The 56,933-nt window shown below is 72.3% G+C and carries 47 protein-coding genes (1 of these 47 only partly in view); 19 read left to right on the forward strand and 28 right to left on the reverse strand.

What is annotated here, in order from left to right; translation table 11 throughout:
• Positions 1 to 99 precede the first annotated feature (99 nt).
• The 8 genes from ahcY to nfi all read right to left on the reverse strand — a co-directional run bounded on the left by ahcY (position 100) and on the right by nfi (position 9,002).
• On the reverse strand, positions 100 to 1,599 hold the full coding sequence (gene ahcY / locus ACFYWL_RS13855; protein ID WP_386971814.1) for an adenosylhomocysteinase: 1,500 nt from the start codon (positions 1,597 to 1,599) through the stop codon (positions 100 to 102).
• Positions 1,600 to 1,972: 373 nt separating this feature from the next.
• Positions 1,973 to 3,130 (reverse strand): mannose-6-phosphate isomerase, class I, encoded by a 1,158-nt coding sequence (gene manA, locus ACFYWL_RS13860; protein ID WP_386971817.1) that lies wholly within the window; start codon positions 3,128 to 3,130, stop codon positions 1,973 to 1,975.
• A gap of 2 nt (positions 3,131 to 3,132) precedes the next feature.
• Positions 3,133 to 4,158 carry a cation diffusion facilitator family transporter gene (locus ACFYWL_RS13865; protein WP_386971819.1) on the reverse strand — a complete coding sequence of 342 codons (1,026 nt, stop codon included), beginning with the start codon at positions 4,156 to 4,158 and terminating at the stop codon, positions 3,133 to 3,135.
• Positions 4,159 to 4,186: 28 nt separating this feature from the next.
• Entirely contained in the window at positions 4,187 to 5,383 is a 1,197-nt protein-coding gene (locus ACFYWL_RS13870; protein ID WP_386971822.1) for an SIS domain-containing protein, read from the reverse strand.
• Positions 5,380 to 5,565: a Trm112 family protein gene (locus ACFYWL_RS13875; RefSeq protein WP_043962058.1), complete on the reverse strand. Its 186-nt coding sequence runs from the start codon at positions 5,563 to 5,565 to the stop codon at positions 5,380 to 5,382. The genes ACFYWL_RS13870 and ACFYWL_RS13875 overlap by 4 nt, the downstream gene beginning before the upstream one ends.
• A 62-nt stretch (positions 5,566 to 5,627) precedes the next feature.
• On the reverse strand, positions 5,628 to 7,013 hold the full coding sequence (locus tag ACFYWL_RS13880) for a phosphomannomutase/phosphoglucomutase (RefSeq protein ID WP_386971825.1): 1,386 nt from the start codon (positions 7,011 to 7,013) through the stop codon (positions 5,628 to 5,630).
• 68 nt (positions 7,014 to 7,081) lie between these two features.
• On the reverse strand, positions 7,082 to 8,173 hold the full coding sequence (locus tag ACFYWL_RS13885; protein WP_386971828.1) for a hypothetical protein: 1,092 nt from the start codon (positions 8,171 to 8,173) through the stop codon (positions 7,082 to 7,084).
• 142 nt (positions 8,174 to 8,315) lie between these two features.
• Positions 8,316 to 9,002 carry a deoxyribonuclease V gene (gene nfi / locus ACFYWL_RS13890; RefSeq protein ID WP_386971830.1) on the reverse strand — a complete coding sequence of 229 codons (687 nt, stop codon included), beginning with the start codon at positions 9,000 to 9,002 and terminating at the stop codon, positions 8,316 to 8,318.
• A 157-nt stretch (positions 9,003 to 9,159) separates the two neighbouring features.
• Between nfi and ACFYWL_RS13895 the strand changes: the two genes are divergently transcribed.
• Positions 9,160 to 9,678 carry a hypothetical protein gene (locus ACFYWL_RS13895; protein ID WP_386971832.1) on the forward strand — a complete coding sequence of 173 codons (519 nt, stop codon included), beginning with the start codon at positions 9,160 to 9,162 and terminating at the stop codon, positions 9,676 to 9,678.
• Between the two features lie 51 nt (positions 9,679 to 9,729).
• Here ACFYWL_RS13895 and ACFYWL_RS13900 read toward each other — a convergent pair whose 3' ends face one another.
• The 3 genes from ACFYWL_RS13900 to ACFYWL_RS13910 are packed head-to-tail and all read right to left on the reverse strand — an operon-like array spanning position 9,730 to position 15,313.
• Positions 9,730 to 10,461, reverse strand: coding sequence for a Clp protease N-terminal domain-containing protein (locus tag ACFYWL_RS13900; RefSeq protein ID WP_386971834.1), 732 nt, complete (start codon positions 10,459 to 10,461; stop codon positions 9,730 to 9,732).
• A 50-nt stretch (positions 10,462 to 10,511) separates the two neighbouring features.
• On the reverse strand, positions 10,512 to 14,846 hold the full coding sequence (eccCb, locus tag ACFYWL_RS13905; protein WP_386971836.1) for a type VII secretion protein EccCb: 4,335 nt from the start codon (positions 14,844 to 14,846) through the stop codon (positions 10,512 to 10,514).
• Positions 14,847 to 14,848: 2 nt separating this feature from the next.
• Entirely contained in the window at positions 14,849 to 15,313 is a 465-nt protein-coding gene (locus ACFYWL_RS13910) for a hypothetical protein (protein ID WP_386971839.1), read from the reverse strand.
• Between the two features lie 128 nt (positions 15,314 to 15,441).
• On the opposite strand from ACFYWL_RS13910, the gene ACFYWL_RS13915 reads away from it, so the two are divergent.
• Positions 15,442 to 16,269 carry a DUF72 domain-containing protein gene (locus ACFYWL_RS13915; RefSeq protein ID WP_386972023.1) on the forward strand — a complete coding sequence of 276 codons (828 nt, stop codon included), beginning with the start codon at positions 15,442 to 15,444 and terminating at the stop codon, positions 16,267 to 16,269.
• A gap of 48 nt (positions 16,270 to 16,317) precedes the next feature.
• Here the strand turns inward: ACFYWL_RS13915 and ACFYWL_RS13920 are convergent, their stop codons facing one another.
• The 7 genes from ACFYWL_RS13920 to ACFYWL_RS13950 form a co-directional block, all read right to left on the reverse strand.
• Positions 16,318 to 18,135, reverse strand: a complete 1,818-nt coding sequence (locus ACFYWL_RS13920; RefSeq protein ID WP_386971842.1) for a hypothetical protein — start codon at positions 18,133 to 18,135, stop codon at positions 16,318 to 16,320.
• Between the two features lie 397 nt (positions 18,136 to 18,532).
• On the reverse strand, positions 18,533 to 19,768 hold the full coding sequence (locus tag ACFYWL_RS13925) for an RCC1 domain-containing protein (RefSeq protein ID WP_386971845.1): 1,236 nt from the start codon (positions 19,766 to 19,768) through the stop codon (positions 18,533 to 18,535).
• 173 nt (positions 19,769 to 19,941) lie between these two features.
• Positions 19,942 to 21,318 (reverse strand): ricin-type beta-trefoil lectin domain protein, encoded by a 1,377-nt coding sequence (locus ACFYWL_RS13930; protein ID WP_386971848.1) that lies wholly within the window; start codon positions 21,316 to 21,318, stop codon positions 19,942 to 19,944.
• 324 nt (positions 21,319 to 21,642) lie between these two features.
• The gene (locus ACFYWL_RS13935; RefSeq protein ID WP_386971851.1) at positions 21,643 to 22,917 is read right to left on the reverse strand and encodes an AMP-binding protein; all 1,275 of its coding nucleotides are present in this window, start codon (positions 22,915 to 22,917) and stop codon (positions 21,643 to 21,645) included.
• A gap of 154 nt (positions 22,918 to 23,071) precedes the next feature.
• Positions 23,072 to 23,755: a response regulator gene (locus tag ACFYWL_RS13940; protein ID WP_386971853.1), complete on the reverse strand. Its 684-nt coding sequence runs from the start codon at positions 23,753 to 23,755 to the stop codon at positions 23,072 to 23,074.
• Positions 23,752 to 24,783, reverse strand: coding sequence for a sensor histidine kinase (locus tag ACFYWL_RS13945; RefSeq protein WP_386971856.1), 1,032 nt, complete (start codon positions 24,781 to 24,783; stop codon positions 23,752 to 23,754). Before ACFYWL_RS13945 ends, ACFYWL_RS13940 begins: the two co-directional genes overlap by 4 nt.
• Positions 24,784 to 24,961: 178 nt before the next feature.
• Entirely contained in the window at positions 24,962 to 25,912 is a 951-nt protein-coding gene (locus ACFYWL_RS13950; RefSeq protein WP_386971858.1) for a UbiA family prenyltransferase, read from the reverse strand.
• Between the two features lie 202 nt (positions 25,913 to 26,114).
• Here ACFYWL_RS13950 and ACFYWL_RS13955 point away from each other — a divergent pair, with 202 nt between their 5' ends.
• The 9 genes from ACFYWL_RS13955 (at position 26,115) to ACFYWL_RS13995 (ending at position 35,188) form a co-directional block, all read left to right on the forward strand.
• Positions 26,115 to 26,825 carry a BTAD domain-containing putative transcriptional regulator gene (locus ACFYWL_RS13955; protein WP_386971862.1) on the forward strand — a complete coding sequence of 237 codons (711 nt, stop codon included), beginning with the start codon at positions 26,115 to 26,117 and terminating at the stop codon, positions 26,823 to 26,825.
• 41 nt (positions 26,826 to 26,866) lie between these two features.
• Positions 26,867 to 27,094, forward strand: a complete 228-nt coding sequence (locus tag ACFYWL_RS13960) for a hypothetical protein (protein WP_386971865.1) — start codon at positions 26,867 to 26,869, stop codon at positions 27,092 to 27,094.
• Positions 27,095 to 27,351: 257 nt separating this feature from the next.
• Positions 27,352 to 28,359: a glycosyltransferase family 2 protein gene (locus ACFYWL_RS13965; RefSeq protein ID WP_386971867.1), complete on the forward strand. Its 1,008-nt coding sequence runs from the start codon at positions 27,352 to 27,354 to the stop codon at positions 28,357 to 28,359.
• Complete coding sequence (locus ACFYWL_RS13970; RefSeq protein ID WP_386972026.1) at positions 28,359 to 29,342, forward strand: lysylphosphatidylglycerol synthase domain-containing protein; 984 nt, start codon at positions 28,359 to 28,361, stop codon at positions 29,340 to 29,342. The genes ACFYWL_RS13965 and ACFYWL_RS13970 overlap by 1 nt, the downstream gene beginning before the upstream one ends.
• 200 nt (positions 29,343 to 29,542) lie before the next feature.
• Positions 29,543 to 30,871: an aspartate aminotransferase family protein gene (locus ACFYWL_RS13975; RefSeq protein WP_386972029.1), complete on the forward strand. Its 1,329-nt coding sequence runs from the start codon at positions 29,543 to 29,545 to the stop codon at positions 30,869 to 30,871.
• Positions 30,868 to 31,917 carry an NAD-dependent epimerase/dehydratase family protein gene (locus tag ACFYWL_RS13980; RefSeq protein WP_386971869.1) on the forward strand — a complete coding sequence of 350 codons (1,050 nt, stop codon included), beginning with the start codon at positions 30,868 to 30,870 and terminating at the stop codon, positions 31,915 to 31,917. Before ACFYWL_RS13975 ends, ACFYWL_RS13980 begins: the two co-directional genes overlap by 4 nt.
• 18 nt (positions 31,918 to 31,935) lie before the next feature.
• The gene (locus ACFYWL_RS13985) at positions 31,936 to 32,907 is read left to right on the forward strand and encodes a UbiA prenyltransferase family protein (protein WP_386971871.1); all 972 of its coding nucleotides are present in this window, start codon (positions 31,936 to 31,938) and stop codon (positions 32,905 to 32,907) included.
• A gap of 44 nt (positions 32,908 to 32,951) precedes the next feature.
• Positions 32,952 to 34,010, forward strand: a complete 1,059-nt coding sequence (locus ACFYWL_RS13990; RefSeq protein WP_386971873.1) for a glycosyltransferase family 2 protein — start codon at positions 32,952 to 32,954, stop codon at positions 34,008 to 34,010.
• On the forward strand, positions 34,007 to 35,188 hold the full coding sequence (locus ACFYWL_RS13995; protein ID WP_386971875.1) for an endonuclease/exonuclease/phosphatase family protein: 1,182 nt from the start codon (positions 34,007 to 34,009) through the stop codon (positions 35,186 to 35,188). The genes ACFYWL_RS13990 and ACFYWL_RS13995 overlap by 4 nt, the downstream gene beginning before the upstream one ends.
• A 136-nt stretch (positions 35,189 to 35,324) precedes the next feature.
• Here ACFYWL_RS13995 and ACFYWL_RS14000 read toward each other — a convergent pair whose 3' ends face one another.
• Complete coding sequence (locus ACFYWL_RS14000) at positions 35,325 to 36,278, reverse strand: aldo/keto reductase (RefSeq protein ID WP_386971878.1); 954 nt, start codon at positions 36,276 to 36,278, stop codon at positions 35,325 to 35,327.
• Positions 36,279 to 36,506: 228 nt separating this feature from the next.
• Between ACFYWL_RS14000 and ACFYWL_RS14005 the strand changes: the two genes are divergently transcribed.
• From ACFYWL_RS14005 to ACFYWL_RS14015, 3 genes are all read left to right on the forward strand, one after another.
• Positions 36,507 to 37,706, forward strand: coding sequence for a glycosyltransferase (locus ACFYWL_RS14005; protein ID WP_386971881.1), 1,200 nt, complete (start codon positions 36,507 to 36,509; stop codon positions 37,704 to 37,706).
• 38 nt (positions 37,707 to 37,744) lie between these two features.
• Complete coding sequence (locus ACFYWL_RS14010) at positions 37,745 to 38,206, forward strand: S-adenosylmethionine decarboxylase family protein (protein ID WP_386971883.1); 462 nt, start codon at positions 37,745 to 37,747, stop codon at positions 38,204 to 38,206.
• 401 nt (positions 38,207 to 38,607) lie between these two features.
• Positions 38,608 to 39,642 carry a glycoside hydrolase family 11 protein gene (locus ACFYWL_RS14015; protein ID WP_386971886.1) on the forward strand — a complete coding sequence of 345 codons (1,035 nt, stop codon included), beginning with the start codon at positions 38,608 to 38,610 and terminating at the stop codon, positions 39,640 to 39,642.
• 65 nt (positions 39,643 to 39,707) lie between these two features.
• Here the strand turns inward: ACFYWL_RS14015 and ACFYWL_RS14020 are convergent, their stop codons facing one another.
• From ACFYWL_RS14020 to ACFYWL_RS14030, 3 genes are all read right to left on the reverse strand, one after another.
• On the reverse strand, positions 39,708 to 40,805 hold the full coding sequence (locus tag ACFYWL_RS14020) for a hypothetical protein (protein ID WP_386971889.1): 1,098 nt from the start codon (positions 40,803 to 40,805) through the stop codon (positions 39,708 to 39,710).
• A gap of 112 nt (positions 40,806 to 40,917) precedes the next feature.
• Complete coding sequence (locus ACFYWL_RS14025; RefSeq protein ID WP_386971892.1) at positions 40,918 to 42,567, reverse strand: glycoside hydrolase family 44 protein; 1,650 nt, start codon at positions 42,565 to 42,567, stop codon at positions 40,918 to 40,920.
• A gap of 172 nt (positions 42,568 to 42,739) precedes the next feature.
• On the reverse strand, positions 42,740 to 45,439 hold the full coding sequence (locus tag ACFYWL_RS14030; protein WP_386971895.1) for a ricin-type beta-trefoil lectin domain protein: 2,700 nt from the start codon (positions 45,437 to 45,439) through the stop codon (positions 42,740 to 42,742).
• A 584-nt stretch (positions 45,440 to 46,023) separates the two neighbouring features.
• Between ACFYWL_RS14030 and ACFYWL_RS14035 the strand changes: the two genes are divergently transcribed.
• Together ACFYWL_RS14035 and ACFYWL_RS14040 are read left to right on the forward strand one after the other, a co-directional pair.
• Positions 46,024 to 46,458: a DUF6010 family protein gene (locus ACFYWL_RS14035; protein WP_386971898.1), complete on the forward strand. Its 435-nt coding sequence runs from the start codon at positions 46,024 to 46,026 to the stop codon at positions 46,456 to 46,458.
• 17 nt (positions 46,459 to 46,475) lie between these two features.
• The gene (locus ACFYWL_RS14040; protein ID WP_386971900.1) at positions 46,476 to 47,417 is read left to right on the forward strand and encodes a GlxA family transcriptional regulator; all 942 of its coding nucleotides are present in this window, start codon (positions 46,476 to 46,478) and stop codon (positions 47,415 to 47,417) included.
• 54 nt (positions 47,418 to 47,471) lie between these two features.
• Here ACFYWL_RS14040 and ACFYWL_RS14045 read toward each other — a convergent pair whose 3' ends face one another.
• The 6 genes from ACFYWL_RS14045 to ACFYWL_RS14070 form a co-directional block, all read right to left on the reverse strand.
• A complete protein-coding gene (locus ACFYWL_RS14045; RefSeq protein ID WP_386971903.1) occupies positions 47,472 to 48,200 on the reverse strand; it encodes a class I SAM-dependent methyltransferase in 729 nt (242 codons plus the stop codon).
• Between the two features lie 437 nt (positions 48,201 to 48,637).
• Positions 48,638 to 50,173 (reverse strand): aldehyde dehydrogenase (NADP(+)), encoded by a 1,536-nt coding sequence (locus ACFYWL_RS14050; RefSeq protein WP_386971906.1) that lies wholly within the window; start codon positions 50,171 to 50,173, stop codon positions 48,638 to 48,640.
• Entirely contained in the window at positions 50,170 to 50,808 is a 639-nt protein-coding gene (locus ACFYWL_RS14055) for a DAK2 domain-containing protein (RefSeq protein WP_386971908.1), read from the reverse strand. Before ACFYWL_RS14055 ends, ACFYWL_RS14050 begins: the two co-directional genes overlap by 4 nt.
• An 8-nt stretch (positions 50,809 to 50,816) precedes the next feature.
• The gene (locus ACFYWL_RS14060; RefSeq protein ID WP_386971910.1) at positions 50,817 to 51,809 is read right to left on the reverse strand and encodes a dihydroxyacetone kinase subunit DhaK; all 993 of its coding nucleotides are present in this window, start codon (positions 51,807 to 51,809) and stop codon (positions 50,817 to 50,819) included.
• 11 nt (positions 51,810 to 51,820) lie between these two features.
• The gene (locus tag ACFYWL_RS14065; RefSeq protein WP_386971913.1) at positions 51,821 to 52,909 is read right to left on the reverse strand and encodes a LacI family DNA-binding transcriptional regulator; all 1,089 of its coding nucleotides are present in this window, start codon (positions 52,907 to 52,909) and stop codon (positions 51,821 to 51,823) included.
• A gap of 64 nt (positions 52,910 to 52,973) precedes the next feature.
• A complete protein-coding gene (locus ACFYWL_RS14070; protein WP_386971916.1) occupies positions 52,974 to 53,876 on the reverse strand; it encodes a dihydrodipicolinate synthase family protein in 903 nt (300 codons plus the stop codon).
• A 274-nt stretch (positions 53,877 to 54,150) separates the two neighbouring features.
• Between ACFYWL_RS14070 and ACFYWL_RS14075 the strand changes: the two genes are divergently transcribed.
• The 3 genes in view from ACFYWL_RS14075 to ACFYWL_RS14085 are tightly spaced (at most 17 nt apart) and all read left to right on the forward strand, a layout consistent with a single transcriptional unit that may run on beyond the window.
• Positions 54,151 to 55,467 (forward strand): ABC transporter substrate-binding protein, encoded by a 1,317-nt coding sequence (locus ACFYWL_RS14075; protein WP_386971919.1) that lies wholly within the window; start codon positions 54,151 to 54,153, stop codon positions 55,465 to 55,467.
• 17 nt (positions 55,468 to 55,484) lie between these two features.
• On the forward strand, positions 55,485 to 56,390 hold the full coding sequence (locus ACFYWL_RS14080) for a carbohydrate ABC transporter permease (protein WP_386971922.1): 906 nt from the start codon (positions 55,485 to 55,487) through the stop codon (positions 56,388 to 56,390).
• Positions 56,383 to 56,933 carry the 5' portion of a carbohydrate ABC transporter permease gene (locus tag ACFYWL_RS14085; RefSeq protein ID WP_386971924.1) on the forward strand. Its footprint extends 298 nt past the window's final position, so 551 of the gene's 849 nt are visible here — the first part of the coding sequence; it begins with the start codon at positions 56,383 to 56,385; its stop codon lies beyond the right edge, outside the window. The genes ACFYWL_RS14080 and ACFYWL_RS14085 overlap by 8 nt, the downstream gene beginning before the upstream one ends.

Raw genomic sequence — 56,933 nt, forward strand, 5'->3', positions numbered from 1 at the left:
GCCGCGCGCCCGCCGCCGCGCCGCCCGCCGCGGAGTCGCCCGTACGCGAAGGGACCGGGCCCGCCGCCGCGCGGCCGACCCGGTCCCTGTCGTGCTGGCTCAGTAACGGTAGTGCTCCGGCTTGAACGGGCCCTCCGGGGAGACGCCCAGGTAGGCGGCCTGCTCCTTGGTCAGCGTGCTCAGCTTCGCGCCGAGCGCGGCCAGGTGCAGCCGGGCGACCTTCTCGTCGAGGTGCTTCGGCAGCACGTAGACGCCGGTCGGGTATTCGTCGGTCTTGGTGAACAGCTCGATCTGGGCGATCGTCTGGTTGGCGAACGAGTTCGACATCACGAAGCTCGGGTGGCCGGTGGCGTTGCCGAGGTTCAGCAGGCGGCCCTCGGAGAGCACGATGATCGCGTGCCCGTCGGCGAACTTCCAGAGGTCGACCTGCGGCTTGATGTTGATCCGCTCGACGTCGGAGCGCTTGGCCAGGCCGGCCATGTCGATCTCGTTGTCGAAGTGACCGATGTTGCCGACGATCGCCTGGTGCTTCATCCGGGCCATGTGCTCGTTGGTGATGACGTCGAAGCAGCCGGTGGCGGTGATGAAGATGTCGGCCTGCTCGACCACGTCGTCCAGGGTGGAGACCTGGTAGCCGTCCATCGCCGCCTGGAGGGCGCAGATCGGGTCGACCTCGGTCACCACGACCCGCGCGCCCTGGCCGCGCAGCGACTCGGCGCAGCCCTTGCCCACGTCACCGTAGCCGAGCACGACGGCCATCTTGCCGCCGATCAGCACGTCGGTGGCCCGGTTGATGCCGTCGATCAGCGAGTGGCGGCAGCCGTACTTGTTGTCGAACTTGCTCTTGGTCACCGAGTCGTTGACGTTGATGGCCGGGAAGAGCAGCGTGCCGGCGCGGTGCATCTCGTAGAGCCGGTGCACGCCGGTGGTCGTCTCCTCGGTCACGCCCTTGATGCCGGCGGCGATCCGGGTCCAGCGCTGGTTGTCCTCGCCGAGCGACCGGTGCAGCACCTCCAGGATGACCGCGTACTCCTCGGAGTCCGCCGACTCGACCGGCGGCACGGCGCCGGCCTTCTCGAACTCGACGCCCTTGTGGACGAGCAGGGTGGCGTCGCCGCCGTCGTCGAGGATCATGTTGGGGCCCTGGCCGTCGGGCCAGTCGAGCACCCGCTCGGTGCACCACCAGTATTCCTGGAGGCTCTCGCCCTTCCAGGCGTAGACCGGGACGCCGGCCGGCGCGTCGGGCGTGCCGTCCGGGCCGACGACGATCGCGGCGGCGGCGTGGTCCTGGGTGGAGAAGATGTTGCACGACGCCCAGCGGACCTGCGCGCCGAGCGCGACCAGGGTCTCGATCAGCACGGCGGTCTGGATCGTCATGTGCAGGGAGCCGGTGATCCGCGCCCCGGCGAGGGGCTGCGCCTGCGCGAACTCGCGGCGGATCGCCATCAGGCCCGGCATCTCGTGCTCGGCGAGCTGGATCTCCTTGCGCCCGAACTCGGCAAGCGACAGATCCGCCACCTTGTAGTCGCCCTCGGCGAGGGTGCTCGGCCGGGCCTCGGACGGCGTGCCGCTGGGGACCGCCGGGAGGGTGCTGGTCATGGAAGCTCCTGTCGAACGAACGAAGTGCTGCGCGACCCTCCACCTTACGCGCGGAGACGGACAGCGCACGGGGCGGTCGGTCGCGAGCGGACTGTCCGCCCACGGTCCGGCCGCCCCGTGCATCCCCCCGGTTTGGTTCCCCGCACGCCGCCGGACCTTCGTCGCGGTGACGCTGCGCACCTAAGAAGTTACCCGGAGACAGCACGTCGTCAAGTCATTTCGGGAATTCCCGATTTGTGTCGCCGGGATCCACCGAGCCGCCCCGGCCCACCTGCCACCGTCGGCCGCGCCGCCGCAGGCAAGTCGGACGAGCCGAAGACACGCCAGGCCAAGCCGGACCCAAGCCCGGCTTTAGCCGGACCCGAGGGGCCCTTCAGTCCAGCCCGCTGGTCGCCACGTACGCCTCGCCCTCGCCGTCGAGGACGAGCGGCCCGGCATCGGCGGGACCGATGGCGGCCTGCCCCGGCGCGAGGACGACCCCGCCCGTCCCGTCGTCGGCCGAGACCTTCCCCGCGCGGCAGAGCACCACCCGGGGGCCCGGCACCGCGAGCCGCACCGGCGCGCCGGCCACGACCGCCCGGTGCAGCGCGAAGTCGTCGACCGGCACCGGCCAGCGCACCACCTGGGGCGACACCTGCTGCGGGGTCACCAGCGGGTCGTCGAGCACCTCGAAGCGCAGCACCCGCAGCAGCTCGTCGACGTCCACCCGCTTCGGGGTCAGGCCGCCGCGCAGCACGTTGTCGCTGGCCGCCATGATCTCCACGCCGGCGCCCCGCAGGTAGGCGTGCAGGTTGCCGGCCGGCATCCAGATCGCCTCCCCGGGCGCGAGCCGCACGTGGTGCAGCAGCAGCGCCACCAGCACCCCCGGGTCGCCGGGATAGTGGGCGGCCAGCGCCCGCGCCAGCGCCGCGTCCGGCCCGGCGGTGTCCGCCGCCAGCACCGCCGCCACCAGGCCCGCCCGCTCGGCCTCCGGCCAGCTCAGCAGCAGCCGGACGGCCTCCCGCAGCCCCGCCGAGCCCTCGTGCAGCGCCGCCACCACCGGCTCCAGCCCCCGCACGCCGAACGCGGCCAGCGCCGCCGCCGACACCGCCGGATCGCGGAAGCCGCACAGCGCCGCGAACGGCGTGAGCGCGACCAGCAGCTCCGGCTTGTGGTGCGGGTCGGCGTAGTTGCGCTCCGCCGCCGGACGCGCCGCGTCGGCCGCGTACCCGGCGCGGGCCTGCTCCGCGTCGGGGTGCGCCTGCAGGCTCAGCGGCGCGTCGGCGGCGAGCACCTTGAGCAGGAACGGCAGCCGGGGGCCGAACCGCCGCACCGACCGCTCGCCGAGCCAGCGCCCCGGCTCGGCGGCCAGCACGTCGAGCAGGCTCACCGGCTCGCCGTCGCGCTGCACGCTGGCCGGGGCGCCCGGGTGGGCGCCCAGCCACAGCTCCGCCTCCGGCCCGGGGCTCGGCACGGGCCGCCCCTGCAACCCGGCGATCGCCGAGCGCGAACCCCAGGCGTAGTCCCGGATCGGGCCGTGCAGCGGCTCCATGGTCAGCTCCCGGCGTGCGACTCGTCCGCGCCGGTCACCGCCGCCTGCGGCGCGGCGGCCTCCGGCGTGGCGACGGCGGTGTGCGCGGCGGCGCCGGTGCCGGCCCGCTGCGCGGTGGCGGACCAGATGTCCGGCTCCAGGTAGATCACCCGGGCGACCGGGACGGCCGCACGGATCCGCGCCTCGACGGCGTTGATCCCCCGCGCCAGCTCCTCGGCGCTCTCGCACGCCGGCACCGCGATCTTCGCGGCCACCAGCAGCTCCTCCGGGCCCAGGTAGAGCGTCTTCATGTGGATGATCCGCTCCACCTCCGGGCCGTCGGTGACGGCCCGCTCGATGGTCGCCACGTCGGTCGGCTCGGCGCCCTCGCCGAGCAGCAGGCTCTTGGTCTCGATCGCCAGGGTGACCGCGATGACCACCAGCAGGACGCCGATCATCGCCGTGCCGGCCGCGTCCCACATCCCGTTGCCGGTGATCAGGGTCATCCCGACGCCGAAGAGGGCGAAGACCAGGCCGACCAGCGCGCCGAAGTCCTCCAGCAGCACCACCGGCAGCTCGGGGGCCTTGGACCGGCGGATGAACCGCACCCAGGACTGGTTGCCCCGGATGAGGTTGGACTCCACGATCGCCGTGCGGAAGGAGAAGCTCTCCATCACGATCGCCGCCACCAGCACGACGACCGGCACCCACTTCCAGCTCTCGATCGGGTGCGGGTCGGCCGCCTTGTGCCACGCCTCGTAGAGCGCGAACAGGCCACCGAGGCTGAACAGCACGATGGCCACGATGAACGCGTAGACGTAGCGCTCCCGGCCGTACCCGAAGGGGTGCTGCGGGGTGGCCTCGCGCCGGGCCCGCCGGCCGCCGAGCAGCAGCAGGCCCTGGTTGCCCGAGTCGGCCACCGAGTGGATCGACTCGGCGAGCATCGACGAGGAGCCCGTCAACAGGAACGCGATGAACTTCGTGACCGCGATGCCGACATTGGCCAGCAGGGCCGCGACGATCGCCCTCGTACCACCGTTGGCGCTCACGCCACTCCCCGTTCGATGCCGCACGTGCTCACTGGTTTGCCAGCTCCTTCATCTCGGTGATGGCCGGGACCGCCATCGGGTCCAGCCCGTGTGCCAGGGCGAGGTAGACGGAGGCGAAGTCGGGCACCGCCACCAGCGACGCGAGCCGCTCCAGCGCGGAGCCGCCCTCGGCCGTCACCACGTCGCAGCGGACCCCGCGCCGCTCGGCGAGGGTCTGCACGGCGTCGGCCCGGCGCTCCTCGACCGCCAGCGGCTCGTCGGCGTCGTCCTCGGCGTTGAGCCCGCCGTCGCGCAGCAGCACCAGCCGCAGCCGCGTGCCCTCGCCGTCGGACTCGCCCGGGTCGGCGAAGATGTCCCGCTCCCCCTCGGCCAGCCCGCCGAACACGCCGTCGAGCAGGCCGACGCGGCCCCGGCCGGCCTCGCCGAGCGCCCCGCTGACCACCGGGTAGCGGGCGTTGGCCGACAGGGTGTCGCCGAACCGGCGGGCCGCGACGGTCGCCAGCGGCGACGAGCCCCAGACGATCGGCACCGAGCCGGCCAGCCCCAGGGCGAGGGACTTCGCCGGGTTGACGAACGACTCGGCCGTGGCGCGGCAGCGGTCGGCGTCGGCGTCGAGCCGCGCCGCCGTCTCCGCCAGATCCGCCTCGTTGACCTTCACGAGCCCGAGCGTACGGGCGGCGAGCAGAACCGGCACGGTGAGCGCCCACAGGCTGGCCCGGGCCGGGGCGCGGCGGGGCACCGGGATGAACGGCGCGCGGGCCCGCTCGGCCACCGACTGCAACTGCGAGTCGGGCGCGCCGACGGCGACCAGGCGGGCCCCCCGGCGGTGGGCGGCCTCGGCCGCGCCGAGCGCCTCGGGGCTGCGGCCGGAGGCGCTGACCGCGATCACCACGTCGGCCGCGCCCACCCAGCCGGGCACGCCGGCGCTGCGGTGCGGGATGACCGGGACCGGGCAGCGCGGCCCGGCGACCGTGGCCAGCACGTCCCCGGTACGCCCGGCGGTGCCGATGCCGGCGATCACGACCGCCCGCGGGCGGCCCTCGTCGGCGAGCACGGTGAGGTTGGCCTCGGCCGCCAGGGCGGCGGACTCCCGCACCTGCGCCCCGGCCGAGGCCATGAACCGCAGCATGCCGCCCGGGTCCTGCTCGGCGAGGGCGTCCGGGTCGTCCAGCAGGGCCTCGTCGGCGTGCCGGTGCCCGCTGACCCCGGCCGTACCCTCCATCACGACTGCTGCGCGGGTCCGCCGCGCGCCTCGTCGAGCAGCAGCACCGGCACGTCGTCGCGCACCTCGAAGATCCGCCCGCACTCGGTGCAGGTCAGCGTCTGCGCCCCCGCGTCGTAGTCGAGCGGGGCGTGGTGTGTGTCCGGACAGGCGAGGATCTCGAGCAACTGCGGGTCCAGGGCCATGGTGCGGCTCCTTCCACGGGTGCGTAGGCGGCGGTCGGCGGTGCCGGCCGGCGCAGGGGATCTTATCGGCGAACCCGGTCGAGCACCTCGTCGCGGAGGGAGATCATCCGCTCCTCGGTCGGTGCCTCGACGTTCAGGCGCAGCAGCGGCTCGGTGTTGCTGGCGCGCAGGTTGAACCAGGCGCCGTCGGGGAAGCTCAGGGTCAGCCCGTCCAGCTCGTCGACCGCCGCCTGCGGATACGCGGCCCGCACCTGCGCGATGCTCGCCGCCTGGTCGGCCACCGTGGAGTTGATCTCACCGGAGGCGACGTAGCGCTCGTACTCGCGGGCCAGCTCGGACAGGGGCAGGGCCTGCCCGCCGAGCGCCGCGAGGGCGTGCATGGCGGCCAGCATGCCGGTGTCGGCGAACCAGAACTCGCGGAAGTAGTAGTGGGCGGAGTGCTCGCCGCCGAAGACGGCGTTGGTGCGGGCCATCTCGGCCTTGATGAAGGAGTGGCCGACCCGGGTCACCACCGGCTCGCCGCCGTGCTCGCGGATGATCTCCGGCACCGCGCGGGAGGTGATCGGGTTGTGGATCACCGTGGAGCCGGGGTGCTTGGCCAGCTCGCGGACCGCGACCAGGGCGGTGATCGCCGACGGGGAGACCGGCTCGCCGCGCTCGTCGACCACGAAGCAGCGGTCGGCGTCGCCGTCGAACGCCAGCCCCAGGTCGGCACCGTGCTCGCGGACGGCCCGCTGGAGGTCGACCAGGTTGGCCGGGTCCAACGGGTTGGCCTCGTGGTTGGGGAAGGTGCCGTCCAGCTCGAAGTAGAGCGGCACGATCTCCAGCGGCAACGCGGGCAGCACGGCGTCGCCGAGGACGCTGGGCACCGTCCAGCCGCCCATCCCGTTGCCCGCGTCGACCACGACCTTCAGCGGCCGGATGCCGGACAGGTCGACCAGCTTGCGCAGGTGGGCCGCGTACTCCGGGCGCAGGTCGCGCCGCTGCGTCGGTCGGCTCGGCGCGCCGGCCGGACGGGCGACGCCGGAGTCGAGCAGGGCCTGCGCCCGGTCCCGGATGTCGGCCAGCCCGCTGTCCTGACCGATCGGGCGGGCGCCGGCCCGGCACATCTTGATGCCGTTGTACTGCGCCGGGTTGTGGCTGGCGGTGAACATCGCCCCGGGCAGCCCCAGCGTGCCGGAGGCGTAGTAGAGCATGTCGGTGGAGGCCAGCCCCAGCTCGATCACGGAGCGCCCCTCGGACCGGACGCCCACGGCGAACGCCTCCGCCAGGCCCGGCCCGCTGGCCCGCATGTCGTGCGCGATCACCACCGCGTCACCGGGCTCACCGGCGGCGGCGAGCACCTGCCCGAAGGCGACCCCCAACGCCTCGGCGACCCGTTCGTCCCATTGGTCCGGCACCGTCCCACGGACGTCGTACGCCTTCACGATCCGGGACAGATCAGACACGCGCTTCGCTCCTTCGCCGCAGGTCGCCAACGCCCTGAGCGTATCGGAGCACCGGCGGGCGGCCGGCCTCAGCCGGGCAGGCGCGGCATGATCGTCGTCGCGTCGCCCCCGCCGGCGGGCGCGGGTGGCTCGCCCGGCCCCGGCACGCCACCGTCGGCGGGACGCGCCGGGCCGCCGTAGACCCCGCCGCCGGGGGGCGGAGCGGCCGGCGTGCCGGGGCGGGAACCGTACACCCCGCCGGACGGCGGCGCGGCCGGCCGGCCGTACACGCCGGGGGTCGGCGGCGTCTGCGCCGGCGCGGGCGGCGCGGGCGTCCCCGAGCGGTAGGTGGTGCCGCCGGGGTTGCGCGACAGCGGGACGCCGGGGAGGGCGTCCGGGTCGTCGGCCGGCTCCCGGTCGGCCCGCGACCGGCGCACCAGCAGCACGATCAGGCCGACGCCCAGCACGACCAGGCCGACGCCGAAGAGCATGATCCAGGACAGCCCGCCGGAGCCCTCCTGCGCCGCGGCTGCGGCGCCGGTCCCGGCGGCTCCGGCGGCGACGGCGGCCAGGGTCGGCTCCCCGGCGGTCGGCGCGTCGGTCGTGGGCTCCGCCGTCGGGCTCGCGCTCGGGCTCGGCGACCGGGACGGGCTGCGGCTCGGCGTGGGCGTCGGGCTCGCGGCCTGCGGCCCGACCACCCGGGCCGCGACGGCGTCCCGGCCGAGGGCCCGGCCCCGCCCGTCGACCGCCTCGCCGACCACCGTGAGCCGGCCGCCCGGCGTCCCCGCCGCGAACGTCAGCCGGTAACGCATGGTGATGCCCTTGCCCTTGCACAGGGTCGGCTTCGTCGGGGCGGACCGGCCCGTGGCGACCGCTCCCCCGCCGCCGGAGACCGGCACCGGGACCCAGCGGCCCCCGAGGTTCACCTGCGCGGTGACCTGGTTTGCGGCGAGGCCGGCGAGGCTGAGGCCCATCCCGGTGCGCAGCACCACGCAGCCCTCGGTGCGCTTGCGCACCTCGACGTTGACCGCCCCGGGCGAGCCGCCCGGCCGGAAGCTGTCGGTGGCGCGCACCCGCACCGAGTCGCCCTCGGCCTGGGCCGGCGACGCCGCGGCGGCCACGAGGCCGCCCAGCATCACGCAGACCGCCGCGAGCCGCGTCGCGTGCCGACGTAGCGCCATGATCACCTGCCGTTTCTCCCTGCCGGGTCCGCGGGTCAGGTTACTACCGGCCGCCGATCCCGGCTCGGCGCGGAAAGGAGGGGCCCCTTGTTAACGCATACGGTAGAGAGGGGTCCCCTTCTCACACCCCGCTGCGGCTCTCTCACGCCCCGCTGCGGCTCGCGAGCGCGGCGCGGCAGAGCCGGTCGGCGGTGCGGGTGGTCTCCGGCAGCCGGTAGCGGGGCGTCAGCGCGAGCACCCGGGCGCACGCGTTCTCCAGCCCCATCCGGTGCCCGACGCTGACGAAGACCGGCTTCACGCCGTCCCGGGTGCGCAGCACCCGGCCCACCACCTCCCCGCCGTCGCACAGCGGGGACCAGTCGCCACGCGCCCCCGCCGGCGGCTCCCACCGGCCCACCAGCGGCGTCTTGCCGACCCCGATCGCCGGCAGGCCGGTCACCACGCCCAGGTGGCAGGCGAGCCCGAACCGGCGCGGATGGGCCAGCCCGTGCCCGTCGCAGACCAGCAGCTCCGGGCGGACCGTCAGCAGGTCCAGCGCCGCCAGCAGGGCGGGCAGCTCCCGGAAGGCGAACAGCCCGGGGACGTACGGGAAGGCGGGCCGGCCCACGCTCACCGCCTGGTCCACCACGGCCAGCGTCCGGGCGTCCAGCACGGTGACGGCCGCCGCGAGCCGGTCGCCGCTCTCGGCGTACGCGACGTCGAGCCCGGCCACCGTCGCGGGCGCGGCGGGTCCCGGCCCGGTCGGGTCCACCAGCGGGCGCAGCCGGTCCTGCACGGCGAGCGCCTCGGCCTCGGTCCGGGGCGGCGGGGCGGCGACCGGGCTGTCCATCCGGTGATCGTAGGCGGCGTCCCGCGGCACCGGCCCGGTGCGCCGACCGGCCGTTGGCGCGGCGACACACCCGTCCGGTCCAGCCCGCCGTTTCGCACACCTGTCGGGTAATTTCTTCTGGTCCGACAACCGGTCACCGACAGGAGAAGCTCCGCGCATGGGCAAGAAGACGATCCACGTCTCCGACTTCAGCGGCACCGTTCTGCAGCCGGACGACGAGGTGGTCCGCGTCGTGGTGCTGGAGCATCCCGACCTGGTCGCGGGGCCCGTGCAGCTCGACGCCACCGCGACGGAGGTGGAGAGCATCGACGACGCGGCCCTGGACGTCGCGGTGGTCGAGATCCACGACCGGCACGGCGGCGGCGAGCCCCGCCGGGTGGTGCTGACGGCCAGCGAGTTCGACGCGATGGCCACCGACGTGCCGATGGCCCAGTTGCTGAAGACCGCCGAGCGGGTGCGCCCGCCGAAGGCCCGCAAGGGCGCCGAGAAGGTCGACTACGGCACCATCGAGCATGCCGGCAAGCCGCACCGGGGCCGGGTCACCGAGGAGGAGGCCCGGCTGGTCCGGGAGCAGCTCGACGAGGTGAACAAGCGGCTCGCCGACGCCGGCATCCGGCAGGTCGACCCGGCCGACCCGGAGCACGCCGCGCGCTACGGCTTCCCCGCCGCCGACTGACCGCCGCAGCGACGTCGGGCACGCGCCCCCGTGGCGCGTGCCCGACGCGGTTCAGGCCCCCTTGCGGGCGAGCTCGGCCAGCGCGCCCTCCACGGCGGACTCCAGGGCGTCCTTCTCCAGACCGAGCCCGCCGAGCACGCCGTCGCCGCCCTCCTCCTCAAGCAGGGCGAGCAGGATGTGCTCCGTACCGACGTAGTTGTGCCCCATGCGCAGCGCCTCCCGGAACGTCAGCTCCAGGACCTTCTTGGCCCGCGCGTCGAAGGGGATCAGGTCCGGGACCTGGTCGGCCTTGGCCGGCAGGGTCCCGGTGGCGGCCTCCCGGAGCCGCTCCAGGGGTACGCCCCGAGCGGCGATCAGCGCGGCGGCCAGCCCCTCCGGCTCGGCGAGCAGGCCGAGCACGACGTGTCCCGGGGTGATCTCGGCGTTGCCGGCCGCGCGCGCCTCCTCCTGCGAGGCCAGCACCACGTTGCGGGCGCGCGGGGTGAACCGGCCGAATCCGGCGCTCGGGTCGAGCGTGGCGGCCGTCTCCGCCTTGGCGGCGGACCGTTTCTGGGCGGCCTGCTTGCTGACCCCCATGCTGCGGCCGATCTCCGTCCAGGACGCGCCGGAGCGGCGGGCCTGGTCGACGAAGTGGCCGATGAGGTGGTCGGCGATGTCGCCGAGGTGGTCGGCGGCCACGACCGCGTCGGCGAGCTGGTCGAGCACGTCGGGGCGGGCCTTCTTGATCCCCGCGATGAGGTCGTCGAGCCGGACCGGATGGGGAAGCTGGGCGTGTTCCGTCATGCGTCAACCATAGGTTGACGATGGCTCGATCGTCAACCCGGAGTTGACGATCACGCCTCGACGAGCGCGGTCTGGACCAACTGCTGCCCCTCCCGGCGGCGGACCAGCACCCCCCGGCCCGGCGGCAACGGACGCGGGCGCAGGTTCCCGAGGATCACCCCCTCCCCCCGGTCGCCCGACATCAGCAGTCCGGCCGAGCCCAGCTCACGCAGGGTCTGTAGCACCGGCTCGTAGAGCGCGCGGGCCGCCCCGCCGCACCGCCGGGCCAGCACCAGGTGCAGGCCGACGTCCCCCGCGACCGGCAGCAGCTCCCGCAGCGCGTTCAGCGGGTTGGTGCCGCCCGCCGCCATCAGGTCGTAGTCGTCCACCAGCACGTACAGCTCCGGGCCCCGCCACCAGCTCCGCTCGCGCAGCTGCTGCGGGGTGACGTCCGGGCCCGGCAGCCGGCCGCGCAACTCGGCGCGGACCTGCGCGACCGTCTGGGCGAAGGACTGCTCGGAGGGGGCGTAGTCGAACAGGTGCTCCCCCTCGACGACGCCGAGCAGCCCGCGCCGGTAGTCGGCGATCACTAGCCGCGCCTCAAGCGGGGAATATCGGGCGACGACCTGCCGGGCGACGAGCCGGAGCAGGTTCGTCTTGCCGCACTCGGCGTCGCCGAAGACGATCAGGTGCGGGTCGGCCCCCGGGTCGAGCACGACCGGCCGCAGCGTCGCCTCGTCCAGCCCGATCGGCAGGCCCGGCTCCCCGGCGGGGCACGCGCGGTCCAGCTCGGCGACCGTCAGCCGCAGCGGCAGCAGCCGCACCGGTGGCGCCGCCTCCCCCGGCCACGCCGCGGCCACCCCCGCCACCAGCGCCGCCGTCGCCTCCGCCAGGTCAGCGACACCGCCCTGTCCGTCGACGCGGGGCAGGGCGGCCAGGAAGTGCTCCCTGCCGCCGGTGACGCCCCGCCCCGGGGACCGCTCGGGGACGTTCGCCGCCGCCCGCCGGCCGACCTCCGACTCGTACGGGTCGGCGAGGCGCAGCTCCAGCCGGGTTTCGAGGAGGTCCCGCAGGCCGGGCCGGAAGTCGACCCAGCGACCGGAGGTGACCAGCAGGTGCACCCCGTACGTCAGCCCGCGGCCGGCGATGTCGGCGACCGTGTCCTCCAGGTCCTCGTGCTCCCGCCGCAGGGTCGGCCAGCCGTCGACCACGAGGAACACGTCGCCGAACGGGTCGTCGAGGTGCGCGCCCTCGGCGCGCAGGCGACGGTAGGCCGCCATGGACTCGATGCCCAGCTCCGCGAACCGGACCTCGCGCCGGTCGAGGATTCCCACCACCTCGGCGACGGTCCGGCCCACCGCCTCGACGTCGCGCCGCCCGGCCACCCCGGACACGTGCGGCAACCCGGCCAGGACGCCCAGCCGCCCACCGCCGAAGTCGAGGCAGAAGAACTGCACCTCCCGGGGGCCGTGGGTCAGGGCCAACGCGGCGACGACCGTCTGCACCAGCGTGCTCTTGCCGGTCAGCGGCGCGCCCACCACGGCGACGTGCCCGCCCGCGCCGGTCAGCTCCACCGTCAGCGGATCGCGGCGCTGCTCGTACGGGCGGTCGACCACCCCCACGGGCACGGCGAGGAACCCCGGCGGGTCGGCCGGCGACCCGGGGGTGGACGCGTCGGCCGGCGGCAGCAGCTCGCCCAGGCTGGGCGAGGCGTCCAGCGGCGGCAACCAGATCTGCCGCGCCCTGGGCGCGCCGCCCCGCAGCCGGGCCACCACGATGTCCAGGAGGCTCCCGGGCAACTCGGGCAGCCCCGGCTCCGCGGGGCCGGGGCGCGCGCCCAGCGGCCCCGAGACGTACGCCGCCCGGAACCGGACCGGGGCGTCGGGCCCGGTGCGCAGGTAGCCGCTCCCGGGTGCCGACGGCAGCCCGTACGCGTCGGGCGCCCCGATCACCAGCCGGCTCTCCTGCGCCGAGAACGTCCGCAGGGCGATCCGGTACGACAGGTAGGTCTCCAGCCCGCGCAGCCGGCCCTCCTCCACCCGCTGCCCGGACAGCAGCAGGTGCACGCCCAGCGCGCGGCCGACCCGGCCGATCCTGGCGAACAGCTCGCCCAGGTCCGGCCGAAAGGTGAGCAGGTCGGCGAACTCGTCGCAGACGACCAGCAGCGCCGGCAGCTCGGCCAGCGCCGCGCCGGCCTCCCTGGCCTGCTCGTACGCCCACCAGTTCGGCAGGCCGCCGCCGGCACGCAGCAGCTCCTGCCGGCGGGCCAGCTCGCCGCCGAGCGCGTCGCGCAGCCGGTCGATCAGGGCCGGGTCCTCGGCGAGGTTGGCGACCTGCCCGGCGACGTGCGGCAGCTCGGTCAACAGGCCGAGGGTGTGTTCGCCCTTGAAGTTCACCAGCAGCACGTTGAACCGGGCGGCGGAGTGCCGGGCCGCGAGCCCGAGCACGAGCGCCCGCAGGAACTCGCCCTTGCCCGACCCGGGCGCGCCGACCAGCACCCCGTGCGGGCCCATCCCGCCCCGGGCGGACTCCTTCAGGTCCAGCAGCACCGGCTGGCCGTCCTCCGCGACGCCGATCGGCAGCCGCAGGAAGTCCGGGCCGAGCGGCTCGTCGGCGCCCGCGAAGTCGGCCAATGCCGCGTAGTCCGCCACACCGACCAGGGCCAACGCCTCGTCCGAGTGCCCGTGGAACGGCACCCGCCGGGTGGCGCCCGCCTCCTCGGTCTGCGCCGTGGTCGCCCACGCCTGCGCGATCAGCGACACCATGAGCCCCGCCTCGTCCGCCGCGCCGGGGGTCTCGGTCTCCGGATCGGCGTCGCTGACCGTCAGGTCGGGCAGGGCGATGCGGAAGGTGCGCCGGCCGTGGATCGCCCAGCCCGGCAGGTTCGCCGGCAACCGCCCCGCCAGCTCGGGGCTGATCCGCGACTCCTGCGGCTGGGACAGCCGGGTCTCGATCCTCGCCTGCGGCAGCTCCAGCAGCTCCTCCGGGATCGCCCGCCAGCTACGCTCGACGACGGCGACGTGCACGCCGTACCCCAGGCCCTTGTTGGCCAGGTCGACCACCCGGGCGGTGAAGTCCGGCCGCAGGGCGGCGAAGTCCTGCCACCGGTCGACCACCAGGAACACGTCCGGGTACGGCCCGCCGTCCAGGGTGGCGCGCCGGGCGCGCAGGCTGTTGGGCGACTCCAGCCCGTAGCGGCGGAACAGCTTCTTGCGGGCGAGGACGTCCCGCTCCAGCCGGTCCAGCAGGACGCCGACCTCGGCGACCTCGTCGTCGCCGACGACCTCGCGCACGTGCGGCAGCCGGCGCATCGGGCCCAACCAGTTCCCGCCGGACTCCAGGCAGTGGACGGCCACCTCCTGGTCGGAGTGGGTAAGCGCCAGCCCGCCGACGATGGTGCGGATCAGGGTGGTCTTGCCGCTGCCGGCCCGCCCGACCACCAGCAGGTGCCCCTCGGACGAGGCGAGGTCGAGCCAGAGCGGCTCGCCGGCAGGCTGGTCGAGCCGGTGTGCCTGGCCGACCGGCACCTTGAGCAGCCCGCGCCGCCGCCAGTCGACGGCGCAGAGCCGCACGTCGTCGGTCGGCTCCAACGGCCCGAGCAGGTCGCCCAGGCGCAGGTCCCGGTGGTCGCGCCGCTGCCGCTGGCGGTGGTGGCCCTCCCGCGACAGCGCGATGTGGATCTCGTCGCTGACCTGCCCGAACTGGGACGGCGACTGCGACGTCGTGCGCCTGGGCAGCTCCATGCGCACGTACCGCCACAGGTCGTCCGGGGTGATCCGGCCCTGGCCCGTGAGGTCGGCGGCGCCGGTGCTGAGGCCCTGGATGACCGTCTCGGTGAACGCCGAGCGCAGCCGCGGCGCGCCCCCCGACGCCGGCCGGCCGTCGTCGGCCCGTTCCACCGAGTTGGTGGCGGTGATCACGTATCGGCCGTACCCGGTCTTCAGCTCACCGTCGATGGCCAGGTCGTCGGTGGTCTTGAGGCCCTGCCCCTCGAACGCCCCGCTGTAACAGCAGTCGAGCAGGAGCACGAAGCTCGCCGCGTCCGACTCGTCGAGCAGCTCGCGGACGAACGACGCCGACACCGCCGTGGAGGAGAGCCGGTCCACCTCCGTGTTCGACACCGCCAGGTGCAGCCGGCCCCGCTTGCTGCTGCGCACCCCGTGGCCGGAGAAGTAGAGCAGGACCAGGTCCTCCGGGCCGGCCGCGCGCAGCATCGACTCCATGGCCCGCTCGATCGAGCTCTTCGACTCGTTTTCCAGCAGCACCGTCTGGTCGAACGCCCCGATGTCCGCGTCGGCGAGCAGGCTCAGCAGGTCCCGCGCCTCCTCCCGGGGCGCGTACAGGTCGCTCAGCGCCTCGTCGACGTACCGGTCGTTGGCGATCAGCAGGGCGCGCCGCTGTCCCACGATCAGCCCCCGAGGGCGGCACCGCCGCTCGTCCCCGTCGGCGGCAGCCCGCCCGGCCCGGCGGCCGGCGGCGGCAGCGCGCCCGGCTCCGCCGCCGGGGCCGGGTCGGCCAGCAGCGCGACGAGCTGGGCGACGAGCGCGTCGTCGACCTTCGTCGCCCCGGTGATCACCAACTCCCGGTCGCCCCGGCGCAGCCGGACCGACCGTGCCTTGATCCGGTCGGCGTAGGCCACCGCGATCAGCGCGATCGTGCGCATGGTGGCGGCCGAGAAGAGGCCACCGACGGCCAGCATGCCCAACTCCCAGGCCTGCTGCGACTTGCCGTGGGTGGTCGCGGGCGACTGGGCGTACGCGACGCGCAGCCCCCGCACGGCCCGCAGGTCGTCGGCGAGCCCCCCGGCGAGCTGGTCGACCCGCTCGGCGGGGACCGCCGCGGCCGGCTCCACGAGCAGGTGAAGCTCCGACATGAGCACCTCCGTCAGACGGCGGGATCTCCACATTCAACACCACCGACGCCAGTCCGGTGGGCCCGTGCCGCCGCAGGCCGGCGCGCCCGGATAGGGTCGGGCCCATGCGGCTGCACGTGGGATGCGCGATGTGGGCGCACCGGTCCTGGCAGGGGCGCTTCCTGCCGCACCCGTCGCCCGCCCAGGAGCGCCTGCGGCACTACGCCGGCTGGTGCGACGCGGTCGAGGGGAACACCACGTTCTACGCGACCCCGAGCCGGGACGCCGTGGCGTCGTGGGCGCGACAGACCGACGCCGACTTCCGGTTCGTGGTCAAGCTGCCCAAGCTCGTCACCCACGAACGCCGCCTCGCCGACGCCGACGCCGAGCTTCGTGCCTTCCTGGACGCGATCGAGCCGCTCGGGCCCCGGGCCCACGCGCTCTGGGTCCAGTTGCCGGGGTCGTTCGGCCCCGGCGACGTCCCCGCGCTGGCCCGCTTCCTGCGCCGGCTCCCCGCGTCCCACCGGCAGGCCGTGGAGGTGCGCCATCCCGCGTTCTTCGCCGACGCCCACGCGGCGCGCCTCCTCGAGGAGGCGCTCGCCGTCACCGACGCCGAGTGGATCCCCTTCGACACCACCGCCTTCTTCGCGGGCCCGCCGACCAGCGACGCGGAGCGGGAGGCGTGGACCAGGAAGCCGCGCCTGCCGCTGCGGACCCGCGCGCTGACCGACCGGCCGATCGTCCGATATCTCGGCCGCGACGACACCGCGCGGACCGTCGCCGGCTGGCGGCACTGGGTCGACGTGGTCGCCGGCTGGCTGCGCGAGGGCCGGTCGCCGACCGTCTTCGTCCACACCCCCGACAATGCCGACGCGCCCGCGCTCGCCCGCCGCTTCCACGACGAGGTACGCGGGCGCGTGCCCGGCATCGAGGCGCTGCCCGAGCCGACGCCGGCCGAGCCGCTCACCCTCTTCTGAGGGCCACCGTGGGGCCGCCCGGCACGTGCGGGCAGCCCCACGGGTCACTCAGCGCCTCTTCGGGGTGAGCCTGATCAGCTCCCAGCCGCCCTCCGGCACGTCGTCGGTCGGGTCGGTACGCAGGTTCATCGGGTTGGCCATCCCGAGGTACAGGGTCGAACCGTCGGCGACCATGGTGCGGAAGCCGTAGTTGAGGTAGTTGCCCAGCCCCTTGGTGTCGACCGCGGTGGCGGGCCGCAGGCTCGACTCGAACACGTACAGGTCGCCGCCGTAGAGCTCGGGGTCGATCTCGATTGGGTCCAGGCCGTCGCTCAGCCCCCGCGCCGCGTTGGCGAAGCCCATCTGCCGCGCGGCCTCGGGCAGCAGGTCCTTCGCGAGGTAGCTCCAGTCCATCGTGCCGACGAACAACCGGCCGCCGGAGACGGCCATGGTCCAGGTGTAGTTGGTGTAGATGTTGCCGAACCCGATGTGGCCGTACTTCGCGCGGTAGCCGGTGGAGGTCCACTTCCACGCGCCCGCGCCGCCGTTCGCCGCCGGGTCGTACGCCGGCAGCCGCCGCTCCCCGTAGAGCAGCTCCACCTTCTCCAGGTTGGTGTCGAACCGCTTGCCCCGGAAGATGCTCACCGCGCGCTGGGAGTTCTCCAGCATCGTTCGCGCCGCGGTCTCGTCGGCCGGCGGGTAGAGGTCGGCGAGCACGCTCGTCGACTTCATCGGGACGTGCATCGTGCCCCAGTAGAGGTAGCCCTGGTAGGACATCAGCGCACCGAGGCCGTACGTCCCGGCGATGACCGGGTCCGGCTCGTAGGAGGCCGCGCTCCAGACCTGCTTCCAGCCGGCGATGTCCTCCTCCGTCAGGCCCGGCGCGCCGTCGGCCAGCGGCGGGCTCATCCAGACGCCGGCGATGCCGGGGTTGGCCTCGTCGGTCGGCGTGACGCCGGGACGGCCCCAGCCGGAGCGGGCCGCCGAACGCGCGGCGAGCGACCCGCCGGTCGCCGCCGACCAGGTGCTGACGAAGACCCGGCCGTCGTGCTCCGTCAGGTCGGCGATCTGCGCCGGCAACTTGCCGACCTCGACGAAGTTGAACGGGTTGGCCCGGTCGCCGGCCCAGCGCAGCATGTACCCGCCGTCCCGGCCGTTGGCGCCGACCCCGACGCCCGCGTAGAGGACGTCGCCGGCCACCAGGAAGTGGCGGATGTTGCCGTACTTGGCGAAGTTGGCCGAGCCGAGGTAATCGCCGGTGACCGTGTCGAAGGCGAACATGTTGACCGTCTGCCCGAGGGCCGGCCCGGCGAGGAACACGACCCCCTGGTGCGTTCCGCCGGCCCGCAGGCCCAGCGTCCTCTTCAGCCGGGACGCGTCGTCGGCCGACGCGTTCATGATGACGCCCGTCTTCTCCGTCTGCACTTTGGAGGCCAAATCGTAGACGTACACCCGGGGCTGCCGGTGATCGCCCACGTTTGTCGGCATGGTCGGATTCTGTACGACAATCTGACTGCTCGCGAACTCGCAGACATAGTCGTCGTTCAGCCGCGGGTTCGGCAGGGAGAGAGTCGACCCCGTTACGATGCAGTTAACATTCGCCCCGGTGCCGAACCACAGGCGATTGTTCGCCTGGGCGAGTGACCACACGTACGCCTGGTTGACCTTGGCCTGCCCCTGCGCGCACGGCGGGCCGGCCGGGTAGGGCTGCCCGATCCCGGCGAAACATTCGTCGGGAACCGCCTTCCCGAGCAACTCGTGCTCGAATGTCGTCGACGGTCGCGGCAGCACCCCCGGTTCCCCGGGAACCGCCGCCGTGGACGGGGCGGCGGCAAGAACCGGCAGGACGCCGAGCGCGACGGCGGAGAACATGCGCCATCTAGACATTCTGGGCCGATGCATCATTGCCCTCTCTCTCAACACAATCTCTTCGTCGTGATGCATTGACGATTACCGGACACAACGAGAGCGACACCCACAGTAATCGGGATCGCCAACTCGGACGCAGTAATGGTCGACGGCATCACTGCCGGAAGTCCGGCAGAAATCCGGCTGAATGACAGAAATGGATATACCGCTCGGATTCCGAGCGCCCACAGCGTACCGCTGACGACTGCTCCTGTCAGCCGTACCCGTGGACGCGAATGGTGTTGGCGAATGCCCGTGCGGTTCGAGAGAACAGAAGAAGGCCCTGGCCTGGTGATTCACACCGGGCCAGGGCCTTTCGCCGGCACGCCGCGCGGACCGGGGCCGGCGACGCGGGGAGGAACGGGGAGAGCCTCGGTCAGCCCGGCAGGACCACCTGGGCCGGGGTGGGCCGGTTGGTGGTGGTGCCGTCGCCCAACTGCCCCGAGACGTTGTTGCCCCAGCACCACAGGCCGCCGTCAGTGCGGACCGCGCAGCCGTGGTAGGTCACGGCGAGGCCGTCCGTCCAGGTGGTGGCGGTCCCGACCCGGGTCGGGGTGTTCCGGTGGGTGGTGGTGCCGTCGCCCAACTGCCCGGAGTTGTTGTTGCCCCAGCACCACAGGCTGCCGTCGGTGCGGACCGCGCACGACGAGTCGACGCCGGCGTCGACCCTGGCCCACGTGGTGGCGGTGCCGACCTGGACCGGCGTCGTCTGGAAACCGGTGCCGCCGCCGAGCTGGCCGTACCCGTTCTCGCCCCAGCACCACAGGGTCCCGTCGGTGCGGACCGCGCAGGTGTGCGCGTAGCCGGTCGTCACGCCGGCCCAACTGGTCGCGGTACCCACCTGCGTCGGCGTCGACCGGTAGGTCAGGATGCCGAGGCCGAGCTGGCCGTCCGTGCTGTCGCCCCAGCACCACAGGGTCCGGTCGGTGCGGACGGCACAGGTGTGCGCGTAGCCGGTCGCGACGCTCGCCCAGGTGGTCGCCGTGCCGACCTGCAGCGGGGTGGTCGTCCAGTAGGGAGACGAACCGGTGCCCAGTTGCGTGTTGCGGTTCAGGCCCCAGCACCACAGGGTGCCGTTGGTGCGGACGCCGCAGGTGTGGTTGGCAGCGACGCTGACGCTGGCCCAGTTGGTGGCGTCACCGACCCGCACCGGGGCGGTGCGCCTCGTGGAGGTCCCGTCACCGAGCTGCCCGTTGGAGTTGCCGCCCCAGCACCACAGCGTCCCGTCCGTGCGCACCCCGCATGTGCTGCTGGTGCCGGCGTCGATGCGCGCCCAGGTGGTGGCCGCCCCGACCTGGACCGGGGTGGCGCGGTTCGTGGTGGTCCCGTCGCCGAGCTGGCCGTTGAGGTTGTCGCCCCAGCACCACAGCGTCCCGTCGGTGGGAATCGCGCAGGTGTGCGCGTTACCCGCCGCCACCCGGGCGACCGGCGCGGCGGCGAGCGAGGCGTTCAGCGACCCGCGCGCGGCGGAGCCCGCGCCCGCGGTGGCCGGGCCCGCCGTGACTCCGACGGCGAGCGCCGCGATCCCGACGGCTGCCGCCGCCGCTGCGGCGGCGGTCCTCGCCGCCCGCCCCCAGCGCGCCCACCGGCGACCGTCCTGATGTTCGTTCATGTCCCGTTCTCCCCACAAAACGTCGTTTCCTGCACGGCGGAGGCGGCGTTGCCCCGGCGGGCCACTGGCGGCCCGCCACGTCGATCAGTTGACCTTATGCATTGACTAGGGTCAATGTAAAACCCGCCGGGGCACCGCCGGTGCCGCCAGTTGCGTCCGCGACGTCCAGCGGCTCAGCCGCGACTCCACCGCTGGCTGGCCGCCCCGGTGCAGTCCCAAATCTGGGCACGCGTGCCGTTGGCCGTGCCGCCCCCGACCAGGTCCAGGCACCGGCCCGAACCGACGCCGGTGATCGTGCCGTCGGCGTTCAACCGCCACTGCTGGTTGGACTGGCCGTTGCAGTCCCAAATGATCACCGAACTGCCGTTGGCGGTGGCGCCGCCGTTGACGTCGAGGCACTTGCCACCGAAGACGCGCAGCTCCTGGGCCGCGGTCGAGGTCCAGGACTGGTTGCTCTGGCCGTGGCAGTCCCAGACGATCGCCGCGGCGCCGTTGGCCTGCGAGGCGCCGTTGACGTCCAGGCACCGGCCGGAGGCGGCGTTGCGCAGCGCCGAGGTGCCGCCCGGCGGCGGGGTGGTCGGGCTGGCGGTGGGCGAGGGGGTCGGGCCCGTGCCGCCGAACTGGGTGAAGAACCGCCACACCTCGCCCTTGGTCCAGGTCCGGACGCCACTGTCGCCGCCGCCGTCCACCGGTCCGGGGGTGTGACCACCGTCGAACGCGGCCCACACCACGGGATAGCCGGACCGGCAGCCGGAGTAGGTGGTGGTGATGTGGGTCAGGCTGCCCGCCCTCGGCTCGGGCGGGTTCTGCGCCGTACACCCGTTGTTGCGCACGAACGTGTCGCGCAGGGACCGGCCGGCGGAGACGTTGAGCACCGGGTCCCCGATGCCGTGGATCCCCATGTACGCGATCGGCTGGGTGCCGCCGCTGCACCCGCTGAGCTGCCCGCCGGAGTAGACCGCGACGGCGCGGAACACGTTCGCCCGGGAGCAGGCCAGGGAGTAGCTCATGCCCCCGCCGTAGCTGAAGCCGAGCGCGAACAACTGCGTCGTGTCGACGCACAGGTCCGCCTCGATCTGCCGGATCATGTCGTCGACGAAGGTGACGTCCTGGCCGCCGGGGTTGGCCCAGCCGTTGCCGTTGCCCTGGGGAGCGACGAAGATCGTGCTGTTGTTCGCCTGCTGGCGCAGCCCGTAGTAGGACCAGGCCGCCCCGTCCGACCCGCCGGAGTCGACGTCGTTGGCGGTGCCGCCGTTCCAGTGAAATCCGAAGATCAACCGGTAGGGGTGGTTCCTGTCGTAGTTGTCGGGGATCCGGAGGATGAAGCTGCGGTTCTGTCCGCTGCTCTGGATGGTCCGCTGGCCGCTGGTCAACGTGGGCGCCTTGCCGCAGCCCGCGGTCGCCGCGGCCGTCCCGACCCCCGCGGCCGTACCGACCCCCGCGGCCGACGCGGTCCCGCCCAGGCCGCCGGCCAGCGCCGTCGCGCTCACGCCGACGACGACGATCGCCGCCGCCGCGATGGTTTCGAGAATTGGTCTGCGCTTCGCCATGATGGGCTCCTGCCACTCGGCATGGACAGATTCAGGCGCGGGGGGCACGGCGTTCCCCCCACCGCCACAACGTGCCGCTCCTGATCGCGCTCGCCGTCGAGGGAACGCGGGGAGAGGCGCACGACGTGCCCGCGGTGCCCGGCTCCGCGTCCGCAGGCTCCATCTCCGGTCTCGCTGCCCAGGCAGGACCAGATGGTCTCCGAATCGTCGACGCACCCGCACCGCACGGGGTCGGACGCAGCCCGGACCGCCCGCCGGCGTCGAACCGATTCGGCAAGACCCTAGAGCCATCGAGTGAGATATGTCAATGCCATGTCGGCGGGGTTACGACCCGGATGCTCCTGCGGCCTCCCCCTCGACGAGCGCGAACCGGTGCCCCGGCAACCGCCGCGCCCGGCACCCCGTCCGGAACATCCGGCTGCCCTCGGCGGCACCCAACGGATCGGGCAGGAAACGGGCCATGGTCAGCTCAGGCCGGTCGAGGTATCCGACGGCCACCATGGGGCCGGCCAGGAACAGCTCTCCGACCTCCCCCGTCGGCACCGACCCGAAGCCGGCGTCGAGGACGTGCCACCGGTGCTGCGGCAACGGCGTCAACGCGCCGTCCTCCGGCACCGCCGCCACCATCGCGGTCTCGGCGAAGCCGAACAGTCCCACCTCGTGCGTCGCGCCGGTGTCCCGGTCGATCCGCAACGACCACCGCGCCGGCCCCGCCGCCTCGTCCCGTCGGCCGCCCTCGCCCGGAGCCGGCGCCGCCGGCAGGAGCAGCTCGGCGCCCGTGAGCAATGCGCGCGCCGCCGCCACCGTCCCCACCAGCGGGTCCGTCGAAGCCGGCACGCTCAGCCTGTCCCCGTGGCCCGACGGGGGCAGGCCACAGGCGCCGGCCAGCCAGGTCAGCTGTGAACCGCGCCACACCACACCCACCGCGTCGTCGGCCAGCGGCACCACCAGCGACGGCTCCGGCTCGTCCACCAGCGGCACGGACGCAGCCGACCCGTCCCGGCCGTGGGCCTGCCAGAGCGTTCCGGTGACTCCCCGCCAGCTCTGCCGGACCACCGGCCAGCCGCCGGGCGCCGCCGGCCCCGCCGGCGCCAACACCAGTTCCGGCCGGGCCTCCCGCACCGCCACGTCCCCGCGGTTCCCGGCGCACAGGACGCAGCTCGCCCCGGTGGCCAGCACCGCGAGGACCGTGCCGATCAGATCCTCGGCGCGGTCACCGACGACGGCGACCCGCCGGCCGGGCCCGGCCCCGGCTGCGGCCAACCGGTCGGCGACGTCGTCGATCGACTCCCACAGCCGCCGGTAGGACAGCCGCAGCTGGTCGCCGCACAGGGCCGGCGCGTCAGGCTGTTCCCCGGCGGCCTTGCGCAGCAGGCCGATGAGGCTGATGTCGGTGTCCGTCGCGAGGGGACGGGTCGCTTCGCCGGCCCGCGCCACGCTGGTCAGCTCCGCCACCTGCCGGCCGCATGCCTGGATGGTGCCGGCGAACGGCATGGCCCGCCACCCCACGGGCGGCCGTCGGCCGATGGGCCAGACCGCGAAATCCCGGGCCTGGCTGACCACCAGTTGAAAGTAGCGGGACTCCCTCCACCCAGACATGCGGCGCTCCCAGCTCCGGAGACTGGCCCGGCACGCCTCCCGCCGGCCCGAGGCCGGGAGAACACCGGGCAAAACCTCGACGACATCCGACCGAACAAACCTAGGCGACGCCGGTCATGGCCCGGTCATGCCTCGCCGTGAGCGCCGTCGGTCGTCAGCGGGCGCTGGGCCGGTCGTCCATCGGCTTGATCAGCCGGGCCGCGGTCGCCTTGCGGATCGCGTCCACCCGGGACACCGCCTGCAACTTGGCGTAGATGTTGGTGAGATGCCGCTTGACCGTGGCTTCGGTGATGAAGAGCCGGCTGGCGATCTGCGCGTTGCTCATCGCCTCCGCCGTGAGCCGGAGGACCTCCAGCTCCCGCGAGGTCAACGGGGTGCCGTTCGTCCGCGGCTTCTGCCGGTCCAACCGCTCCACCGTCTCGCGGGAGACCGCCAGCAGCACGCTCTGCGTGGGCCGGCGGACCACCGAGCGCACCGCGGCGACCAGGTCGTCCCGCAGGATCGTCTTGAGCAGGTACGCGACAGCGCCGGCCTCCAGCAGCTCGTGCACCATGTCCGGGTCGTCGTGCATGGTCAACACGATCACCCGGGTCTCGGGCGCCGTCCGCCGGGCCTGTCGGATCACCGCCGCCGCACCCGGGCCTGGCATCTCGACGTCGAGCAGCAGCACGTCCGGGTGCAGGCGCATCACGAGGGCCAGCGCCTCCGGCCCGGAGGACGCCTCGCCGACGACCGCGAACTCCGGCTCGGTGGAGAGCATCTCCCGGATGCCGTCGCGCAGCAGGGTGTGGTCGTCGGCCAGGCACACCCGGATCTGCGACCGGTCAGGGGCCGTCACAGGCCCGCCTCGGCGAACGGGATCCGCACCTCGACCCGGGTGCCCTGACCGGGCGCGCTGATCAACTCGACCTGCCCGTGCAGCAACAGGGCCCGCTCGAACATCGACGGCAGGCCGCCCCCGGCGCGGTCCGGATCTGTCGTGTCGAAGCCACACCCGTCGTCGACCACCGTGGCGGCCACCACGTTGTCCCCCACGTTCACCGTGATGTCCAGCCGGCCCGGCGCGGCGTGCCGCACCGCGTTGCGGGCGGCCTCCCGCAGGATCAGGTAGAGCTCCTCCAGCACGTCGGGCGGGAGCACCTTGAGGTCGCCGTTGGTCACCAGCGAGAACTGCACCGAGGGAGGCACGTTCGCCTCCAGGTAGCCGCGCAGGGTGCGCTCCAGCCCGTATTCGCCCACCGACCGGCGGAGCTCGGCGGAGAGGCCCCGCACCGTGCGGACCGCCTCGTCCAGCGACTCGATGGCCTGGTCGATCTTCGCGCGGGCCTGCTCCGGATCGCGGTCGGCGTAATGCCGGTGCAGGTCGAGCCGGTGCAGGGTGAGCCCCATCTCGTGCAGGACCCGGTCGTGCAGCTCACGGGCGATCCGGGTGCGCTCCTCCTGCCGGGACGCCTGCAGCTTCTCCATCAGGAAGCCCACGTACGACAGCGAGGCCAGCGCGACCCGGGCCATGATCGCCTCGTGCAACGCGCGGCTGAGCCGCAGCGCCCCGGCGCTGTCCGTGGCGGGCAGGCCGCGCGTGATGATCGGCAGCATCACCTCGAAGAGGGTGGTCGCGGCGCGCAGCGACTGGACCGGGTGGATGCCGCGCCGAGCCCGGTCGACGCCGATGTCGACGGCGAACAACCGGGCCTCGCCGACCAGGTCCATCGGAGGCGCCTCCGTCATGGACACCCGGGCCGCGACATCGCTGAGCACCGCCTGGACCTGGGCCGCGAGCTGCGCCAGGACGTCAGGACCGTTGGCCAGGTCGCTTTCCTGTTGCCGCAGTGAGTGTTGGAACGCTTCGACGATTTCGCGAGCCATCGAGGACAGTTCGACCTCGGCCTTGGGTTGCCTCGCGTACGGATTCGCCACGGACCCCCCCGCTGTCTCGCCAGAGGCTACCACGGTAGCGCGCCCGCAGCGGAGCGTAGGGCTTCGACAGGCAGTGACGAACATAACTGTCTACACCCGACGATCCGGGCCGACGCCCGGACCGCCGTCAGCCTGGGAACAGCGCCAGCACGCTCAGGTGCACGGCGTACTGGCTGGCCATGAAGAGCCGGTACGGGCGGCGCTGACGCCACCGCCCGGTGGCGCCGGCACCGGCGAGCAGGCAACCCACCACCCCGGTCGCGCCGAGGGCCAGCACCACCGCCGGCAGCATCAGCACCGGCGCGAGCACCAGGGCGCCCGACATCAGCACACCGCCGGCCACCACCACCAGGACGGCCATCAGCCGGCGGGCAGCCCGGTCGCCCAGCAGCACCGGCAGGGTCCGCCGGCCGGCCGCCCGGTCACCGGCCACATCGGAGAGATCCTTGGTGGTGCCGCCCAGCGCCATCCACAGCGACATGGCCACCGACAGCACCACCAGTTCCGGGCCCACCGGCCCGCCGGACGCGGCGGCGCCGGCCAGGTAGGTGACGATCCCACCCGACGCCACCACCAGCACGAAGCCGGCCATGTTGCCCTTCTGCGGCCGGGGACCGGCCGAGTAGAGCCAGCCGAGGACCAACATCAGCGCCACCAGCCCGGCCAGGCGCGCCGAGACCGCCGCCGCCGACAGCAGGGCGAGCCCGGCCAGGGCCACCACGATCCGCCGGGCGACGCCGAGCGGGAGCGCCCCGGTGGCGAGCGGTCGCGGCGAGCCGTTGCGCCGGTCCTCGACCTGGTCGGAGAGCCCGTTCAGCAGGTAGACGAACCAGGTCGCGCAGAGCCAGGCGAACGCGCCGACCAGCAGCGACCCGGGCCGGGTCAGCACCGCGTGCGGGGCGGCCACGGCCGCTCCCGCGAAGAAGCGCAACTGGAAGACGACCTGGACGACCGGGCGGGCTTCCCGCCAGCTCGCCGCCACGTGTCGGCAGCCTTCCGCGACCGCCACCGAGAACGGCCGTACGACGCCCGCGGACCGGGAGTACCGGTCGAACCGAATAACCGAGTGGTAGGTCATGTGAATATCGTGGGCGTGCAACCCGCTACCCCGGTTCACCCAAGTCACTCACTTACGCCTACGACGTAGGTAGCAGAACGCCTACTACTTGCTGCCACTTCCCTCGCCACATCGCTGCGCCACCTTGGCCTCCACCGCGCAGGCAATTTACGGTCGGCAGGGCACCCACAGCCCAGTGAACGACAGAGCGTGGTGGAACACTATGTCAGACATCGCAGTCACGTCGAGCGCCGAACTGCTCGGCGGATTTCGGATCACCATCGACGGTCGCACCGTCACCAACTGGCGGGCCGGCAAGTCCCAGGCGCTCGTGCAATATCTCCTGCTGCACCGGGGCCGCCCGGTCAGCCGTGACACGCTCCGTTCGGCGCTGTGGCCGCACCTGCCCCCGTCGGCCGGTGTCACCTCGGTGAAGGCTGCGGTGCACGGGGCCCGGCGGGCCCTCGGCGAAACGAGCGAGCGGCACGCCCCGGTGCGGATCGCCTCGGTGGACGGCGGCTACCTGCTCCAGGCCGACCAGCTCTGGATCGACGTGGCCACCTTCGAACGACGGATCAGCGCCGCCACCGCCGCGGTGGCCGCGGGCGACCGGACGCTGGCCGCCGGGCACCTGCGGCGGGCGCTGGAGGTCTACCGGGGTGACCTGCTGCCCACGCAGGACGCGGAGTGGGCGGTGACCGAGCGGGAGTGGTGCCGCGTCCGCGCCCTGCACGCCCTGCGGCTGCTCAGTGACCTGGCCCTGGAGTCCGGGGACTGGTGGGCCGCGATCCGCTGGAACCGCCGGGCGTTGGAGGTGGACCCGTACGACCCGGCGGCCTTCACCGTCCTCGCCGACTGCCACCGCCAACTCGGCATCACCGCGGCGGCGCTGCGTTGGGACGAGCTCGCCCAGAGCCGGCTGGCACAGGTGTGACCGCCGGAAGGACACGACCGCAGCCCCATGGAGGGAGCAGCATGACCGTCACGATCCCGCTGGAGCACCCGGCCCCGGTCCCGTCCGCACCGCCCCGGGCCACCGGCGACCGGCCCTCGGTCGGACCACCGGCGACCGGCGCCGTGCCAGCCGCCCGCAGCCCGCAGGACAGCCGCTGGCGGCAGGCCGTGCGCCGCTTCGGGCGACAACTGCTGGCGGTGGCCGACGACTGCCCCCCGATCCTGCTGTACACCGCGAACCGCAACTGAACCGCAGCCGCACCGCCACCATCCGAGGGCGTTCCGCACGTCGTGCCAGACGTGCGGGACGCCCTTTTTCGCTGCCGATTTCCCACTGCCGGGAAAGCCCATGCGCTGATGGTCGTAGATGGACCTTCCACCTTTGAGGAAATCCCACCCGAATGAGGATGCGCCACCTTGGCCCGAGGAATCGACGTCCCTAACGTCATGGGCACCGGTATCCATCGACGTCGACCACGGCGTCGGGCGTGAGGGGGAGAGGCCGAATGGCCGCTGATGGGCAGACAGTTTCGGTCGTCATACCGAACTACAACTACGAGAAGACGCTCGGTGCGTGCCTGGACGCCGTGTTCGCGCAGACCCACCGGCCGTACGAGGTCATCGTCGTCGACGACGGATCCACCGACCGGTCCCGCGAGATCGCGGCCCGGTACCCGTGCCGGGTGGTCGACGGCGGGGGCAACCGGGGCGTGTCGGCGGCCCGCAACATCGGCGCGCGGGCGGCCACCGGCGACATCCTCTTCTTCGTCGACTCCGACGTGGCGCTGCGCGCCGACGCGATCGCCAACGCCCTGGCGGTGCTCGCGGCCGACCCCACCTGCGGCTGCGTGCACGGCACCTACGACACCCAGCCGCTCTACGACGACGGCCCGATCGAGCACTACAAGGTGCTGCACGCGCACTGGTGGCGGCGGCGCAGCGTGGGCCGGGTCAACACCGCGATCTTCGCGCTGGCCGCGGTGCGGCGCTCCGCGTTCCTCGCCGCCGGCCCGTTCCACGAGGAGCTGCGCGACGCCGAGGACGTCGAGTACAGCGAGCGGCTCGCCCGGGTCACCGGCATCAGGCTCACCGACACCGTGGTCGGCCGGCACGACGACTGCGCCCGGTTCGGGGACATGCTGCGCGAGCAGTACCGCCGCTCGCTGCCGCTGGCGGCGTTCGCCGGGGCGCACCGGATGCGCGCCGGCAGCGTCGCGGTCAATCCCGCCCTCGGCGTGCTGGCCGCCCCGCTGGTGCTGGCCACCCTGCCGCTGGGCCTGCTGCACCCGGCCCTGCTCGCCGTGCCGCTGGCCTGCTTCGGGCTCTTCCTGCTCGCCGACCCGGGCCTGCTGCCGTTCGTCCGCCGCGAACGCGGCACGGCCTTCCTGGCCTGGTTCGTCGGCGTACACCTGGTGGCCCAACTCGCCATCGTGGTCGGCGCGGCTGCCGGCCTGGTCGCCCGGCTGCGCGGCGCCGGCAGCCCCCGCCCGCTGCCCCTCGCGGCGGGTCGGTGATGGGCAGGCGGCGGGCGTGGCGCACGGCGCTCACGGCGGTCTTCGTGGTCGCGGTGCTCGGCGGCGTCGCGCTGGCCCTGCGCGGGCAGGAGTGGTCCACGCTGGGCCGGCTGCTGCGGCCGGACACCGCCGGATGGCTGCTGGCCGCGCTGCTGGTCACCGGGGCCGGTCTGCTCTGCGGCATGCGGGCCTGGACGCTCACATTGGCCTCGGTGGGGGCGGAGGTGCCGTCCCGCACCGGCGTACGGATGTTCTTCGTCGGGTTCCTCGGCAAGTTCGTCCCGGGCCGGCTGTGGGGCCTGCTCGCCCAGCTCCGGCTCGGCGACGCCGCCGGGGTCAGCCGGGGCCGGATGGCCGGCACGTACCTGGTGAACCTGGTCGTGGTGCTGCTGACCGGCGGCGCGGTGGGGCTCCTGGTGGCCCCGGCCGTGCTCGGCACCGGCGCCGGGCTGGCCTGGCTGCTCCCGCCGGTCGCCCTGCTGGTGGTGCTGGCCGTCCGGCCCGGGCTGCTCGACACCCTGGTCCGGCTGGCCGCCCGGGTCGCCCGCCGGCCCCAGCCGGCGCCGCTACACCGGCCCGCCGAGGTCCGACGCTCGATCGGGTGGCAGACCCTGTCCTGGGTGCTCTCGGGGATGCACCTGTGGGTCGTCGCGGTGCTGCTCGGCGCGGACGCTCGCGCCGCCCTGGCGGCGGCGGTCGGCGCGTTCGCCCTGGCCACCACCGCCGGCACGTTCGCCATCTTCGTGCCGGACGGCGCCGGCGTGCGGGAGGTGCTGGTGGTCGCGGCCCTGTCCACCGTCCTGCCCCTGCCGGCGGCGGTCACCGCGGCGGTGGCCAGCCGGGTGCTCAGCACCCTCGCCGAGGTGCTCACGGCGGGCCTGGCGCTGCTCACGGTCGCCGTCTCGGACCGGCTCGCCGCCCGGGGCGACGCCGCCACCCCACCCGCCGGGGCGGACGCCCGGCTCACCCCGACCCCCGGCTGACCCCGGGCGCACGGCCCGCCGACTCCACCACCGCCACCGCTCCACCACCACTGCTCCACCACCACCGCCTCCGGAAAACCCCGCTTCGGAAAGGACCCCTCATGACCGAGCTACTGACCATCGACGACGCGGAGCAGCTCTCCGTCGCCGAGGTGCAGGACCTCTACCGCAAGCACGTCAACAAGAGCCAGGTCAGCCTGATGACGTCGTTCGGCTTCGGCCGGGAGCTGGTCGACCACGCCCAGGGCCCCTGGATCCACACCCGGGACGGCCGGCGGATCCTGGACTTCACCGGCGGCGTCGGGGTGCTCAACCACGGGCACAACCACCCCCGGATCCTGGCCGCCCGGCAGCGCTTCCAGCAGCAGCAGCGGATGGAGGTGCACAAGACCTACTTCTCGCCGTACCTGGCCGCCCTGGCGCACAACCTGGCCGCCGTGCTCCCCGGCGACCTCGACATGTCGTTCCTGCCGAACTCCGGCGCGGAGGCGGTGGAGGGCGCGGTCAAGCTCGCCTACAAGTACCACGGCGGCAAGCGCAACACGATCATGCGCAGCGACATCAGCTTCCACGGCAAGCTGCTCGGTTCGGGCAGCCTCACCGGCAGCTCGCAGAACCACTTCACCTTCCCCGGCATCCCGGGCGTGGTGAGCTTCCCGTACGACGACCTGGCCGCGGTCCAGGCGGCCGTCGACGCGACCCGGGACCGCCGGGGCAAGTGCGACGTGTACGCGATCCTCATCGAACCCTTCAGCGCCTCGACCATGCGCTGGTGCTCGGAGGAATTCCTGCGCGGGCTGCGCGAGCTGTGCACCCGCGAGGACATCGTGCTGATCTTCGACGAGATCTACACCGGCTGGGGCAAGACCGGCACGATGTTCTACTTCATGCGCTACCCGGGGCTGATCCCGGACGTGGTGACCACGTCGAAGTCCTTCGGCGGCGGCAAGTCCTCGATCTCCGCGTACGTGGCCCGGCGGCCGATCTTCCACAAGGCGTACGAGAGCTTCAACGACGCGCTGTTGCAGAGCACCAGCACCACCTACTACGGCTTCGGCGAGGAGACGGCCACCGCGATCGAGGCGATCAACGTGGCGGTGGAGGAGGACTTCCCCGCCCGGGCCCGCGACATCGAGCGGGTCCTGGGCCCCGGGCTGGCCCGGCTCGCCAAGGAGCACCCGGACGCGATCGCCGAGGTCCGGGGCGTGGGCGCCCTGTGGGGGGTGTTCCTCGACGCGCCGCGGGTGCTGGACCTGGTCACCAAGCTCGCGCCCGGCGGCCTGGCCAAGGACCCGCAGTTCGGCACGAAGCTGGTCACCTGCGCGGTCATCAGCGCCCTCTACCGGGACCACGACATCTACACGTACTACACGCTCAACGGCAAGAACCCACTGGTGGTCGGCCCGTCGCTGGTGACCGGCACGGCCGAGGTGGAGCACTTCCTCGACCGCCTGGACCAGACCCTCGCCCATGGCCTGCCCCGGCTGGTCACCCGTTTCGTCAAGGAGAAGGTGTCGTCGCTGTGGTGAATCAGAACGCAAAGACGGTGGTGGTGACCGGCGGCAGCGGAATGCTGGGCGGGCACCTGGTGCGGGCGCTGGCCGCCGACGGCTGGCGGGTGCGGGGCCTGGACGTGCGCGACCCGATCGAGCCGGTGCGGGGCGTCGAGTACACGGTCGCCGACGTGCGGGACCGGGCCAGGGTCGGCGCCGTCCTGGCCGGCGCGGACGCCCTGGTGCACACCGCCGCCGCCCTGCCCAGCTACCCCGAGGACGAGATCCGCTCGATCATCGTGGGCGGCACGGAGACGGTGCTGGACGCCGCCGCCAGCGCCGGCACGGCCCGGGTGGTGCACGTCTCCTCGACCGCCGTGTACGGGCTGCCGAACGTGGTGCCCACCACCGAGGAGTACCCGCGCGAGCCGGTCGACCCGTACAGCCGGGCCAAGGCCGGCGCGGAGGAGGTCGCCGAGCGGTACCGCGCCGCCGGGATGGTGCTGCCGATGCTGCGGCCCAAGACGTTCCTCGGGCCGGGCCGAATGGGGCTGTTCTCGATGCTCTTCGAGTGGGCCGAGGAGGGCCGCAACTTCCCGGTGCTCGGCAAGGGCGACGTGCGGATCCAGATGCTGGCGATCGACGACCTGGTCGACGCGGTACGCACCGTGCTGCACGCGCCGGACGACGTCGCCAACGACACGTTCAACATCGCCGCCGACCAGTTCGCCACCCTGCGGGAGGACTTCCAGGCGGTGCTGGACGCCGCCGGCCACGGCAAGCGCGTGGTCTCGGTGCCGGTGCGCCCCGCCGTCGCCGCGCTGGAGCTGCTGCAACGGCTCAAGCTCTCCCCGGTCTACGGACGCCTCATCCACAAGCTGCGGGCCGACTCCTACGTCAGCGTCGACAAGGCCCGCGACGTGCTCGGCTGGACCCCCCGGCTGTCCAACCGCGACGCCATCCTGCGCACCTACGACTGGTGGCGGGCCAACAACCGCACCGCCGCTCCGACCTCGTCCGGCCGGACCAGCCGGGACCCCTGGAAGCAGGGCGCCCTCGGCCTGGCCAAGGCCATCTTCTGATCGGCACCGGAGGTAACCGTGACTGTCCTCGTCGACCCGCCGACCCTCGACCGGCCGACCCCGGCCGCCCCCACGGCGGCGCGGGCCACCGACCGCAACCTGGCGCGTGACCTGATCACCCTGATCCGGCCGCACCAGTGGGCGAAGAACCTGCTGGTGGTGCCGCTGGTGCTGATCGACACCCCCCGGCTCGGCCTCGGTGTCCTCGGCCGGGTGAGCTGGGCGGTGCTGCTGTTCACCCTGGTCTCCGCGCTGGTCTACGTCTGGAACGACGTCTACGACCGGCACCGCGACCGGGCGCATCCCACCAAACGCAACCGCCCGATCGCCTCGGGCCGGGTGAGCGTGCCCGCCGCGTACGCCTTCGGCGCCCTGATCGCCACCGCGCTGGTCGCGGCGCAGACGTTCGGGCCGGCGTTCCCGTGGTGGCCGCTGGCGGCCTACCTGACGCTCAACGTCGCGTACAGCAGGGGGCTCAAGCACCTGCCGCTGCTGGACGTGCTGGTGGTGGCCGGCGGTTTCCTGCTCCGGGTGGTGCAGGGCTACCTGGCCGCCGGGGTCGCCGTGTCGAGCTGGCTGCTGATCGCCGTCTTCTCCCTCTGCCTGCTGCTCATCCTCGGCAAGCGGCGGCACGAGATGGCCGTCGGTGGCAGCGCCCACCGGCCCTCCCTGGCCGGCTACTCGGTGCAGTACCTGGACCTGCTGATCGTGCTCTGCGCCGCGGTCGCGATCAGCGGATTCCTCGGCCACGTGCAGGCCACCATCCCCGACCCGTACCAGGCGGTGGCACTGGTCGGTTCCACCCCGTTCGCGCTCTTCGCGGTGGCCCGCTACCTCCAGGTGGTGGTCGTCGACGGCGACGGCGGCGAACCCACCCGGGTGCTGCTGAAGGACCGGGCGATGCTGGTCAACGCCCTGCTGTGGGGCGCGCTGATCGGCGGCGTCCTGCTCGTCACCCAACACCCGGCCCTGCTCGACCTCGCCCACTGACGATCCCCACCCCCTCACCCACCCCCTCCTGAGGAGACAGCCCCATGACGACCCCGACCGCGAACCCGCTGGTCTCGGTGATCATCCCGAACTACAACTACGGCAACTCCATCGGCAAGTGCATCGACGCCGCGCTGGGGCAGACCTACCAGCCGATCGAGGTGATCGTGGTCGACGACCACAGCACCGACGACTCGCTCGCCAAGGCCCGCCAGCGGCCGGTGACGGTGCTCCAGACCCCGCGCAACAGCGGGGTGGCCGTCGCCCGCAACACCGGCGCCGCCGCGGCCCGCGGCGAGATCCTCTTCTTCGTCGACTCCGACGTGGCGCTGCGCCCGGACGCGGTGCAGCTGGCGGTCGCCGAGCTGGCCGCCCACCCCGAGTACGGCGCGGTCTGCGGCATCTACGAGGAGGACCCGCTGATCCGCGACAGCATCGTCGAGGAGTGCCGCGTGCTCCAGGCGTACTGCTGGCGGATGGCGTCCCTCGGCGAGGTCAGCTTCCTGTTCTCGTCGCTGACCGCGATCCCCCGCCGGGTCTTCGAGGAGGTCGGCCCGTTCAATCCCCGGCTGCGACAAACCGAGGAGGTCGACTACGGCGAGCGGATGTCGGCCCGCCACCAGATCATGGTCACCGACAAGGTCCGCGGCTGGCACGACGACGACGACGAGCTGTGGCCGCTGCTGCACAAGCTCTACCGCCGGGCCCGGCTGCGGGTGCCGCTGTTCGCCCGGCGGCGGCGCTTCGCCAAGGGCTTCGAGAGCCCGGCCCGCTCCTTCGGCACGGTGGCCGCCCTCGGCGTCCTCGCCACCCTGCCGCTGGCCGTCCTGCACCCCGCCTGGCTGCTGCTCACCGCCGCCCTGTTCGGCATCTCGCTGTCGGCGGACGCGGAGATGTACCGGCACGTGCGACGCCGCAAGGGCCTGCCGTTCCTGGCCGTGTTCACCGGCGTCGCCTTCGGCACCAACGTGGCGATCGCCGCCGGCATCGCGGTCGGCGCGATGCAGTGGCTGGTGTCCCGCGACTTCCGCCGGCTCTACGACGCCGACTGGTCCGCCGCCCGCACGCCGTCGTCCCCGACGATGGCCGGGACCACGGCATGAGCCTCCTGCTCGACCCCGTCCCCGGCGCGGCCACCACCGCGCCGGGGACCCCCGGGGTCCACACTCCCGACGCACCCCGACGCCACGCCCCGGCCAGGCCCAGGTGGCCGCGCCGGGCCCGCTGGCTCGCCGCGCTCACCGTCTGCTGGGCGGTGTTCCTCATGACGTTCCTGCTCCTCACCGGTGGGCACTGGTGGTGGCGTCCCGTCGAGCTGATGCCGCCGCTGGTCTTCGTCGCGGTCCCGCTGCTGCTGCTGGCCCTCGCCCCGCTGGCCCGGCCGGCGCGCGCTCGGCTCGCCGTCGCCGCGGTCTGCTGCCTGGCCATCGGGTTCGACGTGTCCGGCCTGAACCCGGCCGCGCTGTCCGGGGGGCCCACCCCGGCCCCGCCCGGCGCGGTCCGGGTCTTCTCCTGGAACACCGAGTACTGGTACGACGGCTCCGACCCGCAGCGCTTCCACGACTACCTGGCCGCCCAGCAGGCCGACGTCTACCTGCTCCAGGAGTACGTCGGCTGGGACCTGGACCGGCACCGTCCGGTCCGGGTGGACCACGTCGCCGAGCTGCGCCGCCTCTTCCCCGACTACCAGGTGGTGGCCGTCGGGGAGCTGCTCACCATGTCCCGCTACCCGATCGTGGCCTCGCGGGCCCTCGACGGGCTGCCGTACCTGACCGACCCGGCCCGGCACGGGGTGCCGGCGGACACGGACTTCGCCGACTACTACCGGCACAAGGTGCTCCGCACCGACCTGCTCGTCGACGGCCGGGTGCTCTCCGTCTACAACGTGCACGTGCCGGTGCAGCTCGACATCTCGATGGACCCCACCGACTCCGAGTTCACCGAGTTCATGCAGGCCCAGGAGGACCGTCGGCAGGCCCACTACCGGGCGCTGCGGGCCGACCTGGCGAACAACCGGAACGGGCAGCTCGTCGCCGGCGACTTCAACGCCACCTCGGCGATGGGGGAACTGCACGACCTCGCCGGCCGGATGACCGACGTGGCCGAGGCCAGCGGCCGGCTCTACCCGGCGTCCTGGCCGGACAGCAAGCCGTGGTGGCGGCTGGACTGGGCGTTCCTCTCCGGCCCGGTGCGCTCCCACGACTACCGGATGGTCGGCCCGCAGGGCCTCTCCGACCACCTCGGACAGCGGTTCACCGTCTCCCTCACCGACGCCGGCTGACCCGCACGCGCGGACACCTGTCGGCCCGGGCCCGTCCCGCTCCCCCACACCGGGGGAGCGGGACGAGGCGTTGGTGGCCACACACACGGCGACCGGGCAGGGGAATCCCCTGCCCGGTCGCCGACGCGGGTCCGGTTCAGCAGGTCTCGTCGAGGCGCTTGCGCAGCTCGGTCGGCAGGTCCAGGTCGACCGCGGCGAGGGCCTCGTCGAGCTGGGCCACCGAGCTGACGCCGACGATCGGCACGATCGCCGGGTCCCCACCGATCAGCCAGCTCAGCACCACCTGGTTCACCGTGACGCCCAGCTCGTCCGCCACCTCCCGCAGCGCCTGGAGCCGGCGCTCGGTGCCCGGGTGCTGGTAGTGCTCCGGCAGCGGCTTCTCCGGCCGGGTGTACGAGCCCCACAACAGCGTGCTGTACGCGAACATGGTCAGGCCCCGGCTGCGGACGAGGTCCAGCAGCTCGTCGCTGGCGTGCACGTGCCCGCCCTCGGGCAGCGCCGTCGCCGGGCGGGGCAGCAGGTACGAGTAGCGCTGCTGCACCGCCGTGTACGGCGTCCAGCCCCTCGCCTCGGCCAGCGCCCGGGTCTCGGCCAGCCGCCAGGCGGCGTGGTTGCTGGCCCCCAGCGTGCGCACCTTCCCCTCGGTCACCGCCTCGTGGAACGTCGCCAGGGTCTGCTCGTCGGGGGTGTCGCGGTCCTCCCGGTGCGAGTAGTAGAGGTCCAGGTGGTCCACGCCGAGCCGCTGGAGCGAACCGGCGAGCTGGGTGCGGATCACCTCCGGGGCGAGCCCCTCGGCCCCGCCGTTCGCGCCGGGCCCGGAGCCCACCTTCGACGCCAGCACCAGGCCGTCCCGGCCGCCCCGGCGGGACAGCCACCGGCCGAGCACCGTCTCGCTCTCGCCGCCGACCCCGTTGGGGACCCAGAACGAGTAGCAGTTCGCGGTGTCGATGGTGGTGCCGCCCGCCTCGACGAAGCGGTCCAGGATCGCGAACGAGGTCTCCTCGTCCACCTCGGTGCCGAACGCCATCGCGCCGAGGCAGAGCTGGCTGACCTGGATCCCCGCGCCGCCGGACAACTCGCGTTGCCTCATGAGTCCCTCCCAGAGTGTGACGGTCCGTCGCGCCCAGGATAGGGACGGCACCCCGCCGCAGACCCGCTCCTAATCGATATCTACGACCTTCGGCGCAGGGCGGGTGGCACCGAGGGCGCATCTGTGCCGGCGGCGGACGTCGCCACCTTGTTGCCGCCCTTGCCCCTTCCTACAGTCGCCGCAGGGCACCGGCCACACCGGTGCGGCGCCCGGAAGGAGGATGACACCATGCGGGTCGGCCTGGTTCCCGGCGTGTGGTCGTACGGCCTCGGCTCGGTCTCCACCGTGCTCTCCGTGTACGAGGCGGTTCGCCTCGCGGGGCACACGCCGGTGCTGTTCGCCAGCCCCCACTTCCGGCCCCTGCTGGACCGGCTGGGCGTGCCGGCGGTGCCGATCCCCGGGCCGGGCACCGCGCCGTACCCCGACGCGACGACCGCCCTGCGCCTGGACGACCTGCTGTCCCGGTCCGCGTACGCCGACCCCGACCTGGTGGAGACCGTCCTGGCCGCGCAGTTGCGGGAGTTCCGCGCCCGCCGGGTGCAGGTGCTGTTCCACGACTACGACCTGACCACGGTGGTCGCCGGGTCGCTTGCCGGCATTCCCGTGGTCACCCCGGTCACCTGGCCGGACCACCGTCTCTTCGGGCGGGGCAGCGACGGCTGGGCGCCGGTGGACACCCGGGCGCTGACCGCGTTCCGGCCGGCGCTCAGCCGCAGCCGGGCACCGGAGCCCCAGTCCCTGTCGGAGGTGCTCTTCACCTGGAGCACCCGCCTGGTCTACCCGCTGTCCCCCGAGATGGACCCGCTGGTCGCGCGGCACAGCACCGGCGAGTACGTCGGCCAGCTCACCGCGGCGTCCCTGGACCGGCACCTGGTCACCGGGCCGGCGGACTGGCCCCGGCCGGGGCAGCGCGGGTTGCTGGCCTACACCAGCGGCCCGCCGATGGACGCCGACTGGTACTACCGGCACTGCCTTGCGGCGTTCGAGGGCTCGGACGTCGACGTGCTAATCGCGGCGGGCAGCACCGACACGACCCCGCCCCGGGTGTCGCCACGCGGCAACGTGCAGGCGTGGCCGCTGCTGCCGCTGCGCGACCTGCTCGGCCGGGCCAGTGCGCTGCTCTGCCATGGCGGCCGGGGCACCCTCGCCAGCGCGGTGCACGCCGGCGTGCCGCTGCTGGTCTTCCCCGGCGGGGACCCGGAACGCGAGTACTTCGCCGACATGCTGGCCCGCCAGGGGCTGGCCGCCAACTGCGGGGCCGACGACTGGCGGCCGGAACGGCTGCGGGAACTCGTCGACCGCGCCGGCAGCGTCCGGCCGTCCCGCCCCGCCAGGGCCGCCGCGCCGCCCACCGGCCCGTCCCGCGTCGTCTCGATCATGCAGGAACTGACCGCCGACCCGGTCCGGCTGCTGTCCCGCGCCGGCTGATTCCGCACCGCCATCCGACCGACAAGGAGAACCGACCGATGACCGGGCGTCCCGATGACCAGCCGACCGACGACCATTACGGCGACGAGCTGACCCTGCGGTTGTCCGCGGTCACCGACACCCGGGCGATGGACGACGGCGAGGCCCTGCACACCTTCATGCGCGACCTCGTCGCCCGCATCGGCATGACCGTGATCGCCGGGCCGCTGGTCGCCAGTGAGGACGGCCCGCCCCACCAGGCCGGCAAGTCGGCCGTGGTGATCCTCGCCGAGTCGCACGCCGCCATCCACACCTATCCGGGGCTGCGGGAGGTGTTCGTGAACATCTTCTCCTGCAAGCCGTTCCGGGAGGCCGACGTGCTCGACGAGCTGGCCGGGCTGGTCGGCGGGTTCGAGATCAGTGAGCGGTCCCTGACCCGCCGGGGTGAGCACTGGCCCCGCGCGCTCGGCCCGGCGGTCCGGCTGTGGCGCGGCCAGCGGCTCGCGGCGGTGGGTGCCTGACGGAGGACCGGGTCGCGGGGTGGTTCCGGAAGTTTCGAGGATCCGGCTCCGGACCGACCCTTTCCACCCCGTGACAGGGCATGACCACGGGTAACGCGATCCGCAGGCGCGACTTCCGGCCCGCTGGAGCCGCCCTCGGCCCGCACCCGACGGGGAAGAAGTTTCGGGAATATTTCGGAAAGTCGTTGACAGAGCCGAATCCGGCGTCTTACGTTCGTCATCGACGGTTCTCAATGCTGTCGATGTCACCCCCGCGACCCCGTCCCGGTCGTACCCGAGAACCGCCCGCCCACCGTGTGGTGAGACGCCGAACGACCGGCTGCCGCGCCTGGCCGCCGACAGCCCGCCGGGTCGCACCGCGGCGCTGGCCACCACCAGCTGTCACGAGGAGGAACACGCTAATGAACCACACCTCGACCAGACCGCGAAGGGGCAGCCGCCTGCGGCTGCTCCTCGGCGCCGCATGCGCCGCAGCGCTGGCCGTCACCGGCACGTTCATCGCCTCCCCCAACGCGTACGCCGAGGCCGACCGGACCCTCACCTCCAACCTCACCGGCACGCACAACGGCTACTACTTCTCGTTCTGGAAGGACAACGGCAACGCCAGCATGACGCTGCGCGCCGACGGCCGGTACAGCAGCAGCTGGGACCGGAGCACCAACAACTGGGTCGGCGGCAAGGGCTGGGCCACCGGCACCCGCCGGACGGTCAACTACTCGGCCAACTACAACCCGGGCAACAACAACACCTACCTCGCCCTGTACGGCTGGACCCGCAACCCGCTCATCGAGTACTACGTGGTGGAGAACTTCGGCAGCTACAACCCGAGCAGCGGGGCCACCAGGCTGGGCACGGTGACCACCGACGGCGGCACCTACGACATCCTGCGCAGCCTACGGACCAACGCCCCGTCGATCGACGGCATCCAGACGTTCTACCAGTACTGGAGCGTGCGCCAGAGCAAGCGCAGCAGCGGCACCATCACGGTCGCCAACCACTTCGACGCCTGGGCCCGCGCCGGCCTCAACCTCGGCACCAACCACAGCTACCAGATCATGGCCACCGAGGGCTACCAGAGCAGCGGCAGCTCCGACGTCACCGTCTGGGAGGGCGGTGGGGGCAACCCCACCACCGGCCCGACCGGCGGTCCGACCACCACCCCACCCGCGGGCGGCAACTGCACCGCGGTGCTGTCGGCCGCCGAGCAGTGGGGTGACCGGTTCAATCTGAACGTGGCGGTCAGCGGCACCAACAACTGGGTGGTCAGCCTCGGCCTCGGCGGCGGCCAGAGCATCCAGAACAGCTGGAACGCCTCGGTCAGCGGCACCACCGGCACCGTCACCGCCAGGCCGAACGGCAACGGCAACAACTTCGGCATCACGATCATGGCCAACGGCAACTGGAACTGGCCGACGGTCACCTGCCGGACCGGCTGACCCCGGCCCGACCGAACCAAGCGGGTGGCGTGCCGGCCGAGCCGGCGCGCCACCCGTGCGCCGCGCTACGGCCGGGCCGCGCGACGGAGCCTGCGGCGTACGCCGCCGTCGACCCGGGTCCTGACCCGCGCCAGGATCTCCTCGTACCGGCGGTCCGCGCGCCTGCTGAGCGCCTCGGCCTGCTCCAGCATCGCGACGATCGTCTCGATGGCCGTGTTCAGGACCTGCCCGTCGTCGAGCTCGTCGGGGCTGCGGCTCTGCGTCATGCCGGTCGGCCGGAGTTCCTCCAGGTCGCCCACGATCCGGCACGGATAGTCCCGCAGCTCCTTGATCTGCTGCTCCGCCAGCTCGGCCACCCATTCGGCCCGGTCCAGGCCGACGCCGAACCGCAGCCCGTTCTCGCGCTGGCGCAGCACGGAGTCGACCAGGTGACGCTGGACGACCTCTTGGTACGGCCTACGCAGCGGGAAGCGGTCGCCCAACGCCAGGTTGACCCGGCGCAGCACCTCGGCCTCGGCCGCGCCCAACGAGGGGTTCGAGGTGGGCGTCTCCAGTTCGCACAGGTCGTCGGGGATGCCCATGATCGCCGCGAACCGGTGCCACAGGGTGTCGTGCGGGGCACCGGGAGGCGGGACCGTCACCAGGTGGCGTCGCTCGGCGGGCACCAGGTCGCCCCAGCGGCGCAACATCCGGTTGGCGGTGTAGTTGTCCCAGAACGTCTCGAACTCGCCGCGTTCCACCGCGCCGAGGAACGCGCCGAAGCGCCAGCCGCTGCGGGCCCGGATGCTCTGCTGCCAGGTCGACGGCAGGGTACGCCACAGGTCACGCCCGGCCACCACGACGTGCACCTCGGCGGGTCGCAGGCTCTCCACGGCCCGGGTCGCCTGCGCGCTGCTCGCGCCGCCCAGCCCCTCGTTGCTGATGATCACATCGCCGGACCACTCGCGGGCCTTCGCGGCCAGCCGGTCCCAGGTCCAGCGCAGGTCGGCGTCGCGCCAGGGCACCTGGCGCAGGTCGGTCATGGCCGCGTCCTGCGCCCGGGCGCTGCCCGGCAGCAGGATGCCGGCCCGCTTCAGCTCACGCCTGTTTCTCCAGAGCACGTCCTGCACGAAGGTGCTGCCCGTCTTCGGGGCGCCGACGTGCAGGTAGACGCGTCTGGCCATGCTGCCTCCCGTGGGCGGATCAAGGATGACCGGCGTCGGCCCGGTCCGTGGCTGCCCAGGGTGACATACGAAGGTGGCGCACAGGTGTCGTCGCGGGAGCCCGCGCCCGGTGTCAGCGCTGCGGCAGGACGAGCAGCGTCACGGAGTTCGCCGGGTACGTCGCGCTGACGCCGCCACGGGTCACCCGGAGATCCCCGCCCCGGACGATCGAGGTGAGATCGGCCGGGCCGTAGGTGAAGCGCTGCGCCCTGTCCCCACCGCGGAATCCGGCGAGCGCCAACCGTGACGTCAGGTCGCCGCCGGTCTTGTTGACCACCATGACGGTGAGCGCCCTGTCGCACGAGCGTTGCGCGGCGTAGACCGCGAGCTGCCCCTGGTCGCTGCTGACCGCCGACACGCTCACGTCGCCGAACCTGCTCCCGGCCCCGTCGTAGTTGCGGTACATCCGGAACGCGTACGCACCGGGGTCGGTCGGTTTCGGCTCACCCCAGATGGTGGCCAGGTCCAGGCCCTCGCGTCCGAAGATGCCGAGTACGTCGGCCTGCGCGAGCGCGCCGTTGATGTCGTCCAGCGCGCCCCAGTTGTACTCGGTGATGGCGACCTTCGTGCCGGGATAGTACTGCGCGACCCACGCCTTCATCTGGCGGATGAACTGCAACGGCGGCGCGTTGACCCCGCCGGGGCCGATCCACGACTCGTCCACGTACGTCGGATCCCACAGCGACCGGGTGGACCGCAGCCGCAGCGCGTTGGCCTCCGGATCCTTGCCGCCGCTGATCTGCGGGTAGTAGTGCTGGTCGAAGTAGTCGAGGAAGCGCTTCCCGCCGTGGGCGTCGCCGAAGTCCTTCATGTTCTTCAGGTACCACTGGGAGAGGTTGAGCCCGCCGTGCGCCGCCGCGTCCGCACCGGGCGCGCAGCCGTCCACGCCGGACGCGACCCATTCGCAGTAGCCCCAGCCGGACGGGCCGAGCACCGCCGCACGCGGGTCAGCGGCCTTGATGGCCGCGGCGGTCGCCGTGCCCTTGCCGCCCAACTCGTCGTAGCTCACCGGGTCGGGATGCACGTCGCGGTGGGTGGAGCTCCACAGCACCGGCTCGTTGTCGAGTTCGTAGATCGGCACCCCGCCGCGTGCGGCCGGGCCGAACTGCTTCACGAGATGGGACACCATCTCGCCCGCGAACGACGCGCCGGCCGGAATGGAGGTGTCCGTGGGGACCGCGCCGGTCAGGTTCGCGTCGGCGTGCCGGCCGTTGCCGCAGTTGGGGTCCCACTGGTCGAACGAATCCTGCTCGGGGAAGCGGGTGGCCGGGAAGCCGCAGGCGAACGGGTGCGACGAGGGCGAGTCCTTCGCCACCCATCCGATCAGGGGCACGGCGACCACCTGCCTGGTCCCGTGGTCCCGGTTTCGCTGGACGAAAGCCTCGACCGTGTTGTCGGGCCCGGCCACGATGTTCTCGAAGTACCAGTCGCTGCCCGTGTTGTAGGTGTGGTTCTTGAAGTTGTAGCGGCTGCTCGCGTTGCCGCCCCAGCGGGCCACCGGCGTGCCGAGTTCGGCGACGAGCGCGGGGTCGCCGCCGTTCATGCCGTAGATGTCGGGGCTGATCGCGTGCCGGGCAGCGGAAACGTCAACGGCCAGGGTGAGCCCGCCGGCAGCCGCCGCCGGGCCGGCGACGGCCTGGGTGGTCAGCAGCCCCGCCACGAGAGATCCGGCCACACCCAGCGCCGTGGCCGGACGCGGCCTGCGCCGTCGTTGCACACCCATCAGAGGCTCCCGTCGCCGATCAGCCCAGGACGGACCGAGCCCATATATATCACCGATCGTCAATGTCATGTGCCCCGGTTCCCGTCGATTGAGCTGATCGCGATCGGCAGGGACGAACCATCCGAGCCGGCCCGGGGCCGGGCCGAGTCTCCCCGGCCCCGGGTGCATCCGGTCAGTTGCGCAGGCTCCACTGCTGGTTCGCGCCGCCGTTGCACGACCAGAGGATGATCTTCGTGCCGTTGCCGGTGGCGGCGCCGTTGGCGTCGAGGCAGAGTCCGGACTGGACGTTGGTGACGGTGCCGTTGGCGTTGACGTTCCACTGCTGGTTGGCGCCGCCGTGACAGTCCCAGATGATGACCGTGGTGCCGTTGGTCGTGCCCGCGCCGTTCGCGTCCAGGCACTTGTTGCCGTACCCGGTCAGTTGCTTGCCGGCGGTGTAGGTCCACTGCTGGTTCGCGCCGCCGGAGCAGTCCCACAGCTGCACCTGCGTGCCGTTGGTGGTGGAGGAGTTCGGCACCTCGACGCAGCGGCCGGACTGGCCGCCCACGAGCCGGCCACCCTGCGGGCCGCTGCCGCCGCTCTGCTGCCGGACGATCGAGCTGGACTCGGCCGACCGGTTGCCCTGCGCGTCGAGGACGAAGAGGCGGTACTCGCCCTGCGTCGTCGGCACGGCGATGGACGTGGCGGTGCCCCCGGCCCTGGTCATCGTCGGGCCCGCGGTGAAGGTGGTCGTGCCGGCGGGCGCCAGCCAGACCGCCTTGGTCGCGTCGCCGGTGCTGCGGATCGGAATCGACGCCGTACCGCTGGTGACGTAGGTGCTGGCCGGCAGGACGTAGTTCGGCAGGGACAGGTTGGCCGCCGGGACGATGTCCCGGAACGCGTCCTCCAGCCCCGAGTTGGCGGCGATGCCGTACGCCGGCGCGGGCCAGACGTAGTCGGAGGAGACGATGATGTCGCTGACCGTGCTGTTGGGCAGGTTCTTGTTCGAGACCTTGTTGATCGGGCCATAGGTCTGCGTGATGCTCAGGTCGTGCTTGCGCCCGAAGTCGTCGGAGTTGATGAGCCAGGTGACGTTCTTGTCCACGCTCAGGACGTTGTCCCGGAAGGTGATGTAGGCCGATCCCTCGTCCGGGTGCAGGCCGTACTTGTGCCCGGCCGGCACGCCCTGGAGATAGTTGTTCGTGATCGTGGTGCCCGGCTGGCTGCCGAGCGTGTAGATGGGCGCCGTGTCGCTGAGGCGCTGCACCGTGTCGATGATGTGGTTGTGGCTGATGGTGTTGTTCCGCGCCGTGGTGGTGGGCCGGTTGGGCGCGATCGAGCCCGATGACCCGTCGAAGTTCCACCAGCCCCAACCGAGCGTTATCCCCGACCACGGGGCCTTCTCGATCCGGTTGCGCTGCACCGTCAGGGTGTCCACGAAGTACGCCGAGATGGGGCTGTGTCCGTTGAACAGCACCGCGCTGTCGTAGAGGTAGTTGTTCCTGATGTCGATGTTCTTCGGCAGCCCCTCGACCTGCGGCAGCCACTTCTCCCGGTTGGTCGACGTCCCGTCGCCGATGTAGACGTGCTGGGGATGGCCGACGGTGATGGCGGAGCCGGCGATGTCGTTGGTGACGTTGCCGACCAGTTGGCTGTTCTGCACGTCGTTGACCATGTTGATGCCGTCGACGCCGGTGTGCTGGACCCGGTTGCGTTGCAGGAGGATGCCGTCGGCGTTCTCCACCTGGACGATGCCCGGGGTGACGTCGACGTTGCGGTAGTAGTAGTCGTGGAAGTTCCGCTTCGCGTACGCCTGCGCACCGAGGTTGCCCTGCTGCGCCTGCTTGAACGAGGAGCCGGCGACGTTGAACAGGTTCCAGTCGGAGTGCTGCACGGTGAGGCCGGAGAACGTGATGTTGCGCGCGTGGCTGCTCGTCGAGGTGCCGGCGACCCGCAGCAGGGTGGTCACGTTGTTCGGCGCGAAGACCGACGCGGTCGCCATGTTCTCGGAGCTGCTCTTGTAGTAGTAGAGCGTCCGGCTGCCCTTGTCGAAGTAGAACTCGCCCGGCGCGTCCAGGAACTCGTAGGCGTTCATCACCTTGTGGCTGCCGCCCGTCTGGGCGTTGCCGTTGAACGCGCCCTGCGCGATGGCGGCCCCCGGCTGCTGGAACAGCGCCACCCGGTTCGCGCCGTCGGAACTCGTGGTCACCTGGCGGACCCCCACGATCGCGGTGGTCCAGGTCGTCGCCGTCTCGATCTCGATGTCGTCCTGGTTGCGGGCGACGGCGGGAAAGTCGCTGAGGTTGTACTTCGCGCCGTCACACTGCGACCCCGACTCCCAGGCCCACGCGGCCTGGCCGGCCGTGACGTTGTACGTCCCGTAGCAGCCCGCCGAGCCGATCGTCTTCGACGCCATGTACGCCCGCTTGTCGTTGACGTAGAGCGCGCGCAGCTTGTTGGCGCGGTCGAGCGGCGCCTTCCAGATGTTGCCGCTGTGCTGGGTCCACCCGGTCACCTGCACACCGCCGTCGAGCACCGGCGTCTCGCCGGGGTAGGCGGAATAGATCACCCGATATCCGTTGGTGCCGGAGTCGCCCGCCCCGAACTCGATCGTGCTGCTCACCGGGTAGCTTCCACCGCGGAGATACACCTGGATGTCGCCTGTCATGCTCGAATTCACCGTACGGACGACGTCCCGCGCACGTTGCAGAGTCCGAAATGGCGACTGGAGCGTACCGGGGTTGGCGTCGTTCCCGTCAGGGGCGACATAGTAGGTCTGTTGGACGGCGGCCGAGGCCGGCAGTTGATTCGCGACCACTGCCGGGAGTGTGGAGGCGACGGCCAGCGTAATTGCCAGCAGTAACCTTCGAGCGGTAGGGACGACTGGTTTCACGTACCATTCCTTTCGCTTGCCGCCGACAGGACATGTTCGCTGGACAATCGTCCTCGGGGCGCGACGGTGAACCACCGTACGAAAATGGCCGACGGAGGGTGAGACACGGAGGGATTCCGACCGTGGCGGGTCCTTGAAAAGGAGCAGCAAAAACAGGTGCGAGGCCACGCACGCTTCGAGCGACAAGCATCTACCGACGGCACCTTGCCGTGCCGTCGGGAACGCCCGCTGCCCGCTTACACCCGCTTGCCCATGGTCACAGAATTCTGCCTTGCAGCGTAGACGTCAGACGTTTACCGCGCAACCTACAGATCGGCCGACGGCTATGCATAATCGCGGGCGGCCAAGCCGCTGGCGTGACCCGCCCGGGCGCGGCTCCGGACGGCTCCACCGCCAGGAGGTACGCCGCGAGACGCCGGCAGCGCGCCCGGCGGCTCCCGGCGCGGTGGCATCGACGAAGACGGCGGTGGCGAGAATCCGGCGGACCATGGCATTTTCGCCTCTCGTCCCCGACGGCAGACCTTCCTAGGCTCCTTCCCGACACGCGTCAACACGCGTCAACGGGAACGCAAAGGGGCTTGGTCGTGCTTCGCTATGTCATGCCGGTGGTGATCGGGCTGGTCTACGTCGGGCTCAACTCCCTCGTGCCGGAGCCGCACCGGCGACGCCTGAACGCGCTCGTCGTCACCGGCGCCGGGGCCGCCTACATCAGCGGTGGCGGGTTCGGACTGTGGGAGCTGGCCTTCTGCGCGCTGCTGCTGGTGGTGGGCTACGCCGGGCTCACCTCGTACACCTTCGTCGGGGTCGGGTGGCTCCTGCACACGGCCTGGGACGTCGTGCACCACCGGCGCGGCACCCCGATCATCCCGTCGCTGCACGACTCGTCCTTCGGCTGCGCGCTCTGCGACCCGGTCATCGCGCTCTGGTGCTTCACCGGCGGCCTGTCGGTCACGGACCTGTTCGCCCGGCTCACGCGCCGGACGGCCGACACGCGCCCGCCGGCCACCGCGCGGCCCTGACTGGTTGAATCTCCGCCATGCACACCGTGGCCGTGCTCGCCCTCGACAGCGTCGTCCCGTTCGACCTGGCCACCCCGATGGAGATCTTCCACCGCACCCGCCTGCCCGACGGCCGCGCCGGCTACCGCGTCCTCGTCTGCGCCGCCACGCCGACGGTCACCACGGGGGCGTTCAGCATCGCCGTGCCGTGGGGCCTGGACGTCCTCGCCGACGCCGACACCGTCGTCGTGCCGGGTGTCTCCGACCCCGCCGCCGCGACACCCACCGCGGTCCTCGACGCGCTGCGCGCCGCCGCCGCGAACGGCGCCCGGATCGCCTCGATCTGCGGCGGCGCGTTCACGCTCGCCGCCACCGGCCTGCTCGACGGACGCCGCGCCACCACGCACTGGCTCGCCACCGACAAGCTCGCCGCCCAGCATCCGCGGATCCAGGTCGACCCCAACGTGCTCTACGTGGACAACGGCCAGTTCCTCACGTCCGCCGGTGCCGCCGCCGGGCTCGACCTGTGCCTGCACCTGATCCGCCGCGATCACGGCGCCGCCGTCGCCGCCGACGCGGCGAGGTTGTCCGTCATGCCGCTGGAACGCGCGGGCGGGCAGGCGCAGTTCATCACGCACGAACCACCGGCCCCCGAGGGGGCGACCCTGGAGCCGCTGCTGGCCTGGATGCGCGACAACGCCCGGTGTCAGCTGACCCTCGCCGACATCGCCCGTCACGCCGGCATGAGCACCCGGACGCTGAACCGGCGCTTCCGCGACCAGACCGGCACCACCCCGCTGCGGTGGCTGCACCGGGTCCGCGTCCACCAGGCACAGCGACTCCTGGAGACCACGGCCCATCCCGTGGACCGGGTTGCGACGCAGGTCGGTTTCGGCTCCACCGCTGCCTTCCGAGACCGCTTCAAGCGGATCACCGGCACCAGCCCGCAGGCGTATCGGCGTAGCTTCCGCCGGGGCTGACCACGAACGCGGTGCCGCCTCCGCAAGCGCGTCCATCGTTCAGTGTTGGTGCGGTCAGTGCGTGCGTTGCGCCACGAACACGTACTCCCGCCCAGGGCGGTCCGGGGCCTCGCGGACGTCGACGGTGGTGAACCCACTGGTCACCAGGGTCTTCTCAACCTCTGCCCGACTGCGGAACCTCAGTGTCGAGTCGGACTGCACCACCAGGCCGTCGGAGGCAAAGGTGTACGTGTACCGGAAGGAGACGTATGGCAGCGCCACCCTGGTGACCTTCATACGCCGTTCGACCGCACCGATGCCAGGAGGGTTCCGGGTGACGGGGGCAGTGTCGACGGCCCATTCCTCCCACGCGCGGCGCTGCGGGCGTCTCGTCTCGAACACGAAATGGCCGCCGTCGCGTAGCGCGCCATGAATGCCCCGGAGCGTCGCGCTCCAGTCGCTGTCGTCAAGAAAGACCTGAGCCACGTTGCCGGTCATCACCGCGATGTCCGCTGACAGCGCGGGGAGGGTCGTGGCATCCCCGTGGAGCCAGGTGACCGATGCGGCGCCGGGTTTGGATGCCGCCACGTCGAGGGAGGCGGCGGCGGGATCAACGCCGGTCACATGTCGTCCGCTTCTCGCCAGCAGGATGGCCAGGGATCCGGTGCCGCATCCGATGTCGAGCACGCGCCGGGCGTCGAACTCGTCGACGATGCGAAGATATGCGTCGAGGTCCGCGCGGTCGCCATCGAACGCATCGTAGACAGCCGCGAGGCGCGGGTGGGCAAAGATCGCGTCGGGCATGGCAGCACCGTAGCGATACCGAATGGCCGAGGCCAACGGTAATCGAAGCGATATACCCTCGTGCCGCACCGGACGCGGCGATCTGATGCGCTGCGTTACCGCTTCTGTGCTCGGTACGTCCGCAGCAGCGCCGTGATCTTGGCATAGTCACGGGCGCCGTTCAGCTCGTTGAGCAACTCGTCCGGGCAGAGCTCATAAAGGTCGCCCCACCATCGGCGAGCCCGGTTGTCCCAGATTCGGTATCCGCCATCAACGCCCCTCGCCACGTACCTCCGCCTCGCCACCGGGGCAAGATAGCAATGCCGTTACCCGACTGCATGCGGCCTGCGGCTATCCGGTTCGTCCGAGCCGGCACCGGGACGGGGCGACAGGTGCCGTGTCGCCCCGTCCGCGGCGGCGGTGGCGGTCGGTGCCGCATCGGGCACCGACCGCTGTCGTTAGGCCGGCAGCAGGTCCTCGGGTAGGTCCTGGTAGGCGACCGGGCGGAGAAAGCGGTTGATCGCCATGGTGCCGACGGAGGTGGTCCGCGGGTCGGACGTGGCGGGGTACGGACCGCCGTGCACCGTCGCCGGTCCCACCTCGACGCCGGTCGGCCAGGCGTTGTAGACGATGCGGCCAGCACGGCGCTCCAGCAACGGCAGCAGCGTCGCGGCCAGCGCGTGGTCGTCGGGGTCGGCGTGCAGGGTGGCGGTGAGCTGCCCGGCAAGGTGCCGGGCCACCTGGATCAGGTCGTCGGGGTTGGCGCAGCCCACGAGGACGGACGTGGCGCCGAAGACCTCCTCTTGCAGACGCGGCTCGGTCAGCAGCGTCCTGGCGTCTGTCTGGTAGACGGCGGGTACGCCTGCGGTGTCAGTGGGGTTCGCGGTCCCCTCGGCAAGCAGGTCGACCTCAGGGATCCCGGCTAGTTCTGTCTGTCCGGCCCGGTACGCCTCGGCGATGGCGGTGGTCAGCATCGTCTGCGCGGGCTGCTCGCGCAGCAGTTCGGTCACCGTCTTGCGGAAGGTGTCGAGGTCGGGGCCCTCCACGGCGAGCACCAGGCCGGGGTTGGTGCAGAACTGGCCGGCGCCGGCGGTGAGCGAGGCGACGTATCCGGCGGCGGTTTCGGCGGTGGCGGCGGCGAGTCGGTGCGGCAGGAGGAAGACCGGGTTGATGGCGGACATCTCGGCGTAGACCGGGATGGGGACGGGGCGGCGTTGGGCGAGGGCGGTCAGGGCGGTGCCGCCGGCGCGGGAGCCGGTGAACCCGACAGCGGCGATCCGTGGGTCGGTGACCAGTTGCCTGCCGGTGTCGTTGCCGGCCCCGAACACCAGTGAGAACACGCCGTCGGGCATGTCGGCCTGCCGCGCGGCGTCGGCGACGCAGGCGCCGACCAGTTCGCTGGTGCGTAGGTGGGCGAGGTGCCCCTTGACCACCACGGGGCAGCCGGCGGCGAGCGCCGACGCGGTGTCGCCGCCTGCGACGGAGAACGCCAGCGGGAAGTTGGAGGCGCCGAAGACCGCGACCGGGCCGAGCGGGATGAGCCGCGACCGCAGGTCCGGTCGGGGCAGCGGGGTCCGGTGCGGCTGGGCCGGGACGTGCCGGGGATCGCGCCATTCGGGCGTGCCGAGCAGGTCGGCGAACATGCGCAGTTGGCCGGCGGTGCGGGCCAGTTCGGTGCGGGCGCGGGCCTCGGCGAGGCCGGTCTCCAGGACGACGGCGGTGACGATCTGTTCGCCGTGTTCCTCGAGGTTGGTGGCGATGCCGTTGAGGAAGTCGGCCCGGTGCCGGTCGGGTCGGGTGCGGTAGGCGTCGAAGGCCGCTTCCGCCCGCCGGCATGCCTCGGTCACGGCGGTGCCGTCATCCATGCCGTACGGCGGTTCGAGTTCCTCGCCGCTGTGCGGGTTCCGCGATCGGCGGGGTGGCGCCTGGCCCCGGACCCGGTCGTTGCCGATGAACATCTCGCCGGTCAGCGGGAACTCCCTGGGTGCGGTCACGGTTGCTCCTTGCCGGCGGCGAGGCGGGCCGGGTCGGGTAGTAGCTCGCGCTGTCCGGTGTCGCGGCGCGCGGCGAGCGCCCAGAACAGCAGGGCGATGCCGACGGCTCCGGCGTCCGGGGTGCCGAGCGCCCGTTCGCCGACGTAGCTGGCCCGTCCCATCCGGGGCCGCAGGTCGGCGGTGGCGTGGGCGTGCCGGGTTGCCGACCTGGCGACGGCGGGCCAGTCCAGCGGTCTGGGCATGTCACGGATCTCGTCGAGGGTTGGCGCGAGGCAGTCGACCATGGTTCGGTCGCCGACCTTGGCCTCGCCGACACGCTGGATGGCGGCGAGGCCGTCGGCCAGGCCGTCGAGGAGCGCGGCGTCGGTGTCGCCGTGTTCGGCGAGGCGGGGGGCGATCGCCTGCAGCAGCAGCCCGATGAGTGGACCACTGGTGCCGCCGACGTGGTCGAGGAACCAGGTGGCGGCGATGGTGACCTCGGTGGCGAGGTCTGCGTCGTCGGGTATTCGAGCGACGGCGCCGCGCAGCCCGTCGCGGAGGTTGTCGCCGAAGTCGCCGTCGCCGGCGACCTGGTCGATTCGGGTCAGCTCGGCGTGTGCGGCCTCGGCCGCGTCGAGGTAGGTCCGCATCAGCATCGTCGGTCTCATTTCCGGAGGGCGGCGGTCCACGCTGGGGCGTTCCAGAGATCGGCCCAGTCGTCGTCCAGCAGCGTGACGGTGATGGAGAAGCCGCGCATGTCCAACGCCGGCGACCAGGTGCCGACGAGGCTGCCGGTGGTGGAGACACCGCGGCTGGCGAGGGTGTCGACGGTGTGCGCGAAGACGTTGTAGAGCTCGATGGCGGTGGTGCCGCCGAGCCCGTTGATCAGGACGAGGGCTTGGTCCCCCGCCGGGAGGCCGGCGAGCACGTCGTCGACCATCCGATCGACCAGTTCCTCCAGGGGTGGCCGGGAGATGCTGCGTTGGGCGCGTTCGCCGTGGATGCCGACGCCGTACTCGACCTGGCCGGGCGGCAGGACGAAGGCGGGTTCGCCGGTGACGTGGGAGGTGTGTGCGGCGGAGGCGACGGCGATGCTGCGCGAGCGGGCCACGACGGCGCGTCCGAGCCGGGTCAGCGCGTCGAGGTCGAGACCCTGGTCGGCGGCGGCGCCGAGCAGCTTCTCGGTCAGCACCGTCGCGCCGGTGCCGCGCCGACCGGTGCCGGTCTGGTCGCTGTCGGTGGCCACGTCGTCGTCGACGAGCACCCGCTCGACCCGAATGCCGTCGTGCCGCAGCCGCTCGGCGGCGATGCCGAAGTTGATCCGGTCGCCGGTGTAGTTCTTGACCACGTGCAACACACCATCGGGGCCGGCGACCGCTCGGCTGGCCTCGTAGATCTGCCGGTTGTGCGGCGAGGCGAACACCTTGCCGGGCACGGCGGCGTCGAGTAGTCCGGTGCCGACGAGTCCGACGTGCATGGGCTCGTGGCCGGATCCGCCGCCGGAGACGATGCCGACCCGGCGGCGTGGGTCGCGGTTGACCGCGGCCACGTACACGGGATCCTGGTGGAGCGTGACGATGTCGCGGTGGGCGTGGGCGAAGCCGAGCAGTGCTCGGTCGACGTAGTCCGCCTGGGAGGTGAAGAAGGCTTCGGCCATGTCCTGGTCTCTCAGTTCCGGCCCGCCGGCTGCTCCGTGTCGGCCCGTCGTGATGACGGGACGGCGCGGCTGCCGTCTGGCGGGGTGGGGTTCGGCGGGGCGCCCGGAGGGGCCATCGATCCGCGGATGATCATCTTGGCCGGCAACACGACGTCGCCGAGGCCCTGCTCGCCGTCGAGCATCCGCAGCAACAGGTCGGCGGCGCACCGGCCCATCTCGTACGCGGGCTGGTCGATGGCGCTGATCGGCGGTTCCACCAGGGGGAAGAGGGTCATGTCGTCGAACGCCAGCAGGCTGATGTCGGTGGGGATGCGCAGTCCCGCCTGCCGGATCGCCTTGAGCGCGCCGACGGTGACGAGGTTGTTGAAGCAGAACACGGCGGTCGGCCGTGGGTCGAGCGCGAGCAGTTCGTTCATCGCCCGAAAACCGCCCTCCTCGCCGAGGTGGCCGTGCCGGATGTACTCGTCGGGCAGGCCCAACCCGGCGTCGCGGTATGCCAACCGGAAACCGGACAGGCGCTGACAGGCCGTGTCGAAGTCCCGCGGACCGGAGATCATCGCTACCCGCTGATGCCCCATGTCGAGGAGCTCCCCGATGGCGCCCCGGGTCACCTTGCGGTTGTCGGTGCGGACCAGGGGCGCCTTGATGCCCCGGGGCCGCCGGTCGACGAGAACCAGCGGCCCCTGGGTGGCGCCGAGCGCTGCGGTGAACCGCTCGTCGGTCCCGACGGTGGTGGCGGCAAGACCGGCAAGGGTGCCGTCCTGGAACGAGGTGAGCAGGTGGCGTTCCCGTTCCGGGTTGAGGTGCGAGCTGGCGATGACGCAGTGATAACGCGCCTGCGCGGCACGGTCCTCAAGCCCCTGCGCGACCTGGGCGTAGAACGGATTGGTGATGTCCGGGACGAAAAGGCCGAGCAGATTGGACCGGCCACGCGACAGGGCACGGGCTGCGGCGCTGGGCACGTAGTCCAGGCGGCGCGCCGCTTCCCTGACCTTGGCCTTTGTCGCGTCGGTCACCGACAGTTCGTCCCGCAGCGCGCGGGTCACGGTCGCGGTGGAGACGCCGGCCAATCTGGCCACGTCCCGGATTCCTGCCACCACAGAGCTCCTTGTTCCGGTCTGCGGGAATTTCCCACAGGTACAACGTGCGGGCGACGCCCGTCAATCACTCGGCGAGGACGCCGGCTTCCACCAGCGCGGCCCGGATCGCAGTCTCCTCCGCTGCGCTGACCGGCGTGAGGGGGTGCGCGCCCAGCCCACCGTTGCGTCCCTGCATCCGCAGTGCGGCCTTGATCCGTACGGTCATGTTCGGGCCATCGACGGCGCGCCAAATCGGCAGCAACCTGTTGTGGATGTCCAGTGCCGTCTTGTGGTCGCCGGCCCGCACCGCGTCCCACTGCTCGACGCAGAGCTGCGGTACGACGGTGAGCGTCGCGCTGATCGCACCGCCGGCGCCGAGCAGGTAGGCCGGGTAGAGCAGGTCGTCGACGGCGGTGAAGACGACGCCCTCGGTCGGCGCCGCCCTGAGCAGGTCGGCGAGTTGGTGGATGTTGCCGCCGGACTGCTTGACACCGACGACCCCGGGGACCTCCTGGATGATCCGGTAGACCGTGGTGGCCGGGATCAGCGCGTACGGGATCACGTTGTAGATGATGACCGGCAACCCGGTCTGCTCGGTGATCCGTCGGTAGTACTCGACGGTGGTGTCCTCGTCGGGCTGGAACAGGTAGTGGACCGGGGTGACCTGGAGGGCGTCGACTCCGACCTCTTTCAGCGCGAGACCGTAACGGATCACCTCGGCGGTCGAGTCGCGGATGATGCCCGCGATGACCGGTACGGCGCCGGCGGCCTCCTCGACGGCGATCCGGGCGACAGTGACCGACTGGTCGATGGAGAGCATCTGCCCGTCGCCGGTGGAGCCGGTCACGCACAGTCCGTGCACGCCGACGGTCAGGTGGAAGCGGATCTCCCCACGCAGTGCCTCGACATCGATGTTCTCGTCCGCGTCGAACGGCGTCACGAGCGGCGGAACGATCCCGGCGAAGCGGGGGGTGGCGGCCTGAGCCATGTGCGACCTCTCTCAACGAGCGATGTTACCGGTTACAGCACTGCGAGCTTTATCCATCCGCCTGCGGTTGTCAACCACGGCGTTAAGGGCTCATGACGTGCTCGTTTCACATCCACTCTTGACATCCGCCGGAGTCTGACGTGATCGTGTAACCGATAACACTGCTGCTCACCGACGCATCAGCCCCCCGGACACCAGCCACCCACCCCGACCCCCGAGGACGACCATGAGCCGCAATCACCACCGAGCGAGGCTTGCCGTCACCGCCGCAGCGATGGCCGGAGGTCTCGCGCTGCTCACCGCCTGCAGCCCACCCACCGCAGGTGGCCAGAACACCCGGACCGACGACGGTGGTCCCATCACCCTGACCTTCTGGACCAACCTGACGGTCAAGACCCAAGCCGCTGCCGTGCAGCGACAGGCCGAGAAGTGCGCCACCGACCAGGACGACGTCACCATCTCCTTCGAAGCCGTCCCCTTCGACAGCATGTACCCCAAGATGGTCACCGGCTTCAAAGCGGGCAACGGCCCGGACATCATGAACACCATCGAGGGAGGCGTGGCCGCCGCGCAGGCCGGCGACTTCATCGTCCCCGTCGACGACGTCGTGGACAGGCACGGCCGCGACGACTTCATCCCCTCCTACCTGCGCGCCGTCAGCAAGGACGACAAGACGTGGGCCGTGCCCGACTGGGCCCTGCACCAGGAGGTCTGGTACCGCAAGGATCTCTTCCAGGCCAAGGGCATCGCGATCCCCCGGTCCTGGCCGGAGCTGCTCGCCGCCGCCAAACAGCTCGACGACCCCGCAGCCGGGGTGCGCGGCTTCGCCGTTCCGATGGGCTCGGCGCTGGTCGCCCCACAGACCTACTACCAGTTCCTGTACGCCAACGGCGTGCACACCTTCGATCCGAAGACCGGTGAGTACGCGCTCGACCGCGACCGGGCCAAGGCCATCGAGGCCACCAGGTTCATGCTCGACCTCTACGCCGCGGCCTCCCCGCCCGAGTCGCGCACCTGGTCATGGAACGACTTCCGGACCAGTTTCGCCCAGGGCAAGCTTGCCATGGTGCTCGACTTCGGCGCCGTCGTCGGCCTGGCCGCCGAGCAGAACCCCCAGATGCTCGACAAGATGAGCGTCTTTCCGCTGCCCGGCCCGAACGAGGCGACCACGCCGCGGGGCTCGATCGGTGGCGGCTACTTCTACATGGTCGGCAAGAGCAACGACCGTCGCGAACAGGCCGCCAAGACCCTCGTGCAGTGCATGATGCAGCCGGACCTGGCAGCGGAACGCGTCAACACCCGTCCGGTCTTCGCCCTGCCCGCGACGAACAGCGCCGCGGCCTCGCCCACCTACACCGGCAACGAGACCGTCCTGCGCTTCAACACCGAGATCCAGACGATTCGGGAGCGGATCCTGCCGGAGTGGTACCGCTACGGCATGGAGGCGGGCCTCAACCAGCTCGCCGGCAAGATCGAGGCCACCACCTTCGTCGGCGACCAACTCCAGTCGGCCGCCGCCGGCACCATCACCCCGGAACAGGCGTTCGACGCCATCAACGCCGAGATGAAGCGTCTCGCCAACGTCAGCTGATTGGTGCTTCGATACCGATGACTCCCGCTTTCCTCAGGCGGACGCTCACCGGACGGCAGCAGCGCGCGGGCATGGCCTTCGCCGTTCCCGCCGCACTGCTCTTCGCGGCGATCCTGGCCTATCCGATCTTCGAGAGCTTCCGCACCTCACTGTTCTCCATCAACCTGCTGACCGGCGACGCCGAGTTCGTGGGCCTCGACAACTACACGGCCATCGCCAGCGACCGGCCGCTGCTCACCACCATCGGCAACACGCTGCTGTGGACGGTGCTCTCTCTCGTCGGGCAACTCGGCCTCGGGCTGGTAGCGGCGCTTCTCATCGACGCGGACTGGCGCGGGATGCGGTGGATCCGCCAGTTGCTGCTGATCCCGTACGTGATCCCGGTCATCGCCACCGCCCTGGTGTGGCAGTGGATGCTCGACGGCCACTACGGCATCATCAGCGGCAACCTCCAGTCCTGGGGCTGGCTGCCCGAAGGCGCGACTCCGCTCGGCCTGGAGGGCTCCGCGCTGTTCACCGTCGTCCTGGTCAACATCTGGCGCGGTTTCCCGTTCGCGATGCTCGTCTACTGGGCCCGGATGCAGGGTATCGACAAGGGGCAGTACGAGGCGGCGCGGGTCGACGGCGCCGGCCCCTGGCGGGAGTTCCTGCACGTGACCCTGCCCAACCTGCGCTCGGCCACGCTCGCGCTCCTGGCCCTGCGCGGCATCTGGACACTGATGTACTTCGAGCTGGTCTGGCTGCTCAGCCGCGGCGGACCCGCCGGGGCGAGCGAAGTGCTCTCCACCTACATCTACAAGGTGTTGATGGGCGAGTTCCAGATCGGCTACGCGGCGGCCATCGCCTCCTCCGTCGGCCTCTTCCTCGCCGCTGTCGGCCTGGCCGGCTGGCTCGTCACGCGCACCAGGAGACGCCATGCCTAGGAACAGCAAACCCACACCAGGCCGGGTCGCCGCCGTCGCCGGGCGCGTGGTGGCCCTGACGCTGATCGTCTTCTTCGCGGTCGGCCCGCTGCTCTGGATGGCGCTGAGCTCGGTCCGACCGGCCACGGAACTGTTCCAGAGTGACCCGTCGCTGATCCCGTCCCAGCTGACCGCGGAGTGGTACCGGGAGGTGTTCGAGGGCAGCGAGGCCGTGCGCTGGTTCCTCAACAGCTTCCTCGTCGCCGTGGCCACGACCGTCATCTCCCTGGTCGTCGGCACCACCGCCGGCTACGCCGTCAGCCGCTTCCAGTTCCCCGGCCGCCGGGTCCTGCTCGCCTGCCTGAGCGTGTCGTACCTGTTCCCGGCCATCCTGCTGCTGGTCCCGCTGTACCTCGCGATGTCCTCGCTCGGGCTGGTCGGCGGCCTGGTCGGCGTCACCATCGCCCACCTGACGATCACCCTGCCACTGACCACCTGGCTGATGAAGTCGTTCGTCGAGGCGGTACCCCGCGAACTGGAGGAGGCCGCCTGGGTCGACGGTCT

Origin of the sequence: Micromonospora sp. NPDC002575 (assembly GCF_042889525.1) — a bacterium.
Taxonomy (GTDB): domain Bacteria; phylum Actinomycetota; class Actinomycetes; order Mycobacteriales; family Micromonosporaceae; genus Micromonospora; species Micromonospora carbonacea.

What these genes read in the sequence shown, in the direction of transcription:
- ACFYWL_RS13950 (WP_386971858.1), bottom strand. Translation starts at nt 25,912, where the DNA reads ATGACCTACCACTCGGTTATTCGGTTCGACCGGTACTCCCGGTCCGCG.
- ACFYWL_RS13915 (WP_386972023.1), top strand. Translation starts at nt 15,442, where the DNA reads ATGTGGGCGCACCGGTCCTGGCAGGGGCGCTTCCTGCCGCACCCGTCG.
- ACFYWL_RS14080 (WP_386971922.1), top strand. Translation starts at nt 55,485, where the DNA reads ATGACTCCCGCTTTCCTCAGGCGGACGCTCACCGGACGGCAGCAGCGC.
- ACFYWL_RS14055 (WP_386971908.1), bottom strand. Translation starts at nt 50,808, where the DNA reads ATGCTGATGCGGACCTACCTCGACGCGGCCGAGGCCGCACACGCCGAG.
- ACFYWL_RS13990 (WP_386971873.1), top strand. Translation starts at nt 32,952, where the DNA reads ATGACGACCCCGACCGCGAACCCGCTGGTCTCGGTGATCATCCCGAAC.
- ACFYWL_RS13910 (WP_386971839.1), bottom strand. Translation starts at nt 15,313, where the DNA reads ATGTCGGAGCTTCACCTGCTCGTGGAGCCGGCCGCGGCGGTCCCCGCC.
- nfi (WP_386971830.1), bottom strand. Translation starts at nt 9,002, where the DNA reads ATGGACAGCCCGGTCGCCGCCCCGCCGCCCCGGACCGAGGCCGAGGCG.
- ACFYWL_RS13885 (WP_386971828.1), bottom strand. Translation starts at nt 8,173, where the DNA reads ATGGCGCTACGTCGGCACGCGACGCGGCTCGCGGCGGTCTGCGTGATG.
- ACFYWL_RS13900 (WP_386971834.1), bottom strand. Translation starts at nt 10,461, where the DNA reads ATGACGGAACACGCCCAGCTTCCCCATCCGGTCCGGCTCGACGACCTC.
- ACFYWL_RS14060 (WP_386971910.1), bottom strand. Translation starts at nt 51,809, where the DNA reads ATGGCCGAAGCCTTCTTCACCTCCCAGGCGGACTACGTCGACCGAGCA.
- ACFYWL_RS14015 (WP_386971886.1), top strand. Translation starts at nt 38,608, where the DNA reads ATGAACCACACCTCGACCAGACCGCGAAGGGGCAGCCGCCTGCGGCTG.
- ACFYWL_RS13930 (WP_386971848.1), bottom strand. Translation starts at nt 21,318, where the DNA reads ATGGCGAAGCGCAGACCAATTCTCGAAACCATCGCGGCGGCGGCGATC.
- ACFYWL_RS13995 (WP_386971875.1), top strand. Translation starts at nt 34,007, where the DNA reads ATGAGCCTCCTGCTCGACCCCGTCCCCGGCGCGGCCACCACCGCGCCG.
- ACFYWL_RS14020 (WP_386971889.1), bottom strand. Translation starts at nt 40,805, where the DNA reads ATGGCCAGACGCGTCTACCTGCACGTCGGCGCCCCGAAGACGGGCAGC.
- ACFYWL_RS13960 (WP_386971865.1), top strand. Translation starts at nt 26,867, where the DNA reads ATGACCGTCACGATCCCGCTGGAGCACCCGGCCCCGGTCCCGTCCGCA.
- ACFYWL_RS14000 (WP_386971878.1), bottom strand. Translation starts at nt 36,278, where the DNA reads ATGAGGCAACGCGAGTTGTCCGGCGGCGCGGGGATCCAGGTCAGCCAG.
- ACFYWL_RS13945 (WP_386971856.1), bottom strand. Translation starts at nt 24,783, where the DNA reads ATGGCTCGCGAAATCGTCGAAGCGTTCCAACACTCACTGCGGCAACAG.
- manA (WP_386971817.1), bottom strand. Translation starts at nt 3,130, where the DNA reads ATGGAGCCGCTGCACGGCCCGATCCGGGACTACGCCTGGGGTTCGCGC.
- ACFYWL_RS13970 (WP_386972026.1), top strand. Translation starts at nt 28,359, where the DNA reads ATGGGCAGGCGGCGGGCGTGGCGCACGGCGCTCACGGCGGTCTTCGTG.
- ACFYWL_RS14075 (WP_386971919.1), top strand. Translation starts at nt 54,151, where the DNA reads ATGGCCGGAGGTCTCGCGCTGCTCACCGCCTGCAGCCCACCCACCGCA.
- ACFYWL_RS14040 (WP_386971900.1), top strand. Translation starts at nt 46,476, where the DNA reads ATGCACACCGTGGCCGTGCTCGCCCTCGACAGCGTCGTCCCGTTCGAC.
- ahcY (WP_386971814.1), bottom strand. Translation starts at nt 1,599, where the DNA reads ATGACCAGCACCCTCCCGGCGGTCCCCAGCGGCACGCCGTCCGAGGCC.
- ACFYWL_RS13920 (WP_386971842.1), bottom strand. Translation starts at nt 18,135, where the DNA reads ATGTCTAGATGGCGCATGTTCTCCGCCGTCGCGCTCGGCGTCCTGCCG.
- ACFYWL_RS14005 (WP_386971881.1), top strand. Translation starts at nt 36,507, where the DNA reads ATGCGGGTCGGCCTGGTTCCCGGCGTGTGGTCGTACGGCCTCGGCTCG.
- ACFYWL_RS14010 (WP_386971883.1), top strand. Translation starts at nt 37,745, where the DNA reads ATGACCGGGCGTCCCGATGACCAGCCGACCGACGACCATTACGGCGAC.
- ACFYWL_RS13895 (WP_386971832.1), top strand. Translation starts at nt 9,160, where the DNA reads ATGGGCAAGAAGACGATCCACGTCTCCGACTTCAGCGGCACCGTTCTG.
- ACFYWL_RS13875 (WP_043962058.1), bottom strand. Translation starts at nt 5,565, where the DNA reads ATGGCCCTGGACCCGCAGTTGCTCGAGATCCTCGCCTGTCCGGACACA.
- ACFYWL_RS14025 (WP_386971892.1), bottom strand. Translation starts at nt 42,567, where the DNA reads ATGGGTGTGCAACGACGGCGCAGGCCGCGTCCGGCCACGGCGCTGGGT.
- ACFYWL_RS13975 (WP_386972029.1), top strand. Translation starts at nt 29,543, where the DNA reads ATGACGTCGTTCGGCTTCGGCCGGGAGCTGGTCGACCACGCCCAGGGC.
- ACFYWL_RS13925 (WP_386971845.1), bottom strand. Translation starts at nt 19,768, where the DNA reads ATGAACGAACATCAGGACGGTCGCCGGTGGGCGCGCTGGGGGCGGGCG.
- ACFYWL_RS13955 (WP_386971862.1), top strand. Translation starts at nt 26,115, where the DNA reads ATGTCAGACATCGCAGTCACGTCGAGCGCCGAACTGCTCGGCGGATTT.
- ACFYWL_RS14045 (WP_386971903.1), bottom strand. Translation starts at nt 48,200, where the DNA reads ATGCCCGACGCGATCTTTGCCCACCCGCGCCTCGCGGCTGTCTACGAT.
- ACFYWL_RS13965 (WP_386971867.1), top strand. Translation starts at nt 27,352, where the DNA reads ATGGCCGCTGATGGGCAGACAGTTTCGGTCGTCATACCGAACTACAAC.
- ACFYWL_RS14070 (WP_386971916.1), bottom strand. Translation starts at nt 53,876, where the DNA reads ATGGCTCAGGCCGCCACCCCCCGCTTCGCCGGGATCGTTCCGCCGCTC.
- ACFYWL_RS13935 (WP_386971851.1), bottom strand. Translation starts at nt 22,917, where the DNA reads ATGTCTGGGTGGAGGGAGTCCCGCTACTTTCAACTGGTGGTCAGCCAG.